We start from the raw sequence: 57,671 nt of genomic DNA on the forward strand, positions 1-57,671 counted from the left end.
TCCCGCCGCCGATCGCGAAGAACACCATCGCGAACACGGCGGCGATGCCGATCGCGATCGTCGGCGAACCGAGGAAGTCGAGCAGCGACACCCACCCGCCGGTGGCGTCCGGGGCGGTCGCCTCGCGCACCGCCTGGGCGAGCATGAGCACGACCGGCAGCAGGATGCCGACGAGCGCGACCGCGAAGGACGGGCTGCGCGGCTCGCTGATGACGCGCGTGAAGTCGCTCTTCCCGTGCGGCAGCGAGGCCGTGTCCTGCGTGGCGGGGCCGCGCCGTGCCTCCCGACCGGCGTGCGCGGGGTCCGACGGACCGGAGCCGCCGCGCGACGAGAACATGTCGGGCGCGGGGATGTCGACCCAGCGCGCCGCGAGGCGGGCGAACAGCGGGCCGGCGAGCACGATGACCGGGATCGCCAGCACGATGCCGAACGCCAGGGTCGTGCCGAGGTCCGCGCCGACGGTCGACACGGCGACGAGCGGCCCCGGGTGCGGCGGCACGAACGCGTGCATCGTCGACAGGCCGACGAGGGCGGGCACCGCGATCTTCATGATCGGCACCTCGCTGCGCTTCGCGACGAGCACGATGATCGGGATGAGCAGCACGAGGCCGACCTCGAAGAACATCGGCAGGCCGATCAGCGCCCCGATGAGCGCCATCGTCCACGGCAGCGCGGCCTTCGAGGACCGCCGCACCAGGGTGTCGACCACGCGGTCCGCGGCACCCGAGTCCACGAGCATGCGGCCGAACATCGCGCCGAGGCCCACGAGGATGCCGACGCTCGTCATCGTCGCGCCGAAGCCGTTGCCGAAGCTCGTCACGGCCTTGTCCGGCGCGAGCCCGGCGCCGATGCCGACCCCCAGCGCACCGACGAGCAGCGCGATGAACGGGTGCACCTTGAGCCAGGTGATGAGCGCGATGATGACGACGATCCCCGCGAGCGCCGCGACGACCAGTTGCGTCACCGACCCGGACGGGTCGACGGTCTGGGTGCCGCCGCCCTCCGCCGCCAGCACGGTCAGGCCGTGCAGCGGGTCCACCGACCCGGCGTGCGCGGTGCTCGCGGTGGTCGCCGTCGCGAGTCCGCTGCTGCTGTGAGGCATCGGTGCCCCTTCCCGGGCCGCTGCACCGCGGCCCCGTCGCGTTCGTGGGCGCCGGTCGGCGCCGTGCGGGGCACCCTGCCGCCCCGACCCGAATAATCTGATTAATCAGATCATACGATGGACCGCAGCGTGCCGTCCCCCTCGCCGCGCAGTCTGCCGCTTCGATGGGGGACGTCGTCACAGCGACGACGACGGCGACAGCGACGGCCGGCAGGACCACGACCACGACCGAGCACCACGGAGGACCGATGACCACGGCACGGGGCCTGCACGCGCAGGTGCTCGAGACGCTCGGGCAGCGCATCGTCGACGGCGAGCTCGCACCCGGCACCGTCGTCCGGCCCGAGACGATCGCGGACGAGGCCGGTGTCTCCCGCTCGGTCGTCCGCGAGGCCCTGCGCGTGCTCCAGTCCCTCGGGCTGGTCGAGCCGCGGCAGCGCGTCGGGACACTCGTCCGGCCGACGGCGTCCTGGGAGCTGCTCGCACCGACCGTGATCCGCTGGCGCGGCGCCTCCCCCGCCTACTTCGCGCAGCAGCGGGAACTCCTCGAGCTCCGGCTCGGCGTGGAGCCCGTGGCCGCGTCGCTCGTCGCCGCCCGGTCGGTCACCGAGGACCCCACGGCCGGACCCACCGACGACGGACCCGCGACCGACCCGGCCGGCACCGAGCCGACCCCGGCCGCCGCGGTGCTGGCCGCCGCCCGGGACATGACCGACGCGTGCGCCCGGGACGACTCCCGCGCCTACCTCGAGGCCGACGTGCGCTTCCACCGTGCGCTCCTGACCGGCTCCGGGAACGCGGTCTTCGCCCACTTCGCGGGCACGGTCGAGGCCCTGCTCCGCACGCGCACGTCGGAGTCCCGCGACACGATCACCCGGTGGACGCACGACGCCGCGGCCCGGCACGAGGCGGTCGCCCTGGCGGCGGTCGCGGGCGACGCGGACGCGGCGTCCGCGGCCGCGACCGCGCTCCTGCGCGTCACGCGCGAGGAGTTCATCGCCGAGGCCCCGGCGGCCGGACGGCAGGCGCGCACCGCACCGACGCGGTGATCGACACCCACTGCCGGACGGGAGGCCCGTGACGGCGCCGCCACGGGCCTCCCGTCCGCCCCGTGGTCGCGTCGGGACGCGCGGCGGTCGCGTCGCGACGTCGGGACGCGCGGCGGTCGCGTCGCGACGTGCGGCGGCCGCGTCGCCACGTGCGGCGGTCGTGGTCGGGAACCGGCGCGGTCGCGCGCCCGCTACCGTCGGCCGCGCGCGAAGAGCCGCGGTCCCCGCAGCCGCAGGCGCATCGTGACGGTGCCGAGCCACCGGTCGTACTTGAACCCGACCTTGCCCATGCGCCCGACCTCCTCGAAGCCGAGCCGCTCGTGCAGCCGGATCGACGCCTCGGCCTGCCGGTCCGCGATGACCGCGATGACCTCGCGCACGCCGGCCGACCGGCACTCGTCGAGCAGCGCCTCCATGAGGGCACGCCCCAGTCCCTTGCCCCCGGACGCGGCGCCGAGGTAGATCGAGTCCTCGACCACGTGGTTCGAGCGGTCCCGAGGGTTCCACGGGTCGACGAGCGCGTACCCGAGGATCTGCCCCGACGGGTTCTCGGCGACCAGGAACGGCAGACCACGGCGACGGACCTCGTCGTAGCGCTGCTTCCAGCGGGCGAACGTGTACGCGGCCGGGTCGAAGGTCACCGACGAGTTCCGGACGTAGTGCGTGTGGATCTCGCGCACGTCGGGCAGGTCGCGGGGCTCGGCGGCCCGGATCGTGTACGTGAACGTGGCCTCGGCGGCGACGGGCGCGCGCAGGTGCCGGGGCAGGACGCGCCGGCGCTGGTATTCCTCCTCGAGCACGACCCGAGCCTACGGTGCGGTCGCTCCGGCGGGCGGCAGCGTCCAGTCGACCGGGTCGGCGCCCTGCTCGCGGAGCAGCGCGTCGACCTGCGAGAACGGGCGGCTGCCGAAGAAGCCCCGCGAGGCGCTCAGCGGTGACGGGTGCGCCGACGCCACGACCGGGGTGTCGGCGAGCAGCGGCCGGACCGACGCTGCCTGGGCGCCCCAGAGCACCGCGACGAGCGGAGTACCGCGGGCGACGAGTGCGCGGACGGCCTGGTCGGTGACCGCCTCCCAGCCCTTGCCGCGGTGGCTGCCGGCCGCGCCGGCCTCGACCGTCAGGACCCGGTTGAGCAGCAGCACGCCCTGCTCGGACCACGCCCGTAGGTCGCCGTGCTCGGGCGGGGTCACGCCGAGGTCGTCCCGGAGTTCGCGGTAGACGTTCGCCAGGCTCCGCGGCACGGGACGCACGTGCGGATCGACGGCGAACGACAGGCCGATCGGGTGCCCGGGCGTCGGATAGGGGTCCTGCCCGACGACGAGCACCTTGACGTCGGCGAAGGGCTGGGTGAAGGCGCGGAGCACGTGCTCGCCCGCGGGCAGGTAGTGCCGACCGGCGGCGACCTCGGCACGGAGCCAGTCGCCCATCCGGTGCACGTCGTCCTCGACGGGGGCGAGCGCCTCGGCCCAGCCCGGGTCGACGAGCTCGGCGAGCGGGCGCGGGGCGACCACGGCGGTGGCTACGCGCCCATGGTGGCGACGGAGACCGCGTCCTCGCCGGACACGACGCGCCAGACACTGCCGGTGCCGCGCACCTCGAGCGCACCCTCGCCGACGATGAGCGCGGTGTCCTCGTCGATCGCGAGTCCGGCGGTGACGAACTCGGCCTCGGCAGCCGCGATCAGGCGCGCCAGGGTGCCGGCCTGGACGGCGTGCACGTCGATCGTCAGGTCGACGAGCCCGAGTCCCTCGCGGAGCTCGACCTCGTCCAGGCCCTCGGACGCCCCCTCCGGGCAGACCTCGACCCCGCCGATGCGCCAGCCGCCCACGAGCGCCCGGTCCGCCGCGACCATCGCACCCGCGGAGTACCCGAGGTACGGCAGGCCGTCGGACACGAGCAGCCGGAGCTGGTCGACGAGCGGGGCGATCGCGTCGAGGTAGTCCGGCGTGACCCCGCCGCCGACGACGAGCGCGTCGACGTCGCTGAGCACGGCGGTGTCGAACACGGCGCCGGGCGCGACCTCGGTCACGAGGACCTCGGCCTGCCGGGCACCGCCGATCGCCTCGGCCAGGTCGGCGGTCGACGAGGGTGACGCCCCCGAGGCGCCGGCGACGGACAGCAGCGCGATGCGCGGGACGGTCCGACCCACCGCGGCGGCACGGGCGGTCGCCTCGGCGGTGAAGTGCGGGACGACGTCGGCGGCGACGACGGGGCCGCCGCCGAGGAGGTGGATGCTCACGACTCGGCCGTCACCGGTGCGAGGGCGCTCCACGGGAACGTGATCCAGCCGTCGACGCGACGCCACACGTGGTCGGGCTCGAGGACGGTGCCGGGCTTCGAGTACAGGCATGCGCTGCGGACGTCGGCGTCGGCGTTCCGGATGATGTCCACGACGAGGCGCAGGGTGCGGCCGGAGTCGGAGACGTCGTCGACCACGAGGACGCGCTTGCCGGCGAGGCTCGGGGCGTCGAGGGCGGGCGACAGGATGACGGGCTCCTCGAGGCGCTGCTCGACGTCGGTGTAGAACTCGACGTTGATCGAGCCGCACTCCTTGGTGCCGAGCGCGTACGCCACGGCACCGGCGATGATGAGGCCACCGCGGGCGACGGCGACGACGACCTCGGGCTCGAAGCCGGAGGACAGGACGTCCTTGGCGAGCAGGCGGGCCGCGTCGCCGAACTCCAGCCAGCCGAGCACCTCGGGTCCGCTCGTCACGGTCACGGTCGAGGGTGCCTGCGCGGTCGACCCGGGTTCGCTGCTGATCGGCATCCGCCCACGGTACCGGGACAGCGGCGTCCACCGCGACCCGCGTCGGGCGACCGCGCGCGTCCCGCGGGTCGGACGAACCCGTGCGCCGCGCTACGACCGGACCGTGAGCGGCCCACGCGCGAGCTTGTGCTGTGCCGACTGCGCGACCGGCCGCACCGTGACGAGGTCCAGGTTCACGTGCGCGGGCAGCTCGACCGCGTGCACGATCGCCTCGGCGACGTCCTCGGCGAGAAGCGGCCCCGGGACGTCGGCGTACACGGCGTCGGCCTTGTCCCGGTCGCCGCCGAACCGGGTGAGGGAGAACTCGTCGGTCTTCACCATGCCCGGCGCGATCTCGACCACGCGGAGCGGTTCGCCGTTCAGCTCGAGCCGGAGCGCCGCGACCAGGGCGTGCTCGGCGAACTTCGCGGCGTTGTAGCCACCGCCGTTCTCGTAGGCGACGTGCCCGGCGGTGCTCGTCACGGTGACGACGTCGGCGACCCCGGCCTCCGCGGCGCGGCGGCGCAGCTGCGGCAGCAGGGCCGCGGTCACGCGCTTCGTCCCGATCACGTTCACCTCGAACATCGCGCGCCAGTCCTCGACGTCGGACTCCTCGACCGAGGCCGACCCGAACGCGCCGCCGGCGTTGTTCACCAGGACGTCGGTCCCGCCGAGCCCGTCGACGTGGGCGGCGAGCGCGGCGACGTCGTCGGCCGAGGTCACGTCGGCGACCAGGAAGGTCGCCCCGGTCTCCTCGGCGAGCGCCGCCAGCTGCGCCTCACGGCGTGCGACGGCGAGGACGTCCCAGCCGTGGTCGCGGAACCGGCGCACGGTGGCCGCTCCGATGCCCGAGCTCGCTCCGGTGACGACTGCGCGACGTGCCATGGGGTTCCTCCAGGGGTGGGACGGGCCGGGCGGCCACGGTCCGGACGGGGCACCGGACCGCTCCACCGTACCGATCCCCGGCCGTCGCCTTCCGGTACCGTGACCGGGGATGACGACGGACGCCGCTCCCCCCGCGCCCTCGACCCCCGCGACGCAGCTCGAGCCGGGTCGGACCCCGCGCCGCATCCCGATGTGGGACACGGCGCGCTTCCTCGCGGTCACGCTCGTGGTGATCGGCCACGCGATCCAGCGGCAGACCGTCGGCAGCGAGCACGCGCTGGCCCTGTACACGTTCATCTACGCGTTCCACATGCCCGCGTTCGGCGTCATCAGCGGGTACTTCTCGTCGGCCGAGACCCCGTCGGCGCAGCGGATGCGGCGGACCTTCACGGACATCGTCGTGCCGTACGTGGTCATGCAGACGATCTGGACGGTGGTGCAGGCCGTCGTCGAGGGCGGCAAGGACCTCAACCTGACGAAGCCGACATGGACGCTCTGGTTCCTGCTCGCCCTCGGGATCTTCCGGCTGATCCTGCCGTACCTGGCACAGCTGCGGTTCCCGCTCGTCTGGGCGATCGCGCTGAGCATCGGCGTCGGGTACCTCGACAACGTCGACTCGACGTTCTCGCTCGGCCGGGCGATCAGCCTGCTGCCGTTCTTCCTGGTCGGGTGGCAGCTCAAGCAGTGGGGGCTGTTCGACCGCTGGTACGAGGCCCCGCGTCGCACGGTCGTGCGCGTGCGGGTGGTCGCGGCCGTGGTGTTCGCCGCGTGGGCGACCGCGTGTCTGCTGTTCACGCCGCAGTTCGAGCAGTTCGACCTGCACCACTGGTTCTTCTACGACGACTCGTACGCGGGGCTCGGCGAGGACGCCTGGTGGGCCGGCGGGGTGCGCCTCGGGCTGATGGTCCTCGCGGCGGCGCTGACGGCGTCGTTCCTGCTGCTCGTGCCCCGGCGCACGGTGTGGATCACCCGGTTCGGGGCGGCGACGATGTACGTCTACCTGCTCCACACGTTCGTGCTCTACCCGATCCGGGAGTCCGGGGTCCTGGCCGGCGAGCACTCTGCGTGGCCCTACGTGCTGCTCATGGTCGTGCTGGCGTGCGCGGTCAGCCTGTTCCTCGCGCAGCCGTTCGTGCGCCGTGGGATGCGCTGGCTGCTCGAGCCGAAGGTCGACTGGCTGTTCCGGCGCGACCCGGCCTGAGCGCACCGGCGTGCGTCCCGGTCCGTCCCGGCGCGTCCCAGTGGTCCCGGCGCGTCCCGGACGGGAGGCGCGGTGCACCGTCCACCCCTCGGCCCGCGTCGGGCGCGTGGCCGGGTCGGCCGCGGTGCGGACGCGACGGTTACGTCGCGTGGCGGCCACGCTGGTGCAGGCCCGCCCACCTGCGTACCGTGACGCTCGACGCAGCGCAGCCACGGGCCTCCCGGCCGGCGCGCGGCGACCCGACGACCACCGCACCCGACAGGAGCACCGATGAGCACGAACGACGCCGCCGCCTGGCGGTTCGAGACCACGCAGGTCCACGCCGGGGCGCAGCCGGACCCGACGACCGGTGCGCGGGCGACGCCGATCTACAAGACGACCTCGTACGTGTTCGAGGACTCGGACCACGCCCGCGACCTGTTCGCGCTCGCCCGTCCGGGCAACATCTACTCGCGGATCATGAACCCGACGAACGACGTCGTCGAGCAGCGCATCGCCGCGCTCGAGGGCGGGACGGGCGCGCTGCTCGTGTCGTCGGGGCAAGCCGCCGAGACGTACGCCGTGCTGAACATCGCGGGCGCCGGTGACCACATCGTGTCGTCGTCGTCGATCTACGGCGGCACCTACAACCTGTTCAAGTACACGCTCGCGAAGCTCGGCATCGAGACGACGTTCGTCGAGGACCAGGACGACCTCGAGGAGTGGCGTCGCGCAGTCCGGCCGAACACGAAGCTGTTCTTCGCCGAGACCATCGGCAACCCGCGCATCAACGTGCTCGACATCACCGGGGTGAGCAGCGTCGCGCACGAGTCCGGCGTGCCGCTCATCGTCGACAACACCATCGCGACGCCGTACCTCATCCGACCGTTCGAGCACGGGGCGGACATCGTCGTGCACTCGGCGACGAAGTTCCTCGGCGGCCACGGCACGGTCATCGGCGGCGTGATCGTCGACGGTGGGCGCTTCGCCTGGTCCGAGCACGCCGAGCGCTTCCCGGAGTTCAACACGCCGGACCCGTCGTACCACGGCGCCGTGTTCGCGCAGGCCGTGGGCAACGAGCTCGCGTACGTCGTGAAGGCGCGGGTGCAGCTGCTCCGCGACCTCGGTGCGTCGAACTCGGCGGACACCGCGTTCGCCCTCCTGCAGGGCATCGAGACGCTGTCGCTCCGGATCGAGCGGCACGTGTCGAACGCGCAGGAGATCGCCGAGTGGCTCGACCGGCACCCGGACGTCGCCTCGGTGGCGTACGCGGGGCTGCCCACCTCGCCCTGGTACGCGGCGGCGACGAAGTACGCCCCGCGCGGCGTGGGTGCGGTGCTGTCCTTCGAGCTCAAGGGCGGCGTCGCGGCCGGCCGGGCGTTCGTGGACAACCTGCAGCTGTTCTCGCACCTCGCGAACATCGGCGACGTGCGGTCCCTCGTGATCCACCCCGCCTCCACCACGCACTCGCAGCTCACGCCCGAGCAGCAGCTCACCACCGGGGTCACGCCGGGCCTGGTGCGGCTGTCGGTGGGCATCGAGAACGTCGAGGACCTGCGCGCCGACCTCGAGGCGGGGCTCGCGGCAGCGCGGGCGGTCGCGCAGGAGGGCCAGCGCGCGTAGAGCGCGGGGCGGCGGTGCGGCCGTCGTGCCGTGCCGCTGCCGTCTCGCCGAGTCGTCGTGGTGCCGTGCTGCCGTGCTGCCGTGGTGCCGTGGTGCCGTGGTGCCGTGGTGCCGTGCTGCCGTGCTGCCGAGTCGTCGTGGAACGACATCGCCGCTGTCGTCCGACAGCGGCGATGTCGTCCTCGCCTCGTGCGCGTCGATGCACGCGCATCGTGCGACACCACCGCTGTCGTACGACGACCACGGTGACGCTCGCCGTCGGCGCCGACTGGCCCGCCCACCGTCCATGCGCGCACATGCTGCGACACCACCGCTGTCGCACGACGACCACGGTGACGCTCCGTGCGCGCCCGACCACGCGCACCGGACCCGGCCACCCGCCGGACGTGACGTAACACGGCGGCGGCGACCTGCGCCTCCCGGCAGACTGGACGCACCATGGACTGGCAGACGACCCCCGAGGACTCCGTGCCGTCCACCCTCGTGCCCGGCACTGAGCTGGGGACCCTCGGCAAACCGCCCGTCACCGGGGCGTGGCGACCGGGCGACCACCCCGGCGCGCGGCACTTCGAGGCCCTCGGCGAGCAACGGGTACGCGGCGGGCGACTCCCCGCGGTGCGTGTCGCCTACGAGACCTGGGGCACCCTGACCCCTGCGCGGGACAACGCCGTGCTGGTGTTCCACGCGCTGACCGGGGACTCGCACGTCGCCGGGCCGCCCGGGCCCGGGCACCGGACCGCCGGCTGGTGGGGCGACGTCGTCGGCCCCGGCCTCGCGATCGACACCGACCGCTGGTTCGTCGTCGCGCCGAACATGCTCGGCGGCTGCCAGGGCACGACCGGCCCCTCGTCCGTGGCGCCCGACGGCCGCGAGTGGGGCGGGCGCTTCCCGTTCGTCACCGTGCGCGACCAGGTGGCCGTGCAGGCGCAGCTCGCCGACCGCCTGGGGATCGAGCGCTTCGCCGCGGTCGTCGGCGGGTCGATGGGCGGCATGCACGCGCTCGAGTTCGCCGTCGCGCACCCGACGCGCGTCGAGCGGCTGGCACTGCTCGCCACCACCGCGCAGACGACCGCCGACCAGATCGCCGCGAACTCCCTGCAGCGGGCCGCAATCCAGATGGACCCGGCCTTCGCCGACGGCGACTACCACGACGCCGAACCCGGCGAGGGGCCGCACCGGGGGCTCGCGCTCGCGCGGCGGATGGCACTGATGACCTACCGGGCCTCGGACGAGCTCAACGGCCGGTTCGCCCGGTCGTGGCAGAGCGACGTCTCCCCGCTCGGCGACGACGGCCGGTTCAGCGTGGAGAGCTACCTCGACTTCCACGGCAACAAGTTCACGAGGCGGTTCGACGCCGCGTCCTACGTCACCCTCACGCACGCGATGGACTCGCACGACGTCGGGGCCGGACGGGGCGGGGTCGCGGCCGCACTCGGCACGGTCCGGGCCCGCACGCTCGTGGTCGGGGTGTCGAGCGACCGGCTGTTCCCCGTCGAGGACCAGCACCGCATCGCTGCCGGGGTGCCGGACACGCTCGACGGCGACCGCGCGGCCGTGATCGAGAGCGAGTTCGGGCACGACGGGTTCCTCATCGAGCACGAGGCGGTCGGGGCCCACCTGCGGCGACTGCTCGACTGAGCGGACGACCGGCGTGTCCACGCCGCGCGACCCGTGCTTCCGCGCCGCGCGACCCGTGCGTCCGCGCAGCGCGACCCGTGCGTCCGCGCAGCGCGACCCCCGGTAACGATCGGGTCCCCATCCGTCCGTCGTCCGCGCGGCGAGGACCCCCCAACGGGTGCCGTCCGTGGAATGATGTCGAACGAGTCACCGGGACGACCGGGGCTCGCTCCCCCGTACCGCCGTCACCACCAGGACACCGATGGACTTCCTCGCACAGGAGCGCGACCGACTGCTTCGGTCGACGACCCGTGTCGTGGGCATCACCTGCGCACTCGTCTCGGTGGTCGCGGTCGTCAGCTCGCTGGCGGTCCCGCTCGTGCCCCTGCTCGCCGGGCTGGCCTGCATCGCCGTGATGATCGCCGCCCTCGCCCTGTTCGGCGTGCACGGCTCGGTGTGGTGGACCGCGCTGGCGCTGGCCTCCGGGCTCGGCGCCCTCCTGCTGCTCCTCGCCGGTACCGGTCCCGACCTGCGGCCCGTGGTCGCGAGCGCCGTCGTGCCGCTCGCCGCCGGGTCGCTCTCCGCCCCGCTGATGACCTACCGCACGTCGCTGGTCGGCCTCGGACTGACCGCCGCGGCCGGGGTCGTCTCCCTCGTGGTCGTCTCGTGGGCGACCGGCAGCGTCCTGTCCGCCCCGGTCGGCGGTGTCGCCCTCGGCTGGGTGCTGCTCGCCACGGTCGCGGTGTGGATCGCGCGGAGCATCCCCCGCGTCGCACGCCGCATCCAGAGCATCGGCACCGCACACCGCGCCGAGCGCCAGGCGAGCGAGACCGAGGCGCAGCGACGCCAGGGCGCCCGGCTGCTGCACGACACCGTGCTGGCCACCCTGACGCTCCTCGCCCACTCCGGTGTCGGCGTCTCGGAGCAGGCCATGCGCGAGCAGGCCGCCGAGGACGCCCGACTCCTCCGCCACCTGCGACTCGGCGCGACGCCGCAGCCGCAGCAGTCCGGCGACTACTCGCTCACCCGCGCCGAGGAGTCCCCGCTCGGTCAGACGCTCGAGTCGGTCAAGCAGCGCTTCGGCCGCATGGGGCTCGAGGTCAGCTGGCACGGCACCGGCCAGGTCCTGCTGCCCACGCACGTGCTCGACGCCTTCCTGCTCGCGCTCGGCGAGTGCCTCGAGAACGTCCGTCGGCACGCCGGCGTCGGCGAGGCGCACGTCACGATCGTGCACGACCAGGAGACCGTCCGCGCGATGGTCACCGACTCCGGGGTCGGCTTCGAGCTCGACGCGGTCGGCGCGGAGCGGCTCGGCTTCAAGGAGAGCGTCGTGAACCGCCTGCGCGAGGTCGGCGGCGACGCCAAGCTGTTCTCGGCCCCCGGGTCGGGCACCACCGTCGTGCTGGAGGCACCGCGATGAGCCGGACCCCCGAGGACACCATCAGCCGCGGGCTGCCCGGCGAGACCGTGCAGGCTGCACCACGGACCCGACGCGAGGCCCGGGAGCGCTACCGCGGCAACGAGCGACGACAGGCGCGCGGGCTCCCCTCGACCTCGACGGGCGCACGATCGCTCCGGCAGGCCGCGAAGCCCGGGGCGTCGCTCGGCGCCGGCTACCTCGGCCTCGGCGCCGCGGTGCTGGCCGCGATCGAGGCCGTCGCCGGCATCGCGTTCTTCCTCGTGCGGGCGCCCGAGCTCACCGACCCGTGGCTGCCGGCGGCGGCGTGGGCGCTCTACGTGGTGGCGGCGATCGCGGTCGGACTGAGCCTGATGACCTACGGGGAACGCCTCACCGGCACCGCGTTCGCGCTCATCTGCGTGGTCCTCGCGTGCGTCGTGACGCTCGACTTCGTCGGCATCCACCCGGAGCACGACCTCGCCGGCACCGCGAGCGCGTCCGTCGCGGCCGGCTTCGCCCTGCTGCCCGTCGCCACGCTGCGTCCGGCACGCGAGGTCGCCGGGGCGATCGTCGTCCTCGGGGCGGCGTTCGTCGCGATGGCCCTGGTCTCCACGCCGATCACCTCGGACACCCTGCCCGGGCTCGTCTCGATGCTCGCGCTCGTGGTCGTCCCGCCGTCGATCGCCCTGTTCGTCGTGCACCGCTTCCGCCAGCTCGTGCAGCGCGAGCTCGACCGGGTGCTCGTGCAGAGCAACGTGCAGGCGCCGCAGTTCGCGGTCGGGATGCTCGCGTCCGACGAGCTCGCCCGCCTCGACCTCGCCGCCGAGAAACTCCTCGACGCCGTCGCGAACGGCACCGACCCGCTCCCGCTGTCCGACGCGTCCTCGTCGGTCGCCGCGTCCCTCGCCACCGAGCTCCGCCTGCACCTCATCGAGGGTCGCCGCGAGACCTGGCTCTACCACGCGATCACCGAGTCCGACCAGCTCGGCCGCTCGGTCACCGTCACCGACCCGCAGTCGCTGGCCGGTCACCTCTCGCCCGCCCAGCGGGACGGACTGCTGCAGGCGCTGTGGCAGATGGTCGGCGACGGGCGCACCAGCCAGCCGGGCTCCCCCGTCGTGTCCGTGACACTCGGGCCGATCGGCTCCGACGGCCACCCGGTCACCGACGAGCGCATGGACGTGCCGGTCGTCTTCGAGTCGCGCGGGGTCCCCCGTCGCCGACTCGGACCCACCGCGTGGAGCGCCCTGCAGCGCATCGGCCCGTACACCGACTCGGTCCGTGACGGGGTCCTGCACGTCGTCGCGCACTGCGTCGTCGACCGCCACCCGACCATGTGACCCCGGAGCGGCACGGCGACACGCCGCCCCGAACGCACCACCACGTCCGCCCGGCCGGGCCCGAACTGCCGGACACCCGCTCCGCCTGCCCGACCCACGGCGTCCTGCCGCCTAGGATCGGCGGGCACGCCTTCGAGAAAGGACGCCTGATGGCGACTCCAGAGGAACCGATCCGACTCGCACTGGTCGACGACCACCGGATGCTCCTCGGTGCGCTGACGGAGTGGATCCGCAGTGCCGCCGACGACATCACGCTCGTCGCCGCCGTCACGACCTGGCCGGAGCTCCTGACGAACTCCGCGTTCCCCGTCGACGTGGTGCTGCTCGACCTCGACCTGAAGGACTCCATCCCGGTGTCCCTGAAGATCTCGACGCTGAAGACCGCGGGCGTGAAGACGGTCGTCATGAGCACGTACTCCGAGCCGAACGTCGTCCGCGAGGCCCTCGGCGCCGGCGCCCTCGGCTACCTCGTGAAGAGCGAGGACGCCGACATGATCGTCGAGGCGATCCGCGCCGCACAGCGCGGCGAGCAGTACGTGTCCGCCGAGCTCGACCTGGCGATCAACAGCGGCGACGTCGGCGGCGTGCCGAAGCTCAGCGCGCAGGAGCGGCGCGTCATGGCGCTCTACGGCGGCGGCGAGCCCGTGAAGAGCGTCGCCTACCAGCTCGGCATCTCCGAGGAGACCGCCAAGAGCTACCTCAAGCGCATCCGTGAGAAGTACCGCGTCGCGGGCTTCGACGTCGGCACGAAGGTCGCACTGCGGAAGCGGGCGATCACCGACGGCATCATCGTGCAGGACGGCAGCCCCCTCGGGCTGTAGGTCCGCGGTCGGCGACGGCTGAGCGCAGGGGCGGGTCCGGGTTCCGGGTCCGCCCCTGCTGCGTGCTCGAGCTGTCCCGGTGGTGGAGGCACGCGCCGGGGTACCGCTACCTGGGCGCCCCCTTCGCGAAAGCGACAGATCGGCGCCCACTGTTCCCCGGGATCTGTCGCTTCGACGGAGTGGTCGCCGCGTCGCGGCCGCGATCTGTCGCCTTCGCGACCACACCGCACGGCCGGGAGGCACGGTGCAAGCCCGCCACGCCGCCTCCCGGCCCGCACGCCGTCCGCCGGGAGGCGCGGTGCCGGCCCGCCACGCGCCTCCCGGGCGACCCCGTTGCCCACACGGGAGCGACAGATCAGTGGCGACCATCCGCGGGCATCTGTCACTTCGGCGAGGTGGTCGCCCCTCCCGCCGCCGCGATCTGTCGCTCCGGCAGTGCAGACGCAGCACCGCGCGGGTGGGCGCCCGCGGCGTCAGACGGTCGGGACGGGAGCGGTGATCGGGCCCGTGGAGGGTGACGTCGCCCGGAGACCGGCGCGACGGGTCGTCCGGCGCTCGACCCCGTAGCTCACCATCGTGACGAGCAGGCCGAGCAGCGCGAGCACGATCCCGAGCCACGCGGGCGCCAGGAAGCCGAAGCCGGCCGCGATGACCGCGCCGCCGAGGGCCGCACCGAGCGAGTTGCCGATGTTGAACGCCGAGTGGTTGAGCGCCGCCGCGATCGTGCGGGCGTCGCCTGCCACGTCCATGAGCCGCGACTGCACCGCGGGCGGGATCGCGGACGCCGTCGCGCCGAGCAGGAACGCGCCGAGGAAGACCCCCCAGACGAACTGGGCCGTCGTGACCGTGACGACGAGCGCGCCGATCAGGGCGAGCATGCCGAAGTAGATCGTCCGCTTGACGCTGCGGTCCGCGAGGTGCCCGCCGAGGACGCCACCGACGACCATGCCGAGCCCGACGACGACGAGCACGAGCGGCACGGCGGCCTCGGGCAGTCCGGTCACGTTCTGCACGAGCGGCGAGATGTACGAGTAGACCGCGAAGAACCCACCGAAGCCGACGGCTCCGAGGCCCATCACGATCCAGAGCTGCGGCGAGCGGAAGGCGCGGAGCTCCCTCCCGATCGTCGCGTGTTCGTCGCGGGCACTGCGCGGCACGAACGCCGCCACCGCGAAGAACGTCAGTGCGAAGAGCAGCGAGACGACCCCGTAGGCGGCGCGCCACCCGGCGTTCTGCCCGACCCACGTGATCGCAGGGACGCCGACGACGTTCGCGATCGACAGACCGAGCATGACCATCGCGATGCCCTTGCCGCGCTTGCCGGGCCCCATGATCTCGCCCGCGACGATCGAGGCGATCCCGAAGTACGCCCCGTGCGGGAGCCCCGCGACGAACCGGGCCACGAGCACCAGTCCGAAGCTCGGCAGCACGGCGCTCGCGACGGTGGCGACCACGAAGCCGACCAGCAGGACCAGGATCAGGCCCTTGCGCGGGAACGTCGCCGAGATCGCGGCGATCGTCGGCGCACCGACCACGACGCCCAGTGCGTAGGCGCTGACGAGCCAGCCCGCGTGCGCGACACCGGCGTCGGGGTCGACGGCGTACTGGTGCGGCAGGAGCGCTTCGGCGATGTTCGGCAGCAGCCCCATCGCGACGAACTCCGTCGAACCGATGGCGAAGCCGCCGAGGGCGAGGGCGACGAGCGCGAGTGCGCGCTGCGTCGGCGTGGTGAGCGTCATGGGACCTGTTCTCGGACGAGGAAGGGCAGGGCGGGTGTCGTCGGGCCGGATGCGTCGGGACGACCGAGGGCGACGGATCCGGGTCTGGGAGGCCGACCGTCGCGGGGCCGCTACTCTGGGACGACGTCCACGCTCAGCGGCCTGCGGTGGCCGCCGTCGGCGTGGACGAACAGCGACCCATCACCACTGTAGACCGCTCCAACGCCATCGGGGAAACCCGAGACGAATCGATTCGACGGCGCACGCGGCGAACCGGTCGGGCGGAGCCGCACGGCACGACCCACGGCAGGCCTGACCGTCGACGGGACGGGCTCGCCCCACTGCCGGCGCTCCAGCGGGAGCGTCAGGCCGCCCGGCGCTCCGTGCGCTCGGACCGCGAGGACCGTGCCTCCCGGATCTCGTCCCGGTGCACCCAACCGGCTCCGCACTCGACGCACGTCGCCCAGCCGTTCTCACCCTGCTCGTCCGCGTCGATCACGACCGTCTGCAGATCGCAGTCAGGGCACCAGCCGTCGTGGGTCATCACGCGCTCCTCGTGGTCGTCGGTCCGGCCGCGGGTGCGGCTCGATGACGACCATGAGACACCCGCCCACCGACATCCCCGGGACCACTGCGGCGTGTCGCCCGGGCTGTCGGCAGGGAGCGCTCCCGCTACGATCGGCGGCGGGGAACGGGACGGGTGACGAGGGGGACGCAGTGCCCACGGACCACCGGCGCATCGCTCGGAGACGGGCGACGGCAGCGCGGATCGCGGGCGGAGCGCACGGACCTGCGGCCGGCTCGCGGACTCGCGTCCGTGGTGCCCGGAGCACCGCCGTGCTCGGCGTGCTCGCCGCGGTCGCGACCACCACGGCGTGTGCGTCCCCGCTGGGCGGGCCGGGCTCCCGCGACCCGGACCCCCGCGAGCAGTACGTCGGTACGTGGACCAGCGCCGCTGACGGCTCGACGCTCGTCCTCGACCAGGACGGCTCCTTCTCGGTCGAGGACTTCCCCCTCGACGTCGCGTGCGACTCCTCCTCGGCCCTCGCGCCGCAGCCGGAGGCCTGCCGGACGAGCGGCCCCGTCACCACGACCGGCACCTGGACGAGCCACCGTGACGACCCGACGAAGGTCTGGCTCGACTCGGGCGGACTGACCCTCGCGGTCGGCTACGAGGACCTCGACAGCTTCTTCGGCCACGGGTTCTCGATCGGTTCCTACACGACCACGATCGACAAGCCGGAACCGGACCACCGCTTCCGCCGCGACGACGTCGGCTGACCCGCGCACCCGACGGCGGTGCGCCCCACCGACGCGCAGCCGACGGCCGCGCTCGCGTCGGACGCGCTGCGCAACGCAGCGCCGCGCCTCGTCTGCACAGGACCGACCCGTTCGGGTAGCGTTCGCGGCATGTGGTGGTGGATCGGAACCGGCGTCGTCCTGCTCGCGCTCGTCGCCCTGTGGTCGTGGATGCACCACCTGACCGACCCGGGCTCGCGCTCGCGGGCGTTCGACGGGAGCGATCCCGAGATCGCCGAAGCGCTGCGCCAGGCGGAGCGGGACATCAACAACGGCCGGATGTACCCGTAGCCCGAGCCGCTCCCCGCGGCTCAGTCCCCGAGCGCCGCTTCGAGCCGCTCGAGCTTGCCGTCGATCTCGCCGGTGTGCCCCGGACGGATGTCGGCCTTGAGCACGAGGGAGACCCGCGTTCCGTAGGCGCCGACGGCCTCGGTGGCGCGCTTGACGACGTCCATGACCTCGTCCCACTCCCCCTCGACCTCGGTGAACATCGACGAGGTGCGGTTCGGCAGTCCGGACTCGCGGACGACCCGGACCGCGGCGGCGACCGCGTCGTGCACGGAGCCGTCCGAGGTCGCTGCGGGACCACCGGACGGGGCGACGGAGAAGGCGACGATCATGCGTCCATCCTGCCGCGCTCCCCCTCCGGACGCACCACCCCGCGCTCCCCCTCCGGACGCACCACCCCGCGCTCCCCCTCCGGACGCACCACCCCGCGGGCACCGCGCGACGCGGTGTCCTCGGCGACGGAGGACCGACCAGCCGACCCGACCCCGGCACCGGCACCGGCACCGGCACCGGAACCGGCCCTGGCCCCGGCCCCGCCCCCGCCCCCGGCGAGCGCCGCCCGCACGAGCACCACGACCGCCCACACGAGCACGGCGACCTCGAGCAGGTTCCGCAGCGTGAGCACGACGAGCACCCACGGCTGCACTGCGAGCACCTGGTCGTAGAACCCCGGGTAGACGACCTGCGTCAGCACCGCCATCGGCAGCACGGCGACCGCGACCGGCAGGAACCGCCGCGCGCTGGGTCGCCCGGCGACGAGCCCCCAGACGACGGGGACCGCGAACCAGCCGACGTACTGCGGCGACCCGACCTTGTTGGTGGCGACGAGCGCGGCGACGAGGAGCAGCGCGAGCACCGGGGCGACCTCGGCCCGGCGGGCACCGCGGTGCGCGGCGACCAGCGCGAGCAGCACCCCGCCGACGACCACGAGCGCCATGAGCGGCATGGAGAGCGCGGCGGCGACGTGCGTGCCCGGTCCGGCGATCTCGAAGGTCAGGATCTCGCGGTCGTAGTACACGCCGGCACCGGGGACCCGCGCGGCGGCGGCCCACATGAACGGCGTCGCGAGGGGCGCCTCGATCTGCAGCGCTCGACCGGTCTGCTCGCCGATGAACGACAGCAGGTGCGAGGCGCCGCCGTACAGCACGTCGACGAGGACGACGAGGCCGGTGACGACGCCGGCTCCGGCCAGGACCGCTCGGCGGTGGCCGCGCCGGAGCAGCAGGAGCACGCCGACCAGCGCCGCGGGCCAGACCTTGACCCACGCGGCCGTGGTGAACAGCGCCGAGGCGACGGCGGGCCGCGTGGCGACGAAGGCGACCCCGACCAGGGCCACCGCGGTCGCGACCGTGTCGATGCGCCCGAGTGCGATGGGCCCGAGGGCGACGAGGAACGAGAGCCACCACCACACGACCCGGACGCCGAGCGTCCGGTGCCGCCACAGCGCCGCGCACGCGACGGCGTCGAGCACCACCATGAGCACGAGCCACCCGGTGCCGATCGACGCGGTCCCACCGATCGCGGCGGCGGCCATCGGCACGATCGCCAGGATCGGGTACACCCACGCCGAGTCGATGCCGACCCACGAGTGGTCGACGTGCCCGGTCTCGATCCAGCGACGGTAGGTGATCGTGACGTCGCCGAGCGGCAGGTTCGCGGATACGGCGGTCAGCCACCAGAGCAGGGCGTGCACGCCGGCGAACGCGACCACGAAACCGACGCCTTCGACCCACCGGGACTGCCTGTGCACCGCACGAGCGTAGCGGGACGCCCGGTCCCGACCCTGGACGCCCGGGCGGACCCGGCGACGCCCGACCCCGACCCTGGACACCCGGGCGGACCCGGCGACGCCCGACTCCGGACCCTGGACGCCCGGGCGGACCGCGGACACAAGACCCCAACCCGGGACACCCGACCACGGACGCCAGCGCCCCGGCCCGCGGGGCCGTGCGGGGCGCGGCCCGCCCCGCCCCGCCGCGCCCTACGGCGTCCAGCTCCGGACCCAGTCGATCTCCAGGTGCCCCGGCTGCCCCCAGTCCCCGATCTGGAACATGTACCGGTGCGCGGTCGTCGGGACGTGCTCGTGCGTCTCGAACACGACCTCACCGTCGATCGAGTACCGCACGACCTGTCCGGGCACCCACTCGGTCGTGTAGGTGTGCCACTCCCGCCACGTCGTGTCGGTGTGCAGCCCGGCGGCCTGCCGTTCCTGCCCCGGCACCATCGAGTGCGTGAACGCGCCGACGGTCTCCTGGAAGTTCCCCTCCGGGAAGTCGAGCTCGCCCTCCGCCCAGTCGTCCGACGTCGGCCAGAGCATGAACGCGGCGCCGTTGCCGTCGCCACCGACCGCACGCGCGCGGACGCTGAAGGTCCCGCCGACGTGGTCCCAGGCGTCGTCGGGCGTCCCGAACGTGCCGGCCGCGCCGCGCTTGCCGTCCATCGCGACGTCCATGTACCCGTCGTGCGCGCTGATGAGCGGCCCGGACCAGTACTTGCCGCCCATGCCGTCCGGGTAGGGCTGCCACGACCCGGCGTAGGTCGCCGCGAACGGCCCGCCGGCCGCCGCTGGGGTGTCGAAGTCCTCCGAGAAGGTCGGCGGACGACCGCCGGCGGGAGGCGTCGGCGTGGGGCTGGCGGTCGCGGCGGGCAGCACGGGCGTGGCGGTCGCCAGGCTGCCGAACTGCGTGCGGGCGTCGGCGCTCGAGACGGCGCCCACGGTGCCGGCGGCGAGGGCTGCCGCCGCGAGGACGACGAGCGTCCGGACGGCCTTCACGGCGCGCTCCGGGTCCGGCCTGCGGCGGTGTCGTCGTCGACGGACCGCGCGGCGGTGGGTGTTCTGGACATGGTTGTGGTTCTGCTCTCCGGGGCGCGCACCTGAGCCGTGTCGCTGGTGAGGCGACGTCCCTGCGACCAGTGTCGGCGCGTCCGCGCCGGATGTCTGGACCGTCCGGTCGGCCTGCGGGATCGTTGCGGTGTCCCGCGTCGCGCACCGGACGGGAGGCACGGGTCTCCCCCGCCACGCGCGTCCCGACCCGCGCACCCGCCGGACGGGAGGCGCGGGCCGACCCCGCCACGCGCCTCCCGACCCGCACACCCACCCGACGGGAGGCACGCGCCGACCCCGCCACGCGCCTCCCGACCCGCGCACCCACCCGACGGGAGGCACGGGCCGACCCCGCCACGCGCCTCCCGGCCCGCGCGGCGGTCGCCGCCGACCGGCTCAGGCCGTCGCGTCCCCCGTGGTGACGAGGTCGCGGACCACGCCCGGCAGCTGCTCCACGAGCGCGGTCATCGTGAAGGGGCCGCCGCGCGACGCGCGGCGCGCGGCCGTGCCGTGCACGACCGCCGCCGCGGCGGCGAGGTGTGCGAGTGCCTCGGGCCCCGGTTCCTCGCGGCCCGCCCGTGTCGCCACGAGCGCCCCGAGGACACCGCCCAGGACGTCACCGGCGCCGGCGGCGGCGAGCCACGGGGTCGCCGACGAGGCCACGAGCCGGACCGACCCGTCCGGGGTGACCACGTGCGTGTCGGAGCCCTTCAGCAGCACGACGCTGCCGGTCTGCTCCGCGGCGCGCAGGGCCGACCCGCGTGGATCGGCCTCGACGGTCTCCCGGTCGACGCCGAGCACGGCGGCGAGCTCCCCCGCGTGCGGTGTGAGCACCGCGCGCGGGCCGAGGTCGACGAGCGGGATGGCACCGGCGTCGACGACCACGGGGACGCCGTCGTCGGACGCGTGTCGGAACGCCTCGGCGGTGCGCTCGTCGAGGTCGTCGAGCGTGTCGGCCGAGATGCCGGAGCCGACGAGCCACGCCTGCACGCGGCCGACGCCGGCGACGACCTCGGGCCGGCGGGCGAGCACGGCGTCGGTCGCACGGTCCGGCCCGACGTAGCGGACCATGCCGACCCCGGTGTGCACGGCGGCGTCGACGCCCATCACGGCGGCCCCCGGGTACGCGGCCGAACCGGTCGCGACGCCGAGGACCCCGCGGCGGTACTTGGTGCTGTCGCCGGTCGGCGCGGTGGTCCACGCGGCGGCGTCGGACGGGGAGACGGTCACGAAGTCGGTCACCACACCCACGGTACGTCCGCGACGGTGCGGGCGTGCGGTGGTCGGGGACGCGGTCCGGGCGCGCGGCGTCGGGCACCACCGTCTCCGGGGCACGCCGCGTCCGGGGTCCGTCGGGGAATCGCGCACGGGTCGGGGGTGTTCGATGACCACGGCGCCGGGTGACCCGGCCCCACGGACCCCGAAGGAGCTCCCGCGTGACGCACGCCCTGTTCGAACCGATCACCATCCGCGACCTCACCGTCCGGAACCGTCTCTGGGTCTCGCCGATGTGCCAGTACTCGGTCGAGCGGCAGGACGGCGTCCCGACCACGTGGCACCTCGTGCACCTCGGCGGGTTCGCGAAGGGCGGCGCCGGTGCGGTCGTGGTCGAGGCGGCCGGTGTCGTCCCCGAGGGCCGGATCAGCCCCCAGGACGTCGGCCTCTGGAACGACGAGCAGCGCGACGCGTTCCGCCCGATCGTCGACTTCGTGCACGAGCAGGGCGCCGCGATCGGCGTGCAGCTCGCCCACGCGGGCCGCAAGGCCTCGACCCACCGCCCCTGGTCGACGACGCAGGGCAGCGTCCCGGTGTCCGAGGGCGGCTGGACCACGGTCGCGCCGTCCGCCGTCGCGTTCGGCGAGTACGCCGCACCCCGCGAGCTCGAGGTCGAGGACGTCCGCGTCGTCGCGCTCGCCTTCGCCGCCGCGGCCCGACGCGCGGTCGAGGCCGGGTTCGACCTGGTCGAGCTGCACGCCGCTCACGGCTACCTGCTCCACCAGTTCCTCTCGCCGCTGAGCAACCACCGCACCGACGCGTACGGCGGCTCGCTCGAGAACCGCGCCCGCGCCCTGCTCGAGGTCGTCGACGCCGTCCGCGCCGAGGTCGGCGAGGGGTTCCCGGTCGTCGTGCGCTTCTCGGCGACCGACTGGACCGACGGCGGGCTGACGCTCGACGAGACGATCCAGGTGGCCCGCTGGGCGGCCGAGCACGGCGCCGACCTGGCCGACGTCTCCACCGGCGGCAACGTGCCGAGCGCCGCGATCCGGGTCGGCCCCGGCTACCAGGTCCCGTTCGCCGAGGCCGTCCGTCGGGGTGCGGGCATCGGCACGATCGCGGTCGGCATGATCTCGACGGCGTTCCAGGCCGAGCAGGTCGTCGCGACCGGACAGGCCGACGTCGTGATGGTCGGTCGCGAGTTCCTCCGCGACCCGGCGTTCGCGCTCCGTGCCGCCGCCGAGCTCGGGGTGTCGCTCGACTACGAGCCGCAGCAGTACCACCGCGCACGCGTCACGGCCTAGGCCCACGGGACGACGCGGGGTGTGCCTCCCGGCCCGCCGGACGGGCACCCCCGCGACCTGTACGTCCTCACCGCCTCCGCACCACCCACCCGCTAGGATGACCCTCACTGTGGACGATCCCCCGAACGCACCTTCGCCCTCCCACTCATCCGGCGCTCACTCGGTGAGCACCCCCTCCTCCCCTGCACCGGGGGGTGAGGAATGAGTCCCGTCGACGTCGTGATGCTGGTCGGCGGCATCCTGCTGACGCTCGGCACCGGCGTGTTCGTCGCGTCCGAGTTCGCCCTCGTGAACCTCGACCGTGCCGAGGTCGAGGCCCGTCGTGACCGCGGCGAGTCCGGCCTGACCCCGGTCATCAGCGCCCTCAAGGTCACGTCGACGCACCTGTCGAGCGCCCAGCTCGGCATCACGCTGACGACGCTGCTCACCGGCTACCTGCTCGAGCCGTCGATCGCGACCCTGCTCGAGGCGCCGTTCCTCGCGGCCCAGCTCCCCGAGGCGGTCGTCGAGACCGTCGGGTCGATCGTCGCGCTGGTCATCGCGACCCTGCTGTCGATGATCCTCGGCGAGCTCGTGCCGAAGAACTTCGCGCTCGCGCTGCCCCTGCAGACCGCGCGGCTCGTCGTCCCGCTGCAGATCGGCTTCACGACCGTGTTCAAGCCGGCCGTCGCCGTGCTGAACGGCACCGCGAACGCCGTGCTCCGGTCGATGGGCATCGAGCCACAGGAGGAGCTCTCCGGCGCCCGGAGCGCCGAGGAGCTCAGCTCGCTGCTGCGCCGGTCCGCGTCCGAGGGCTCGCTCGAGCAGGACACCGCCACGCTCCTCCAGCGCACCATCGCCTTCTCGGAGCTCGACGCGAGCGACGTCATGACGCCCCGCCCCCGCGTCTCGACGATCCGCGTGTCCGAGTCCGCCGAGGACGTCATCGCCCTCGCCCGCCGCACCGGGTTCAGCCGCTTCCCCGTCATCGAGGAGGACGCCGACGACGTCGTCGGCATCGTGCACGTCAAGCAGGCCGTCGCCGTCCCGCGCGAGAAGCGTCCCGAGGTGCCGGTCGGCGCCCTCATGACCGAGGCCGAGCGCGTCCCCGAGACGATGCCCGGTGACACGTTGCTCGCCGAGGTCCGCGGCCGCGGCTACCAGATGGTCATCGTCGTCGACGAGTACGGCGGCACCGCCGGCGTCGTCACGCTCGAGGACCTCGTCGAGGAGATCGTCGGCGAGGTGTCGGACGAGCACGACCGCGCCCGCATCGACGTCGTCCGCTCGCGCGGCTGGCTGACCTTCCCCGGGCTGCTCCGCCCCGACGAGCTCGAGGACCGCGCCGGGGTGACCGTGCCCGAGGACGGCCCGTACGAGACCGTCGGCGGCTTCGTGATGGCGACCCTCGGTCGCCTGCCCGTCGTCGGCGACGAGGTCGTGCTCGAGGACGGCGTCTTCCGCGTCGAACGCCTCGACGGCCGCCGCGTCGACCGGATCCGGTGGACCCCGAACACGCCGCCGGTCGACCCCACGCCCACCGGCAGCACGGGCACCACCGGCCCGGCCACCGGCAGCACGCCGACCAGCGGCACTGCGACCGCCGGCTCCGGCCAGCGTCCCGCGACCGGCATCATCATCCCCGCCACGAAGGAGCGCACCCGATGAGCGCCGCAGTGTCCAGCGGGGTCGTCCTCGCCGCCGGGGAGTCCGCCTCCGCCGGGTCCGACTGGTGGGGCATCTTCTGGCTCGTCGTCCTGCTGCTCGGCAACGCCTACTTCGTCGCCGCCGAGTTCGCAGTGATCTCGGCCCGCCGCTCGCAGATCGAGCCCCGCGCCGAGGCCGGGTCGAAGGCCGCGCAGATGACCCTGTGGGCGATGGAGCACGCCACGCGCATGCTCGCCACCACCCAGCTCGGCATCACGGTCTGCTCGCTGCTCATCCTCAACGTGTCCGAGCCCGCGATCCACCACCTGCTCGAGGTCCCGCTCGGCCTGACCGGGTGGAGCGTCGAGGTCATCGGCATCGTCGCGTTCGTGTTCACGCTGCTGCTCGTGTCGTTCCTGCACGTGGTGTTCGGCGAGATGGTCCCGAAGAACATCTCGTTCTCGATGCCGGACCGCGCCGCACTCGTGCTCGTGCCGACGCTCTGGTACATCGGCCACGGTCTGCACTGGGTCGTCGTCGGGCTCAACTCGGTCGCGAACGGCGTGCTGCGGCTCTTCAAGGTCGAGCCGAAGGACGAGGCCGTCAGCGCCTTCACCGTCGAGGAGGTGCAGACCATCGTCGAGCAGTCCCGCCGCGAGGGGACGCTCACCGACGACGGCAAGCTCGCGATGGCGTTCGAGTTCACCGAGAAGAAGGTCAAGGACGTCGCCGTCCCGATGGCCGAACTCGTGACGCTGCCCGACACCGCCACCCCCGAGGACGTCGAGCGGGCCGTCGCCCAGCGCGGCTTCTCGCGGTACGTGCTCGTCGGCGACGACGGCGACCCGACGGGCTACGTGCACGTCAAGGACGTCATCGACCTGCGGCCCGACGAGTTCGACGTGCCGGTGCCGCCGAAGCGGATCCGGCAGCTCATCTCGCTCTACACCGAGATGGACCTCGAGGACGCGCTCGCGACCATGCGTGCCGCCGGGCGCCACGTCGCGCGGGCGTTCGACGCGGACGGACGCACGACGGGCGTGCTGTTCCTCGAGGACATCCTCGAGGAGCTCGTCGGCACCGTCGAGGACGCGACCCGACGGCGGTAGCCGCGACCGACGGACGGGCGCGCCCCGCTCAGCGGCAACGCGGAGCGTTGCGCGGGGCGCGCCGACCGAGCCTGCGAGGGAGGCGCGGTGCCAGCTGGCACCGCGCCTCCCGTCGGTCCGTCGTCCGGTCGCGACCCCGCGTGGGTCGCGACCCCGCGTGGGTCGCGACGAGCGGCTACCAGCTGACCGGCAGCGGCTTGCCCTCCTCGTAGCCGGCGGCGGACTGGATGCCGACGAGCGCCCGCTCCGAGAACTCGGCGAGCGAGGACGCCCCCGCGTACGTCGCCGAGCTGCGGATGCCGGTGGTGATCATGTCGAGCAGGTCCTCGACGCTCGGGCGCTCCGGGTCGAGGTAGATCGTCGACGACGAGATGCCCTCGGCGAAGAGCGCCTTGCGCGCCCGCTCGTACGGGTCGAGCCGCTCGAAGCGCTCGCGCACCGCCTTGGCCGAGGCCATCCCCCAGCTCTCCTTGTACGCCTTGCCCGCGGCGTCGCGGCGCAGCACCCCTGGTGCCTCGAGCGTGCCGGCGAACCACGAGCCGATCATGACGCTCGACGCGCCGGCGGCGAGGGCCAGCGCGACGTCACGGGGGTACCGGACGCCGCCGTCGGCCCAGACGTGGGCACCGAGGGACCTGGCCGCCGCGGCGGTCTCGAGCACGGCGGAGAACTGCGGGCGACCGACCGCGGTCATCATGCGGGTCGTGCACATCGCACCGGGGCCGACGCCGACCTTGATGATCGTCGCACCCGCGTCGACGAGGTGCGCGACGGCGTCGGCGGTGACGACGTTGCCGGCGACGATCGGCAGCCCGAGGCCGAGCGCGGACACCGTCCGGAGCGCACGGAGCATGCCCTCCTGGTGACCGTGCGCGGTGTCGAGCACGAGGACGTCGACGCCCGCGGCCGCGAGGGCCTTCGCCTTCGCGGCGACGTCGCCGTTGATGCCGACGGCCGCGGCGACCCGCAGGCGGCCGTCCCCGTCGACGGCGGGCGCGTAGATGTCGGAGCGGATGGCGCTCGTCTGGCTGGTGGTGCCGACGACGTGGCCGTGCCGGACGACGGGGGCGAACTCGACCTCGGCGGCGCTGAGCACGTCGTACACGTGCCGCGGCGTCCCGGCGTCCTCGGCGTCGATCGCGGTGGAGGGGCCGTGCAGCAGGTCGCCGAGCGTGGCGTCCGGGCCGGCGGTGCCGAGTCGCGTGGCCGGCACGCAGCCGAGGTACTCCCCCGAGGCGTCGCGGACGACGACCCCGCGCCCGGCGACCGGCAGGAGCTGCCCGAGCGCCTCGGCGACCGTGGTGTCGGCGCCCATGTCGTACGCGGTGTCGAAGTCGACCGGCTGGTCCTTGACCCAGCGGATCGCGGCGTCGAGGTCCTGCAGGTGCATGTCCTGCGGCAGCACGCCGAGGCCGCCGCGTCGGGCGAGGGTCGCGGCGAGGCGCGGGCCGGTCACCGAGTTCATGTTCGCGCTGACGATCGGGATCGTGGCACCGGTGCCGTCGGTCGTCGCCAGGTCCACGTCGAAGCGGCTCGTCACGCCGGAGCGGCTCGGGACGAGGAAGACGTCGGAGTAGGTCAGGTCGTGGGTCGGCCGCGTCTCGTAGAACCTCATGCCCACCACTGTACGGCTCCGCCCGACACGCGCGGGATGCCGGGAGGCGCGACCCGCCTCCGCCCCGCGGCGGACGGTCACCGCGGAACGGCTAGGCTGGCTGGCAGTGCGGAGCAGGGCTGCCCCGCACGACACACACGAGCATCTATCGACGGAGAGTGGGCGATCGGCTGTGTCGAGCCATCTGACGGGAACCGACGAGACCGCGGGCGAATTCGGTGCGAACGAGTGGCTCGTCGACGAGCTGTACGAGCAGTTCGTCGCCGACAAGGAGTCGGTGGACAAGTCCTGGTGGCCCGTCCTCGAGAGCTACCACCGCTCGCAGGGCGCCCCCGCCGCGCCGACCGCGACCGCCACCTCGACCGCGGCCCCCACGCCGGCACCGACCGCCTCGGCCGCACCCGCACCCGCGCAGTCGGGTGACGCCCAGGGCGAGGCACGCTCCGGCGGCCCCATCCAGGCGAAGACGACCTCGCGCCAGCCGACGCCGCAGCCGATCCCGGCCGAGGCGAACGACGCGACCGACGAGCACGACGAGACCCACGAGGACGTCGCCACCCCGCTCCGCGGCATGGCGAAGACCCTGGCCTCGAACATGGACGCGTCGCTGACCGTCCCGACCGCGACGAGCGTCCGCACGATCCCGGCGAAGCTGATGATCGACAACCGCATCGTCATCAACAACCACCTGCGCCGTGCCCGCGGCGGCAAGATCTCCTTCACGCACCTCATCGGGTGGGCGATGGTCGAGGCGCTCAAGGACTTCCCGAGCCAGAACGTCTCCTACGAGGAGCGCGACGGCAAGCCCTTCGTGGTCCAGCCCGCGCACGTCAACCTCGGCATCGCGATCGACGTCCCGAAGAAGGACGGCACCCGCTCCCTCCTCGTCCCGAGCATCAAGCGCGCCGAGACGCTGACGTTCGGCCAGTTCCTCAGCGCCTACGAGGACCTCGTCAAGCGCGCCCGCGACAACAAGCTCACCCCGGCCGACTTCCAGGGCACCACGATCTCGCTGACGAACCCGGGCGGCATCGGCACGGTGCACTCGGTCCCGCGCCTGACCAAGGGCCAGGGCTGCATCATCGGCGCCGGTGCGCTCGAGTACCCGGCGCAGTTCCAGGGCTCCGCGACGAAGACGCTCGTCGAGCTCGGCGTCGGCAAGACCATCACGCTGACGAGCACCTACGACCACCGCGTGATCCAGGGCGCCGGGTCGGGCGAGTACCTCAAGAAGGTGCACGAGCGGCTCATCGGCGAGCACGGCTTCTACGAGGGCATCTTCTCGGCGCTCCGGATCCCGTACAAGCCGATCCAGTGGGCCAACGACATCAACGTCGACCTCGCACACCGGGTGAACAAGACCTCGCGCGTGCAGGAGCTCATCAACAGCTTCCGTGTCCGCGGGCACCTCATGGCGGACATCGACCCGCTCGAGTACCGGCAGCGCACGCACCCCGACCTCGAGATCGAGAACCACGGGCTGACGTTCTGGGACCTCGACCGCGAGTTCGTGACGGGCGGCCTCGCCGGCACCACGAACGCGCCGCTCCGCGACGTGCTCGGCATCCTCCGCGACGCCTACTGCCGCACGGTGGGCATCGAGTACATGCACATCCAGGACCCGGAGCAGCGCCGCTGGGTGCAGGAGCACATCGAGGTCCCGTACTCGAAGCCCTCGAAGGAGGAGCAGCTCCGGGTGCTCGGCAAGCTCAACGAGGCCGAGGCGTTCGAGACGTTCCTGCAGACCAAGTACGTCGGCCAGAAGCGCTTCTCGCTCGAGGGCGGCGAGTCCACCATCGCCTTCCTCGACACGCTCATCCAGCACGCCGCAGGCGCCGGCCTCGACGAGGTCGCGATCGGCATGGCCCACCGCGGTCGCCTCAACGTGCTGACGAACATCGCCGGCAAGACGTACGGGCAGATCTTCCGCGAGTTCGAGGGCTCGTCCCTCCCGGGCTCGGTGTCCGGCCAGGGCTCGGGCGACGTGAAGTACCACGTCGGCACCGAGGGCCTGTTCCGCGCGTCCGACGGGTCGAGCATCCCGGTGACGATCGCCGCGAACCCCTCCCACCTCGAGGCCGTCGACGGCGTGCTCGAGGGCATCGTGCGCGCCAAGCAGGACCGCACCCCGCCCGGCACCTTCGGCGTGCTGCCCGTGCTCGTGCACGGCGACGCGGCGATGGCCGGCCAGGGCGTCGTGGTCGAGACGCTGCAGATGTCGCAGCTCCGCGGCTACCGCACCGGCGGCACCGTCCACCTCGTCATCAACAACCAGGTCGGCTTCACCACCCCGCCGGAGTCGGCACGCAGCTCGGTGTACTCGACCGACGTCGCGAAGACGATCCAGGCGCCGATCTTCCACGTGAACGGCGACGACCCCGAGGCCGTGGCGCGCGTCGCCGAGCTCGCCTTCGCGTACCGCGAGGAGTTCCACCGCGACGTCGTCATCGACCTCGTCTGCTACCGCCGCCGCGGGCACAACGAGGGCGACGACCCCTCGATGACGCAGCCGCTCATGTACAACCTGATCGAGGCGAAGCGCTCCGTCCGCACGCTGTACACCGAGGCCCTCGTCGGTCGCGGCGACATCACGCAGGAGGAGTACGACGAGGCGCACCGCGACTTCCAGGACCGCCTGGAGCGCGCGTTCGCCGAGACGCACGAGGCCCAGACCGGCACCATGCCCGTCGTGACGGCCGACGACGCCGGGGCCGTGGACGGTCTCGAGCGTCCGACCGCGCAGCGGGACGACACCGAGGTCGAGGTGCACGACACCGCGATCAGCGAGGACCTCGTCCGGGCGATCGGCGACGCGCACAGCAACCCGCCCGCGGGCTTCCAGGTGCACCCGAAGCTGCAGCAGCTCCTCACCAAGCGCACCGAGATGACCCGCTCCGGCGGCGTCGACTGGGCGATGGCGGAGCTCATGGCCATCGGGTCGGTCCTCACCGAGGGCAAGCCGGTCCGCCTGGTCGGACAGGACGCCCGCCGCGGCACGTTCGTGCAGCGCCAGGCGGTGTTCCACGACCGGACGAACGGCCAGGAGTGGCTGCCGCTCGCGAACGTCACCGAGGACCAGGCGCGCCTGTACATCTACGACTCGCTGCTGAGCGAGTACGCGGCGATGGCGTTCGAGTACGGCTACTCGGTCGAGCGTCCCGAGGCGCTCGTGCTCTGGGAGGCGCAGTTCGGCGACTTCGCGAACGGCGCCCAGACGGTCATCGACGAGTTCATCTCGTCCGCCGAGCAGAAGTGGGGCCAGCGCTCCGGCCTGGTGCTCCTGCTCCCGCACGGCTACGAGGGCCAGGGACCGGACCACTCCTCGGCGCGCATCGAGCGGTACCTGCAGCTCTGCGCCGAGGACAACATGGTCGTCGCCCGCCCGTCGACCCCGGCGTCCTGGTTCCACCTGCTCCGTCGCCAGGCGTGGGAGCGCCCGCAGCGCCCGCTCGTGGTGTTCACGCCGAAGGCGATGCTGCGCCTGCGCCAGGCCACGAGCCCGGTCGAGGCGTTCACCAGCGGCACGTTCCTCCCGGTCATCGACGACGACCGCGTGACCGACAAGGGAGCCGTGCGCCGCGTCGTCCTGCATTCGGGCAAGGTGCACCACGACCTCCGCACCGAGCTCGACAAGCAGGACCGGTCCGACGTGGCCCTGGTGCGGCTCGAGCAGCTCGCCCCGCTCCCCCTCGACGAGCTGCTGTCCGTGCTCGCCGGCTACCCGGGCGCCGAGGTCGTCTGGGCCCAGGAGGAGCCCGAGAACCAGGGCGCGTGGCCGTACGTGTGCATGAACCTGTCGCCGCACCTGGCCGGCCGTCCGCTGTCGGTCGCGTCGCGTCCCGCGAGCGCCGCGCCCGCGACCGGGTCGTCGAAGCGGTCTGCGCAGGAGGCCGCCGAGGTCATCCGTACGGCCCTGGGGTCGTGAGCGCACCGCGCTGAGCATGCGGAACGCCCCGTGTCGGAGTCCCTGGGACTCCGACACGGGGCGTTCTCCGTGGTCGGGATGCGTCGCGACCGGACGCGACCCAGCGCGACCGGACGCGACCGGACGCGACGCTACGCAACGCGACCGGACGCGACCCAACGCAACCGGACGCGACGCGCCCCGGTCAGGCGAGCTTCGTGTACCGGACCCCGGCCTCGTGGTAGCCGCGCTTCTGGTAGAACCGGTGCGCGCTGTCCGTGGCCGCGGCCGACACGGCGCTGAGGCGACGCGCCCCCTGCTCACGCGCCCACGTCTCGAACGTGTCGAGGAGCGCGGAACCGGTGCCGCGCCTCCTGTCCGACGGGTCGACGACGAGCAGCAGCAGCTGCGCCGTCGGCTCGTCGCTCGCGTAGGACCACGTCAACTGCGCGCCCGCGACGGCGACCGCACGGCCGTCCTCGTCGCGGACCAGCCACGTGCGGTGGCCGGCCTCAGGCGTGAGCCGTTCCAGCCGTCCGCGCATCGCGGGCTCGTCGACGACGTGACCGAGCAGTCGGACGAGCGCTGTGACGTCGCGGACGTCGGCGTCGGTCCAGGTGGCGGTCGACTCTGCGGCACGGGTCATGGGCCGACCCTACCGAGCGGGACCGCCGTGTGACGACCGCGCCGACCGGGTCAGTGCGTCGCCTGCTCCACGCGGATGCGCGCCAGGATCTCGGAGCGCAGCTGCTCCGGGGCGGTCTCGGCGCACGCGCGCTTCACCGTCTCCATGAGGACGACGCCGACGCGGTGCTCGCTCGTGCAGTCCTCGCAGTTCGCCATGTGCTCGCGGATGTCCGCGGCGTCCTCACGGCAGAGCTCGTCGTGCAGGAGTTCCTCGAGCTCGGCCTTCGCCTTCGAGCAGTCGCAGCCGCTCATCGTGCGTCCTTCCCGTCCGTGCGACCAGCGGTCGCAGCAGCCTTCTTCGTCGTGGCACCGCGACCCCGTCCACGCATCGTCGCCGTCGACGCTGCGTCCGGGACGATACCGGTCTCGCGGGCGTGGTCGGCCAGGAGCCCACGGAGGAGCCGGCGGCCACGGTGGAGCCGACTCATGACCGTCCCGACCGGGGTCTTCATGATGTCGGCGATCTCCTGGTACGAGAACCCCTCGACGTCCGCGAAGTACACGGCCATCCGGAAGTCCTCGGGGATCGACTGGAGCGCGTCCTTCACGGCGGAGGACGGCAGGTGGTCGATCGCGTCCGCCTCGGCGGAACGGGCCGAGACCGACTGGGTGACGCTCTCGGCGCCGCCGAGCTGCCAGTCCTCGAGCTCGTCGATCGTGCCCTGGTAGGGGTTCCGCTGGTTCTTGCGGTACGTGTTGATGAACGTGTTCGTCAGGATCCGGTAGAGCCACGCCTTGAGGTTCGTGCCCTGGCGGAACTGCCGGAAGGCGGCGTACGCCTTGACGAAGGTCTCCTGCACCAGGTCGGACGCGTCCGCCGGGTTGCGGGTCATGCGCATCGCGGCGCCGTACAGCTGGTCCATGAACGGCAGCGCCTGGTCCTCGAACAGGGCGCGCAGCTCCTGCTCGGAGACGGTCTTCTCGTCGGCCGGCTCGGGCTCGTCGGCGTCCTGGTGCAGGTCGTCGTCGCCGGTCAGGTCTGCGTCGCCGGACAGGTCGTCCGCGTCACCGGACAGGTCTGCGTCAGCGGACGACGCGTCGCCGTCCTCGTCGAGCGCGTCCCGCTCCTCGGACACCGCGTCGAGCTGCTCCTCGGTCGCCTCGACCAGGTCGTGCGGTGCTGCCTGCGGTTCGTCGGTCGTCATCGCGGCCCAGTCTAGGCCGAGCGAGGTGGACGTCGCGGGCAGCACGAGCGGGGACGGACGCGTCCGCGCTGGTGCGAGTACTGCTGTCGCCAATGGTCCTCCCGGTGCGTTCAGTACCCTGGGGAACCGATGGCCGACACGACGCATTCCCAGCCGACCGATCCGTGGATCGCTCCCCTCGCCCGCGGGCCCCTGCGCGGCGACGTCGCCCTGCCCGGCTCGAAGTCGCTGACGAACCGGGAGCTCGTGCTCGCCGCCCTCGCCGACGGACCGTCCACCGTCCGGCTGCCCCTGCACTCCCGCGACTCGGCGCTCATGGTCGCCGCGCTCCGGCAGCTCGGCGTCGGCGTCGACGAGGTCGCCCCCGAGCCCGGCGCAGCCCCGAACCCGTACGGCCCCGACCTCCGCGTCACGCCCGCACCCATGCACGGCGGCGTGCGGGTCGACTGCGGGCTCGCGGGCACCGTGATGCGCTTCCTGCCGCCCCTCGCCGCACTCGCGAGCGGCCCCGTCACGATCGACGGCGACCCCTACGCCCGGAAGCGCCCGATGGCCGCGGTCATCCGGGCGCTCGTCGACCTCGGCATGGACGTCACGGACGACGGCGACGGCGCGATGCCGTTCTCCTTCACGGGCACCGGCGCGGTCCGGGGCGGTGCGCTCACCATCGACGCGAGTGCGTCCTCGCAGTTCGTCTCCGGCCTGCTGCTGTCCGCGCCGCGCTTCGCCGAGGGGCTGCACCTCACCCACGTGGGCGAGCGGCTGCCGAGCCTGCCGCACATCGACATGACCGTCGCCGCCCTCCGCGCCCGCGGCGTCCGTGTCGACCAACCGTCGGTCGGCGAGTGGGTCGTGCACCCCGGGCCGATCGCGGCACGCGACGTGACCATCGAACCGGACCTGTCGAACGCGGCGCCGTTCGCGGTCGCCGCACTCGTCGCGGGCGGCACGGTCCGCATCCGCACCTGGCCGACCGAGACGACGCAGGTCGGCGCCGACCTCGAGACGCTCCTGCCCCTGTGGGGGGCGACCGTGACGCGGGACGGCGACGACCTGGTCGTCGACGGCGGCGTCGGTGTCCGGGGTGGCGCCTCCCTCCCGGGTGTGACGCTCGACCTGACGCGCGGCGGCGAACTCGCCCCGGCGCTCGTCGCGCTCGCGGCGCTGGCCGACGGACCGAGCGAGGTCACCGGGATCGGCCACCTGCGCGGCCACGAGACGGACCGGCTCGCCGCGCTCGCGGCTGACGTCAACCGGTGCGGAGGCGCGGTGCACGAACTCGACGACGGCCTGCGGATCGAACCGGCGCCGCTCCACGGCGGCGGCTGGGCCGCGTACGACGACCACCGGATGGCGACGGCCGGCGCGATCGTCGGCCTCGTCGTCGACGGCGTCGCCGTCGACGACGTCGGCTGCACCGCGAAGACCCTGCCGCAGTTCCCGGAGCTGTGGGCCGAGCTCGTCGCGACGTCCGGAGGTGCACGGTGAGCTGGTGGGACGACGTCGACGGCGACGACACCGAGGCGGACGAGCCGTACGGCCAGTACGAGTCCAAGGTCCGGATCCGTCCGAACCCGAAGGGCAACCGGCCGCGCACGAAGGTCCGTCCCTCGTACGACGACGCGGCCCGGGGCTGGGTGACGAACGTCGACCGGGGCCGGTTCGGCGTCCTCGTCACCGCGGACGACGGCGCAGTCGTCGCCGACGGCGCACCCGCGTCGATCGGGGCCAGCGCGGGCGAGGGCCGGGTCATCACGGCCACGAAGGCCCGCGAGCTCGGCAAGAAGTCGGTCGTCACGGGTGACCGGGTCTCGCTGGTCGGCGACACCTCCGGCGAGCCCGGGTCCCTGGCGCGGATCGTCAAGGTCGACGAGCGCAGCACGCTGCTCCGCCGCAGCGCCGACGACTCCGACGAGGTCGAGCGCGTCATCGTCGCGAACGCCGACCAGATGCTCATCGTCGTGGCCGCCGCGGACCCGGAACCCCGGACGCGCCTCATCGACCGCTACCTCGTGGCCGCGTTCGACGCCGGGCTCGACCCGGTGCTCTGCATCACGAAGACGGACCTCGCCGACCCGGCACCGTTCCTGGCGCACTTCGCCTGCCTGGACCTCCGCATCGTCACGAGCCGCTCCGACGACGTGCCGTTCGACGCGCTGCACGAGGTCCTCGACGACCAGGTCACCGTCACGGTCGGGCACTCGGGCGTCGGCAAGTCGACGCTCGTGAACGCCCTGACCGGGTCGACGCGGGCGACGGGCGTCGTCAACGCGGTGACCGGCCGCGGTCGGCACACCTCGTCGTCGTCGATCGCCCTGCGGGTGCGGGACGGCGGCTGGATCATCGACACCCCGGGCGTGCGGTCGTTCGGCCTCGGGCACGTCGACCCGGCCAACGTGTTCCGGGCGTTCGCGTCGCACGCGGTCCCGGTCCGCGAACCGGCCGACGGCATCCCGTTGGCCCAGGCGCACGACTGGGAGATCGTCGACCGCGTGCAGGACGGCGAACTCGGACCGACCGGCGTCGAGCGGCTCGACTCGTTCCGTGCGCTGCTCACCGGCATGGGCGCGGACGACCCCGGCACCGTCTGACCGCGGCCGGGCGTCCTCCGAGGTCCGGCCGCGGCTCCGGGGGTCCCCCGGGTGTCCGGACGTCGGGCGGGCGTCGTTCCGGGTGCCCTGACGCCGGCCCGGTGCCGGGACGCCCGCGGGTGTACAGTCGACCCTCGTGTCTGAAGTTGCAAAGTACAACTTGATCGTCGCCCCCGAGGACGGCCCCCGCTCGCCGACCCACCACGCCGAGCACGCCGCGCCACGGCCTCCGCGCCGCCCGTCCACGCCGTCCGCGCTGCGTCCGGAGCACCTCGGCCGCTCGCTGCGGGGCTTCGGGTCGCACATCCTCGTGCCGCTGTTCCTCGCGGTCGGCATGGCACTGGCGTACCTCGGCGCCTTCCACGCGCCGTCGCCGCACGAGCTCCCCGTGGGGATCGTCGGCCAGGGCGCCGCCACGCAGGTGTTCGCGCAGTCCGTGACCGACGGGTCCGACGGCAAGCTCGTCGCGCACGTCGTGCGCTCCACCGCCGAGGCCGAGCGGCAGGTGCGCGACCGCGAACTCGCCGCCGTGTACGCCCCGGGCACCGACGGCGCGACGCTCTCCGTCTCGACCGCCGCGAGCGAGACGACCGCCACCGCGGCGCAGAAGGTGTTCCTCCCGATCGCCTACGCGCAGCACCTGCCGTTCGCCGTGCGGGACGTCGTCCCCACCGGCGACCAGGACCCCACCGGCCAGGGACTGTTCTTCATGCTCGTCGGCCTGAGCGTCGGCGGCTACGCCTCGGCGATCGCCGTCGCCGCGTTCGCCACCCGCTTCCGCGCGGTGTGGACCGCCGTCGTCGGCGCCGCGACCGCCGCGGTCGTCGCCGGCATCGGCACGGTCGTCGCCGGGCCCGTGTACGGCGTGGTCCCGGACCACCGCTGGCAGGTCTTCCTGTTCGCCTGGCTGTACGACGCGGTGATCATCGCCCTCGGCGTCGGTCTGCACCCGCTGCTCGGCCGGTGGACGACCCCGGTCCTGACGATGCTCTTCGTGATGCTCAACTTCACGAGCTCCGGCGGGATCTTCCAGCCGACCTTCCAGCCCGGGTTCTTCGCCGCGCTGAACACCTTCTGGAGCGGTGCCGCCTGGCTCGAGGCCGCCCAGGACCTCGTGTACTTCCCGGGCGCCTCCCTCGGCCGCGCGTCCCTGGTGCTCGCCCTCTGGCTCGTGGTCGCGGTCCTGCTCGGCGCCCTCGTGCACGGCCTCGCCGCGCGCCGCACCCGGATCGCGCGTGACCGCGCCGTCAGCCGGCTCGAGGAGGAAGCGGTCGTGGCCGCCTGAGCGACCGCGAGCGCACCACGGTCGCACCGGGCCCGGCCGCTACGCTGACGACGTGGACCTCAGCGCCGACCTGGACTTCGCCCGCTCCCTCGCCGACACCGCCGACGCGATCAGCCTCGAGCGGTTCCGCGCGGCGGACCTGCACGTCACGACCAAGGCCGACAGCACGCACGTCACGGACGCCGACCAGGCCGTGGAGCGGGCCCTCCACGAGCGGCTCGCCGCCGAGCGTCCCGACGACGCCTTCCTCGGCGAGGAGACGACCGCCGACACCGGTGCCGAGGCGACGAGCGAGGGGCACCGCCAGTGGGTCGTCGACCCGATCGACGGCACCGCGAACTACCTGCGCGGCGTCCCCGTCTGGGCGACCCTCATCGCGCTCGCGGTCGACGGCCGGCCGGTGCTCGGCGTCGTGAGCGCGCCGGCCCTCGGCAAGCGCTGGTGGGCGGCCGAGGGGCTCGGTGCACACTCGACCGACGGCCCGCTCCGCGTCTCGGGCGTCGCCGACCTGGCCGACGCGAGCCTCAGCTACAACAGCCTGCAGCAGTGGGACGACGACGACCGCCTCGACGCCCTCGTCGACCTGTCCCGCCAGGTGTGGCGCACCCGGGCCTACGGGGACATGTGGTCGTACATGCTCGTCGCCGAGGGCGTCCTCGACGTCGCCGGCGAGCCCGACCTCAAGCCGTGGGACATCGCCGCGCTCGTGCCCATCGTCGAGGAGGCCGGCGGCCGCTTCACCTCGCTCGACGGTGACCCCGGCCCCTGGCACGGCAGCGCCCTCGCGACGAACGGCCTCGTCCACGACGCGGTCGTCGCCGTCGTCAGCCGCTGACGCGATCCTCCGGGGCGACCCACCGGCACCCCGGAGACCGCCGACGGGGGCGCCGACCACCGACTCCGGTGCCGACCGCCGGTCGCCGATCCCCGGCACCGGTCCCGTGCGACTCGCCGGGAAGCGCACTGCGTCCCCACGCGGACAGACCGTTCCGCTGTCAGCCGAACCGACCGGTCCCGGTCGGACGCGACCGCACCCGCGCAGCCACCGCGTACCCCGTCCGACCCCCCGCACGAGGGCCGTCCCGGACGGGCGCGCCTGCCTGCACCGAGTGCACCGATCAGCTGTACCCCGACTCAGGTGGAGGCCGCCGGAGCGCTCCATCCGGACCACACGGCAGCACCCCCCGGACTGGGGACAACGGGCCGGGGCCGCCGGGCGTCGACCCCCTCGAACGAGGCTCCGACCTGGGTTACAGTCTCGCTGACGACAGGTCCACCACGCGCCGGGTTCCCTAGACCGGGCGCAGGGCCGGACCGGTCGTGTTTCGTCCCGAAACCCTAACCCGAGGGGTGGTACAGACGATGGCTTCATCGTTCCCGCGCGGAACCGAGTGCACCCTCACTCGTGCTCCGCATCACATCATCGACATCCACGGCGCGCGCTCCGTCGCCGCCACACGTCCGTCGGTCGTCACGGTCACCCGCCGTGCCGCCGACCGGTCCCCCGTCGCCACGGCTCCCCGCCGTGTCGCTGCACGGGTCCCCGCCGCCGCATCCGTCCCCGGACCCGGAGGCCGGTGAGTCATGGCACTCACCGGTCGCCGTCTCGAGGTCGACCGGATCGCGACCCTCGCTGCACTCCCTCGTGAGTCAGCGATGGTCGTCGTCGGCGACCCTGGTTCCGGACGCAGCAGCGTCCTCGGCGCGGTCGCAGACCGCGTCGCCCTCCCCGTCGTGCGGGTCGGAGGCAACGGGAGCGAGTCCCGTTGGCCCCTGGCCGGCGTGACGTCCCTGTTCACCGCGCTCGACGACCCGCGCGCCTCGGCACACATCGCCCTGCTCCTGCAGGCGAACGCCGCACCGACCGCGGACACCACGGCACCCGGCGCCCCGCAGACCGCCAGCGGGACGGCCGGTTCCGGTCTCGCGGCAGCGCACGACTTCCTCGAGGCCGTGCAGACGCTGACCCTGCCGCCGACGCTCGTGCTCGTCGACGACCTCGACCTGATGGACGCCGAGAGCCAGGAGCTCATCGCGTTCCTCGCCGGTCGTCTCGCCGGGACCGCGCTGCGGCTCGTCGTGACGGTCCGTTCGGTCCCGGCCACCAGCCCGCTGGCGGCGCTGCCGACCCTGCGGCTCGAGCCGCTCGGTGCCGACGACGCCCTCGCGGCGGCACGCACGATGGCGCCGTCCGACGCGAACGACGGCGTCCTGACCGTCCTCGCCGAGGAGACCGGCGGCAACCCCGGTGCCCTGCGCGAGCAGCTGGACGTGCTCGGTCGCGACCAGCTGACGGGCACGGAGCCCGTCGTGCTGCCCCTGCGCCCGACCGCGACGGCCGAGGCGATCACCGCACGACGGATCGACGACGGTCTGCTCGGCACCGACGCGGGACGAGATCTGGACGTCCTCGCGCGGCTCGCCCTCGTGCCCGTCGCCCGCACGGCCGGCTGGGACCGCGACGCCCTCGACGAGCTGGCGGACGCCGGCCTCGTCACGGTGCGCGGGCAGACCGTGACCGTGCGCGACCCCCTGGTCCGCTCGGTCCTGTACTGGCGCATGCCCGCCCGGGCACGTCGGGCCGCGCACGCCGAGCTGGCCGCGGCGAGCGCCACCGCCGACCCGCGTGCCGCCGCGTGGCACCGCAGCTTCGTCGACGACGTCCCCGACGTCGTCGCCCTGCTCGACGCCGCGGCCGGGTACGTGTCGGACGGCGCCCCGCAGGCGGCCGTCGCCCTCGCCGAGCGTGCACTCCACGTCGGCTCGGGCAGCGAGCTGGAGCGGTCGGCACTGCTCCGGGTCGTCGAACTCCTGCTCGGCAACCGCCTGCTCGGTCTGGCCGCCCGGTACCTCGCCGCGATCGGACCGTTCCGGCACACCGAGGACGAGGTCCGTCGGCTCCGGCTGCTCTACTCCGTGCAGTACCTGCGCGGGGAGACCGTGCACGCCGACGAGCTGCTCGTCCCGGTGGGGCCGGACGCGGCCGAGGCGGGGGCCGTCGCCGGACTGCTCGCCATGGTGGCGAGCTTCCGCGCCGAGACGTGGGACCTCGACCAGGCACGTGACCTGCTCGCACGGGTCGACGCGCTCGACGTCCCGCTGTCGCCGCACACCGTCGAGATCGTCCGCGCCGTGGGCTGCTTCGTCGCGGCGCTCGACGGGACCCTCCCGCCGGACACCGAGCTGTACGACGGTCTGGCGACCGCCGAGCTGCTCGCGCTCTCGGACCCGGGCCTGCTCCTCGTGGCGCACGCCCTGAGCACCGCGGAGCGGTACCGCAGCGCCCGACGGGTGTTCGCGCTCGTCCTGGCCCGCAGCATGGAGACACGGGCCGTGTGGACCGAGGCGGCCCGGTACCTGACCGCCGAGAACGAGCTCCGGTCCGGCAACTACCGGCAGGCGCTCCGCGCGATCGACGCGTGGGAGGACGGCGCCGGGGCGGGACCCCGTCAACCGGCACCGTCCCGGGCGATCGCGGTGGCGTGGCGGCACTTCGCCGAGGGCCGTTCACAGGACGCGCTCGAGGTGATCGACCGCTGCCTGGCACTGCGCACGACGAACCTGCTCTGGGCGACCACCGCCCGGCTGCACGCGCTCCGCGGGCGGATCCTGCTGCTCGACGGCCGGGCCGAGGAGGCCGTGGTCGCCCTCGAGGCGGCCGACGCCATCGCCCGACCGCTGCGGAACCCGACCGTGCTGCGGCACCTCGGGGACCTCGTCGAGGCGAACGTCCGACTGGGCCGCACGGACGACGCGCGCGCCGTCACGGCGCGCCTCGCGGCGGACCACCACGCCCGCCCGTCCCGCTGGGGCGCGCTCGTGCTTGCCAGGAGCCTGGCGCTCGTGGCCGACGACGCCACGCGTGACACCGCCCGTCGACGTGCGCTCGAGCTGTTCCAGCCGCACGACTCGCCGTACGAGCGTGCTCGCACGTTCGCGGCGCTCGCGGCGATCGCCTCCGCCGCCGAGCGTCCCCGGCTGGGAGCGGCGGCGGCCGCGGCGTACGAGGCGGCCGGCCTGCGCCGTCCGCTCGTGACGCCGGCGCCGACGGCGGCGATGCCCGCCTCCGGTGCGCTGTCGTCGTTCCGCTCGGGTCCCGTCGCCTCCGCACAGGAGGCGGGTGCGCCGCGCAGCGCCCCGGACGCGTCCACGGTGCTCACCTCGCTGACCGCCGAGGAGCGTGCGGTCGTGCAGAAGGTCACCGAGGGGTTCCGCAACCGCGAGATCGCGTCGTCGCTGTTCATGTCGCAGCGCACGGTGGAGCTGCGGCTCACGCAGATCTACCGCAAGGTCGGTGCGCGCTCGCGCTCGCACCTGGTCGCGCTGCTCACCTGATCGGCGCGGGTCGCGGTGGACGCGACCACACGACGGAACGGGAGGCCCGGTACCAGCTGGTACCGGGCCTCCCGTTCCGTCGTCCCGCCCCGTCGACGACGTGGGTCGCCTTGCGGGAGTCCGCACCGGGTCCTGCCCGGTCGCACCGCGAGCGCGGTGAACCGCAAGAGGCGGTGGTCGCCGTTGTCAGGGCCGTGCCGTCCGCGGGACGCTTCTGGTGCACCGACCGCCGTGCCCTCCCCCGAGGGCAGGCCCGCGTACCCCGTCCGGTACCCGAACCGTCGACCCGTCGTCCGTCCTCGCCTGATCCGAGGACGGGCCCGGACCGCCCGACGGTCCCGGACGCGCGGCCGACCCGGCGGCGGTCGGTGCCGACCTCCGGCTCCACCAGGAGTCCCCTCCCTGCGAACGGACCCCAGATGTGCGGCATCATCGCGGTGCGCGTCACCGACGACGCGACGCCCTTCCTGCTCGACGGCCTCGAGCGGCTGGACCACCGCGGGCACGACTCGGTCGGTGTCGCGGTGCGGACCGCGTCGGGACGGATCGCGACGACGCGGACCCTGACCCGTGTCGGTGACCTGCGCACGCGGCTGGCCGGCCGGTCGGGCACCGTGCCTGCCTCCGACGCGTCGACCGGCGTCGGGATCGGGCACGTGCGGCGGGCGACGCACGGGCCGGTGCGCGAGGCGGACGCGCACCCGCACGCCGACTGCACCGGCCGGGTCAGCATCGTGCACGACGGCGTCGTCGACAACGCCCGGCGGCTGCGCACCGTGCTCGAGCGACAGGGGCACGTCTTCACCTCGGACGTCGACTCCGAGGTCATCGCCCACCTCGTCGAGCGGGCCCTCGTCGTGGACCCGGACCTCATGCTCGCCGTGCAGCTCGCCACCGCCCAGCTCGAGGGGTCGTGGGCGCTCGTCGTGCTGGACGCCCGGGACGGCCGGATGGTCGCGGCGGCGAACGGGTCGCCGCTCGTCGTGGGGCGGTCCGACCGCGGCGACTTCGCGGCGAGCGACGTCGGTGCGATCGCCGCCTGGTGCGAGACCTTCGTCCCGCTGCGCGACGGGGACGTGGTCGAGCTCGGCGAGGCGTGGGCGTGGTCCTCCGAGGGGATCGCCGTCCCGGTGCCGTTCCCGACGCCGTCCCCGTTCGCCGCCGTCACGCCGGACCGCGGCCACCACCCCGACCACATGGCGAAGGAGATCGCCGAGCAGCCCGCCGTCGCCCGCGACCTGCTCGCCCGCCTCCGGCACCGCACGGTCGACGGCAGCACCTGGGCCGGTCTCGGGCTGCCGGCCTTCCGGCGACTGGCGGTCGTCGCGTGCGGGACGTCCCTGCACGCCGGGCAGGTGGTCGCGGGCACGATCCGCACGCTCGGCGGGGTCCCGACCGACGTCGTCGTCGCGAGCGAGGCCGAGCAGGTGGTCCTCGGGCACGGCACCCTGGTCCTCGCGATCGACGGGTCGGGTGAGACCGCCGACGTCCTGCGGGCCCTCGACCAGCTCGACCCGCGGCACCCGGTCCTCGCGCTCACGGACGACGTGCACTCGTCCCTCGCCCGCCGCGCCGACGCCGTGCTCGACTGCCACACCGGGCCCGAGGTCGGCGTCGTCGCGACGAAGCGCTTCACCGCGCAGGTCGTGGTCGGCGTGACGACCGTGCTGTCCGCGCTGGTGGCCTCCGGACGCCTCGACACGGCCCGGGCGACCGCACTCGTCGAGGACCTCGCGGAGCTGCCCGACCGGATGAGCGCGGCCGCCGCCGTGGCCGCCGAGCGGATCCCGCTGCTCGCCGCCACCGTGCGGGACGCCCCGGGGTTCCTGCTCACCGGACGCGGCCCCGGCCTCCCGTACGCCGCCGAGGGCGCCCTGAAGCTCACCCAGCTGAGCGGCCGGTGGGCGGAGGCGCACCCGGCCGGCGACCTGCAGCACGGCCTGCTCGCACGCGTCGACGAGGGCACCCCGGTGCTGGTCGTCGACCACGGCGACCGACGCCTGCAGACCGCCGTCGCCCACGTGCGGGCGCACGGCGGGTTCGTCGTGACGATCGGCGGCGAGGACTCGGACGTCCCCGTCCTGTCCGCTCCGGGTGGTCTCACGACGACGGGACCGGCACGCCCGGGCGGGACGACCGGCCTGGCGTGGGGCCGCGACCTCGCGCCGTGGGGTCCGGTCGAGGCGGTCGTGCCGCTCCAGATGCTCGCCCGGGAGCTCGCGCTGCAGCACGGGTTCGAGGTCGACAAGCCGCGTCACGCGGCGGGGTCGGTGACGGTCCGATGGCCCGGCACAGCAACACCAACCGGGTGACGGTGGTGGTCGCCGTGACGACCGGGCTCGTCGTCGTCGCGACGCTCGTGCTCGTGGTCGTCTCGACGCTGTCCGGGGCCTGACCTGACCAGGGCCCGGAGCGGCCGCTCCGGTCCGCGCGGCGTCACGGTCGTCACGACCCGTCCAGCGCCGTCATCGGCAGGCCTGCCATCCTGGTGCCTTGACCTCCGCCACGCCCTCCCTCGTGTTCATCGCCGTCCTCGTCGGCGCAGTCCTGCCGTTCGTGCCGTTCGTCGGCCGGGTCGCCCGGATCGCGGCCACCATCGCCCACGAGGTCGGACACTGCGTCGTCGTCGTGCCGTTCGGCGGCCGCATCGACCGGATCGACCTGCACGCCGACGGCTCGGGTGAGGCCTGGGTCCGGCTCGGCCGGGTGCCCGGTGCCGTCCGGTGGCTCGTCCGCGTCCTGAACCTGTTCGCCGGCTACAGCGCACCGGTGTGGGCCGGCGTGCTGCTGCTCACCGGGGTCCTCGACGGGTCGCGGTGGCTGCCCGTGGCGGTGCTCGCCGTGATCGGGCTCGTGGCGCTCGCCTTCGTCCGCAACTGGTTCGGCCTGCTCGTCGTCGTCGGGTTCGACGCGCTCGCGCTCTGGGTGGCACTGCGCCCGTCCGAGGCCACCGTGCTCGTCGTCGCCGCCGTCGGGGCGCTCTTCGTCGTCGACGGTCTGCGCTCGGTCGTGCAGGTGGCGCGCTGGCTGCTGACCGGGGCCCGGGTGCAGACGGACTTCCACATCGCCGCCGCCGAGATGCGGGTGCCCGCGGTGGACTGGTTCGTGCTGTTCCTGGCGGGGAACACGCTGGCGGTGTGGCTCGCCCGGGAACCCCTGCTCGCGGTGTGGGACACGATCGCGGCCGGGCTGCGGGCGCTGGTCTGACCCGGCCCGCAGAGCGAGCAGGATGGGACCGTGCACGTCGACGTCGTCCTCACCGCCCTCGGGTCCAGCCACCATCCGCTCGCCGCGGACTTCGCCGACTTCGTGCGGACCCACGGCGACACGGCCCTCCGGCGTGACGGGCGGCCGGAGCACCTGACCGCGTCCTGCTTCGTGCTCTCCCCCGACCACCGGCAGGTCCTGCTCTGCCTGCACCGCAAGGGCGGGTTCTGGGTGCAGTTCGGCGGGCACCTCGAGCCGGACGACGTCGACCTCGCCGCAGCCGCCCGCCGCGAGACCCGCGAGGAGTCCGGGATCGCCGACCTCGAGCTGGTGGACACGGGCATCGCCGACCTCGACCGGCACGCGCTGCACGACGGGTTCGCCTGCGCGGCGCACCGTGACGTCGGGTTCGTGGCCGAGGTGGATCCGGCCGCCGCGACCGTCGTGAGCGACGAGAGCGACGACGTGCGCTGGTTCGCGGTCGACGCACTGCCGTCGCCGCTCGCCGACGGGTTCGCGGCGCGGCTCGCCGCCGTCCTCGCCGACCACACCGGCGACCGCGACCGCCTCGCCGGGCACCACGCCGCCCCGGCCACGTAACCGGAGGTCGCAGACACCCCGCAGCGCACGACGGCCTGCGAGAGTACCGGGACCACCACCAGCTCACGGAGGGACCCCATGGCGCACGAGCACGGCTTCGCCACCGAACAGGTGCACGGCGGCTTCCTGCCCGACACCGCACACGGCGCACGGGTCCCCGCGATCCACATGTCGTCCGGGTTCCTGTTCGACGACTTCGAGCAGGCTCGGGACCGCTTCGCGGGCACGGACGACGGCTACACCTACACCCGCCTCGGCAACCCCACGAACGCCGACGTCGAGCGCCGCGTGGCCCTGCTCGAGGGCTGTCCCGAGGCGATCCTGGTCGGCAGCGGGCAGGCCGCCGCGACGATCGCGTTCCTCGGTGTCCTCCAGGCCGGCGACCACGTCGTCAGCGCCCGCAGCATCTACGAGGGCACCAAGGGGCTGCTCGTCCAGAACCTCGGCCGGCTCGGCATCGACGTCGACTTCGTGTCGGACCAGCGCGACCTCGACGAGTGGTCCCGTCTCGTCCGACCGAACACGAAGGCGTTCTTCGCCGAGACGATCCCGAACCCGAAGAACGACGTCCTCGACGTGACCGGCGTCGCGGACACCGCGCACCGCGCCGGCGTCCCGCTCATCGTCGACAACACGCTCGCGACCCCGTACCTCGTCCGCCCGGTCGAGCACGGCGCCGACATCGTGGTGCACTCGGCGTCGAAGTTCCTGTCCGGCCACGGCGCCGGGCTCGGCGGCCTGGTCGTCGACGGCGGCCGGTTCGACTGGGGCGCCGAGCCCGGCCGCTTCCCGCACCTCACGCAGCCGGAGCCGTCGCTCGGCGGCCAGAGCTACGTCGAGCGGTACGGCCGGCGCGCGTTCGTGGTCTTCGCCCGCGACGTCGTCGCCGCCCGCATCGGGGCATCGCCCTCCCCCTTCAACGCCTTCCTGCTCCGCCAGGGCATCGAGACGCTCAGCCTGCGCGTCGAACGGCACAGCGCGAACGCGCTGGCCGTCGCGTCCTTCCTGGAGGCACAGCCGGAGGTGACGAGCGTCGACCACGCGGGTCTCGCCTCCAGTCCGTACCACGACCTCGCCCAGCGCTACCTGCCCCGCGGAGCCGGCTCCGTCTTCGCCTTCACGCTCGCCGGCGGCGAGCCGGCGGCACGCGCCTTCACCGACGCCGTGCAGCTCATCAGCCGGATGACCCACCTCGGCGACGTCCGCACGCTCGTCCTGCACCCCGCGACCACCACGCACGCGGGCCGCACCGCGGCCGAGCGCGCGGACATGGGCATCGACGACGGCCTGCTCCGGCTGTCGGTCGGCATCGAGGACGTCGCCGACATCATCCGCGACGTCGAGCGCGGGCTCGCCGCGGTGCGCGCACTCGGTCAGGGCGCCGCGTCCGGCGGGGCCGTCACGTCGGCCGCCGGCGACGGCCGGGAGGCGCGTCCCGCGTCCGGCGGGGCCGTCACGTCGGTCCCGGGCGACGGCCGGGAGGCGCGTCCCGCCTCCGCGCCGGACGTCGCGGCGCTCGCGCACACCGTCCCGCAGGCGCACGTCCTGTCCGAGGACCTCTGACGATGGGCGCACTGCAGCACGTCGGGTACTTCTTCTCGCGCGGGTTCGGCCCGCAGGCATGGGGTCGTGCGGACTGGGACTGGGGCCACGACTGGACGAAGCCCGACCTGTACCAGCAGTCCGTGCGCGCGCTGGAGCAGGCCGGCCTCGACCTCGTCATCGCCGAGGACGCGATCTCGCTCGGCAACCCGGCGACCCTGGACCTGCGGATCCGCCAGGCGTACGGCGGCCCGAAGCACGACCCGCTCCTGCTCGCGCCGTACCTGTTCGCGGCGACGTCGCACATCGGGATCGTGCCGACCGTGAACGCGGGCATCACGCCGCCGTACCTGGCCGCCCGGCAGGCCGCCACGCTCGCGCACCTGTCCTCCGACCGGTTCGGACTGAACGTCGTCACCGACACCGGCAGCGCCCGGCACGTCGGCGCCGCCCCGCTGCCGCACGACGCCGCGTACGACCGCGCCGAGGAGTGGATCACCCTGCTGCGCCGGCTGTGGCACTCGTGGGGCGACGGGTACGTCGGGGACCGCTCCTCCTGGCACTTCGCGGACGGGGACGCACTCGACGCGTTCCACCACGAGGGCACGTACTTCACCGCCGACGGCCCGCTGAACGCGCTGCCGCTCGAGCGCGACCCCGTCGTGGTCTCCCCCGGCGGCTCGGGACGTGGACTCGGCTTCGCGGGCACGCACTCCGACGTGCAGCTCGCGCTCGCACCGCTGACGTCCGCTGCGGTCCGGGACTACCGGGCGCGTGTGCACGCCGCCGCGACCGAGGCCGGACGCCGTCCGGAGGACGTCCGGGTGCTGTTCGTCCTCAAGCCCGTCGTGGTGTCCTCGCCCGAGGAGGCCGACCGGCTCGTCGCCGTGTCCGCGCACCCGTCGGACGCCGAGCTCCGTGCGGCGGCGGTGGCCTGGTCGAGCGACTCCGAGACCGACCTGCTCGCGCTCGACCTCGACGCACCGATCCCGGACGGCACCTTCGGCGAGCACGTCTCCGCCGGCACGATCCGCGGGCTCCTCGGTGACACCCCGGACGCACCCCTGCGCGAGCTGCTCACGCGGAAGGCCCGGCTGGGGCGGATCAGCACGCGCGAGGGCTTCGTCGGGACCGCCGAGGAGTTCGCCGACTTCGTCGAGGGGCTCGGTACCGACGCCGACAACGACGGCGTGATCCTGTCGGGCGACCTGCACCCAGCACAGGTGTACCGGATGACGGGCGACCTCGTCCCCGCGCTCCGGCGCCGCGGCGTCCTGCGCAGCGAGTACGGCGACGGCGGGCTCCGGGCGAACCTGTTCGACTTCTGACGGCGCGAACGGCGAACGCCCCGGTGCCGTCCGTGGGGACGACGCCGGGGCGTTCGGTGGTGCCGGGCGACGGCAACAGCGTGACAGCGGATCGGACGGTCGGCAGGTGGTGGAGATGGGGGGAATCGAACCCCCGTCCATCGCTGCAGTTCGACGTCTTCTACGGGCGTATCCGGATGATGCGTTCTGCTCGGCCCCGTCCTTTGCTACCGGCTTCTAGGACGACGGGCCCAGTCTCAGTGCAAGTCCCACACGGCCCTGAGGCGCAACCGTGCAGCAAGTCCTCTGGATGACGCCGGAACTCAGGTTAGAAGACGATCACCTGGCCGACGGACTTCATGTGCTGGGCTGCTTACGCAGCGAGAGCGAAGTCAGTGCGCTTGGAATTGGCACTTGTTGTTTTCCACGGATCGTTCACGAGATGACCGTGGGTCCTCGGCCCGCTTCCCGTCGGCGCACAGGCAATGTCGAAACCGATCATCCCCGTACAGGCCGAACCGAGCGAGCCGCTGTCACGCTGTTGAGTTGCCAACGCTCCCGGAGGAGCGGTGCTCCCGGAGGAGCGGTGCTCCCGGAGGAGCGGTGCTCCCGGAGGAGCAGTCCCTCAGTCTAGACGACCGAGGGGTGGATTGTCACGGTCAGTCGCCGAGCCGGTTGCGCGAGCGCATCGCCCGCTCGGCCTCGCGCTTGTCGGTCTTCTCGCGCAGGGTCTGGCGCTTGTCGAACTCGCGCTTGCCCTTCGCGACCGCGATCTCGACCTTGGCGCGTCCGTCGTGGAAGTAGATCTGCAGCGGCACGAGCGTGTAGCCACCCTGTGCCGTCTTGTGCGAGATCTTCACGATCTGCTGCTTGTGCAGCAGGAGCTTCCGCTTGCGCCGGGGTGCGTGGTTGTTCCAGGTGCCCTCGGTGTACTCGGGGATGTGCACGGCGTCGAGCCACGCCTCGCCCTTGTCGATGAACGCGTAGCCGTCGACGAGCGAGGCACGACCCTCACGCAGGGACTTCACCTCGGTGCCGGACAGCACCATGCCCGCCTCGTACGTGTCCTCGATGAGGTAGTCGTGGCGCGCGCGACGATTGGTCGCCACGATCTTCTCGCCGCGTTCCTTCGCCATGGTGGTTCCCTCCGAACGGTCGCTGCCGGGGTGTCCCGACGGCACGACCGGTGCCGTGCTCTGCTCGCTGCCGGTGTGCAGCCCTACAGCCTAGTGAACACGGACGGGGCCGCGCACCTTCCTGGGCGTGTCCGCCCTGGCGCGTCGGTCCCGTCCGGGTGTCCGCAGGAGGATCAGACGCGCAGGTACCGTCGGATCGCGATGGACGCTGAGACCCCGGCGAGCAGGACACCGATGACGATGACCGCCGGGACGACCACGGCAGCGTCGCTCATGCCGATGAACGCCGTCCCGGAGAACCGTCGCGCCAGGTAGTTCCGCACGAAGAACCAGACGACCGCGGTGATCGCACCACCGGCGAGGACCGCCCCGATGGCCGCGGCGATCACCCCCTCGAGCACGAACGGTGTCTGGATGAACCGGTTCGACGCGCCGACCAGTCGCATGATCCCGAGTTCGCGGCGTCGACTGAACGCCGACAGCCGGATCGTCGTCGCGATGAGCAGCACCGCGGCGACGAGCATGAGCGAGGCGATGCCGATCGCGGTGTACGACGAGGCGTTGAGCAGGTTGAAGATCGGCTGCAGGTAGCCCCGCTGGTCGACCACGCTCTGCACGCCGGCGACCTTCGACAGGCTCTCGACGAGGACGTCGGCCTGCGACGGGTTCTTCAGGTTCACCCAGAAGGTCTCGTTGAGGTACTCCGGCTTGACGAACTCCGTGGCGGGCGAGTCCTTGAACTGCTGCTTGAACCGGGTGAACGCCTGGTCCTGGTCCTCGTAGTAGGTCTTCTCGATGTATGGCTTGAGCGTCGACGAGTCGAGCTGTGCCTGCACCTGTTCGCGCTGGTCGTCGGTCGCCTTGGCGCCCGTGCAGTTGCCCGTGGTGTCGGTGTCGGTGCAGAGGTAGACCGCCACCTGGGCCCGGTCGTACCAGTAGCCCTTCATCTGGTTGATCTGCATCTGCAGCAGGATCGCGGTGCCGACGAAGGTCAGTGAGATGAAGGTCACGAGGACGACCGACACGACCATCGACGCGTTGCGCCGCAGGCCCGAGCCGACCTCGGACATGACGAGCCCGAGCCTCATCGGATGAGTCCCGGGATCGTCTGGATGCCCGTGGTGTTCGACACCGCGGCGCTGCGCTGGACCGGGACCGCCTGGGTCTGGTACCCGCCCGACTGCTCGTCGCGCAGCACCGTGCCGTTCGACAGCTCGATGACCCGTCGCTGCATCTGGTTCACGATGCTGGCGTCGTGCGTCGCCATGAGCACGGTGGTGCCTCCCTGGTTGATGCGTTCGAGGAGCGCCATGATCCCGGCCGACGTGGTCGGGTCGAGGTTGCCGGTGGGCTCGTCGGCGAGCAGGACCGCCGGCTTGTTGACGACGGCGCGCGCGATCGCGACGCGCTGCTGCTCACCACCGGACAGCTCGTGCGGCATGCGCGTCGCCTTGCCGGCCAGGCCGACGAGCTTGAGCACGTCCGTCACGGCCTCGCTGATGAAGCCCTTGCTCTTGCCGATCACCTGCAGCGAGAACGCGACGTTGTCGAAGACGTTCTTGTTCGGCAGGAGACGGAAGTCCTGGAAGACGACGCCGAGGTTGCGCCGGAAGTACGGGACCTTGCGCGACGACAGGGCACCGAGCCGCTGGCCGAGCACGTGGATCTGCCCGCGCGAGGGCTTCTCCTCCTTGAGCACGAGGCGCAGGAAGCTGGACTTGCCGGAACCGGACGCGCCCACGAGGAAGACGAACTCCCCCTTGAGGATCTCGAGGGAGACGTCGTCGAGCGCCGGACTCGGGTTGCCCGAGTAGACCTTGGTGACCTGGTCGAATTTGATCATGACCGGATCAGGGTAGGTCGGCCGGACCGGAAGTCAACCGAGGCGCGCGGCTCAGCTCCCCCACGAGGACGCTCAGGAATCGCCGCCCTGCTTGCGCCAGCGGATGCCCGCGTTGATGAAGCCGTCGAGGTCGCCGTCGAAGACCGCGGACGGGTTGTTGACCTCGTGCTCGCTCCGGAGGTCCTTGACCATCTGGTACGGCGCCAGCACGTAGGAGCGGATCTGGTCGCCCCAGCTCGCCGTGATGTTGCCGGCGAGCTCCTTCTTCTTCGCGTTCTCCTCCTCCTTCTTCAGGAGCAGCAGGCGCGACTGCAGGACCCGCATGGCCGCGGCGCGGTTCTGGATCTGCGACTTCTCGTTCTGCATCGAGACGACGGTGCCGGTCGGGATGTGGGTCAGGCGGACCGCGGAGTCGGTCGTGTTGACCGACTGCCCACCGGGGCCGGAGGACCGGAAGACGTCGACCCGGATGTCGTTCTCGGGGATGTCGATGACCTCGGTCTCGGGCATGAGCGGGATGACCTCGACCGCGGCGAACGACGTCTGGCGCTTGCCGGCCGCGCCGAACGGCGACATCCGCACGAGGCGGTGCGTGCCGGCCTCGACGGACAGGGTGCCGAAGGCGTGCGGCGCGTCGACCTCGAACGTGGCCGACTTGATCCCGGCTTCCTCGGCGTAGGAGGTGTCCATCACGGTGGTCTTGTAGCCGTGCTGCTCGGCGTACCGGAGGTACATGCGCAGGAGCATCTCGGCGAAGTCGGCGGCGTCGACACCACCCGCCCCGGCACGGATCGTGATGACCGCCGGACGGTCGTCGTACTCGCCGTCGAGGAGGGTCTGCACCTCGAGGTCGCCCATGGTCTTCTGGATCGCCTTGAGCTCGGCCTGGGCCTCGACCGCGGACTCCTCGTCGTCGGCCTCGTTCGCCATCTCGACCAGGACCTCGAGGTCGTCGATGCGCTGCTCGGTGTCGGTGATCTTGCGCAGTGCCGCCTGGCGGTGGGACAGCGCACTCGTCACCTGCTGCGCGTGCTCGACGTCGTCCCACAGGTCGGGGGCGCCCGCCTGCTCGCTGAGTTCGGCGATCTCCTGCTGCAGGCGGTCGACGTCGACCACCGAGCGGATGTTGCCGAACGTCTCGCGGAGGGAGGAGAGCTGCTCGGAGAAGTCCAGTTCGACCATGGTGCCCGATCCTACCGGTGCGCACCGGCCCGGAGGCCCGCCCCACCTCCGCCTGTGGACTGGCGCCCGCTCCGCGGCGGCTGTGGAGGACGGAGGCCGCCTCCCGAGCGTGCGCGGCCGAGCAGCCGCGCACGGCGCGGCGGATCAGCGGCCGAGGAGCGGCGCGCGCGACGCCATCCCGGCAGCACCGGCCCGCGCGACCGCGTCCGGCAGCGCCGCGAGGAACGCGTCGACGTCGGCCTCGGTCGAGGTGTGCCCGAGCGTGATCCGCAGTGCCCCGCGCGCGTCCTGCTCGTCGAGGCCCATCGCGAGGAGCACGTGCGACGCCTCGGGCACGCCGGCCTGGCAGGCGGACCCGGTGGACACGGCGACCCCGGCGGCGTCGAGGAGGAACAGCAGCGAGTCGCCCTCGCACCCGGGGAACGTGAAGTGCGCGTTGCCCGGCAGCCGGTCCACCGGGTCGCCCATGAGCACCGCCGAGGGCACCGCAGCCACCACCCCGGCGACGAGTCGGTCCCGCAGCGCGGTGACGTCGGCGTGCGGGGTCCCCGCCGCGACGCCGAACGCGGCGGCCGACGGCGCGTCCTGCGTCCCGCTGCGCACCTGGCGCTGCTGGCCACCGCCGTGGATGAGCGGTTCGACGGTCGAGCCGCGGCCGAGCACGAGCGCCCCGATGCCGACCGGTCCCCCGACCTTGTGCGCGGAGACGCTCAGCGCGTCGAGGCCGGACGCGCGGAACGACACCGGGACCTGCCCGTAGGCGGCGACCGCGTCGCTGTGCACGGGCACGCCGGCGGCGTGCGCGAGCGCGACGATCCGGTCCACCGGCTGCAGGGTGCCCACCTCGTTGTTCGCCCACAGGAACGTGACCAGCGCGACGTCGTCGGCGGCGGCGAGTCGCGCCTCCAGGCCGGCGAGGTCGACGCGACCCTGCGCGTCCAACGGGACCACGTCGACGACCGCGCCCTCGTGTCGCTCGAGCCACTCGACGGTGTCGACCGTCGCGTGGTGCTCGCCGGCGGGGACGACGATGCGCGGACGGGGGCGGTCCTGCTGACGCGCCCAGTACATGCCCTTGACGGCGAGGTTGATGCTCTCGGTGCCGCCGGAGGTGAAGACGACCTCGACCGGCTCGGCGTCGAGCGAGCGGGCGACGGCCGCGCGGCCGTCCTCGAGCAGCATCTTCGCGCGCTGGCCCGCGCTGTGGATCGACGACGGGTTGCCGACGGTGCCGAGCGCGGCCGTGAAGGCGGCGAGCGCCTCGGGCAGCATCGGCGTGGTCGCGGCGTGGTCGAGGTAGACCGGCGCGCGGCCTGGCCGGTCTGGCCGGTCGGGCCGGTCGTTCTTCTCGGGCATCGGGCACCCCCTGGTCGAGCGGTTCCAGGATACCCGCGCGGCCTCGTACCCTGGGTGCCGTGCACGAGACCGCGACCGACGAGACCCCCGGCTTCCGCCTCGGCGACGACGGACCGCGGTTCTCGGTCCGGTCCGCCTCGGCGACCTCCGTCACCCTCGTGGTGCAGCGCACCGGTGGTGCGGAGCCGGTGCGCTTCGCGCTCGAGCGCGCCGGCGGCAGCGACCGGTGGTCCGCCCCGACGCCCGGCGTGGTGCCGGGCGACCGCTACCACCTGCTGGCGGACGGCCCGACCGCGCCGCGGCACGACTTCGACCCGCACCGGCCGCTGCTCGACCCGTACGCGCGCGGCATCGTCCCGGTGGACCCGACCGACGGGGTCGGCGGCACCGGGCAGCGCGCGGCGACCGCCCAGCGCTGGACGTCCGAGGTCGTCGACGACGCCTTCGACTGGGGCGGCGTCGTCAAGCCGGTCGTGCCGCTCGACCGGGTCGTCGTGTACGAGGCGAACGTGCGCACCCTCACCGCCGCGAACCCGCACGTCCCCGAACACCTGCGCGGGACCTACGCCGGGGTCGCGCACCCGAGCACGATCGCGCACCTGCACCGCATCGGGGTGACGACCCTCGAGCTGCTCCCCGTGCACGCCTTCGACACCGAGGGGTGGCTCCGTGCCGCCGGCCGCGAGAACGCCTGGGGCTACAACTCGCTCGGCTTCTTCGCCCCGCACGCCGCCCACGCCTCCGCCGACGCCCGGGCGGCCGGCGCCTCGGCGGTCCTGCGCGAGTTCAAGGGCATGGTCCGGCTGCTCCACGAGGCCGGGATCCAGGTCGTGCTCGACGTCGTCTACAACCACACCGCCGAGGAGGGCGTCGGCGGTCCGACCACGTCGCTCCGCGGGATCGACGGTCCGCGCCACTACCGGTGGACCGAGGACGGCAGCAGCCACCACGACACGACGGGCTGCGGCAACACCCTCGACACCTCGGTGGGCGCGACCGCCGACCTCGTGGTCGACAGCCTGCGGTACTGGGCGCGCGAGGTGCAGGTCGACGGCTTCCGCTTCGACCTGATGGCGGCGCTCGCCCGTGACGCGCAGCACGTCTTCGACGCGGACCACCCGCTGCTCGAACGGATCCGGCGGCACCCCGACCTGCAGGACGTGCTCGTCGTCGCCGAGCCGTGGGACGTCGGCCCGGACGGCTGGCGCACCGGTGCGTTCGGCGCGCGGACGAGCGAGTGGAACGACGGCTTCCGTGACACGGTCCGGCAGTTCTGGTTGGGCGACATCGCCGAGGAGCGCCGCAACGGTGCCCCGCGGGCGGGCATCGGCGCGCTCGCCGGGGTGCTCACGGGGTCCCGGCACCTGTTCGGCCCGGAGCGTGGTCCGCTCGCGAGCGTCAACTTCGTCACGGCGCACGACGGCTTCACCCTGCTCGACCTGGTGTCGCACGACCGCAAGCACAACGAGGCGAACGGCGAGGACGGCCGCGACGGCTCCGACGACAACCGCTCGTTCAACCACGGGATCGAGGGCGACACCGCCGACCGTGGCGTCCGCGCCGCCCGGGGCCGCTCGATGCGGAACCTCGTGGGCACCCTCATGCTCGCCGCGGGCGTGCCGATGCTCACGGCCGGCGACGACCGCAGCCGCACCCAGCACGGCAACAACAACGCGTACGTCGTCTCCGGTGACCTGACCCCCGTCGACTGGTCGGACGACGAGGACGCCGAGTCGATGACCGAGGTCGTCGCCGCACTGGCGCGTCTGCGTGCCGCGCACCCCGCGCTCCGTCCCACGCGGTTCGGGGTCGAGGGGCAGGAGACGCCCGGCGCGACCCGGATGTCCTGGTACGGCCCCGACGGTCGTCCGATGACCCCGGAGGGCTGGGACCAACCGATCCACCGTGCGGTGCAGTACTACGCCGAGTCGACGCCCGAGCACGAGCCGTCCGACCGGGTGCTCGTCGTGGTGCACGGCAGCGGACGGACCCGGGACCTGACGCTGCCGGTCCGCGAGGACGTCCTCGGGTACCGCCTCGCCTGGTCGAGCGAGAAGCACCGCGACCACGAGCGGCTGCGGCCGGCGGGACAGGTCTTCACCGCGTACGGGCCGGGCATCCACGTGTTCGAGGTCGCGTAGGGCGCACGTCCGCCCGGCTCGGGTCGGGCATCGGGCGCCCTGGTCCGGCCTGTCGGCCGGCGGCCGCCCAGGGGGCGGACGGGAGGCCCGTGGCGGGCCCGCCACGGGCCTCCCGTCCGCCCCCGTGGTCGCGTCCGCGCGCTTCCTCCACAGAGGGCGCGGCGCGCCCGGTCGTGCACAGAGCGCGTCTTCCGGGGAACGCCGGTCCGCCAGCCGGGTAGCGTCGGCTCCGTGGCCACTGCAGACCGACCCCGCCGACCGAAGATCGGGCGCATCCCGATCACCCAGCTCGCTCCGACGACCCCGAACGGGTTCCCGTCGAAGGCCTTCGACGGCGAGGTGATCACGTTCGGTGCGACCGTCTTCCGCGAGGGCCACGGCGTGATCGGTGCCGACCTGGTCCTCGAACGACCCGACGGCGGCACCCGCACCGTCCCGATGACGCTCGTCGCCGCCGGGACCGACCGGTACGAGGCGACCGTGCAGGTCGACCACACCGGGGTGTGGACGTGGCACGTCGAGTCCTACTCCGACGACTGGGCCACCTGGCTGCACGCCGCGCGGTTGAAGATCGCCGCGGGCGTCGACACCGAGGCGACGCTGCTCGACGGCGCAGCCCTGCTCGACCGCCTCGCCGCCGAGACCGACTCGACCGCGGCCGTCCGCGCCGCCGAGCAGGTGCGCGACACCGCCCTCGAGCCGACGGAACGCCTGGCGGCCGTCGACGACGCCCGGATCACCGGCGAGGTCGAGGACAGCCCCCTGACCTCGCTCCGCACGCACTCCCCCACCCAGCTGCTCGACGTCGAGCGCACCCGTGCGGGCGTCGGCGCCTGGTACGAGTTCTTCCCCCGCAGCGAGGGTGCCCGCAAGAACGCCGACGGCTCGTGGAAGAGCGGGGACTTCCGCACCGCGGCCCGTCGCCTGCCGGCGGTCGCCCGCATGGGCTTCGACGTCGTGTACCTCCCCCCGATCCACCCGATCGGCACGACCGCGCGCAAGGGACCGAACAACACCCTGACGCCGGGACCGAACGACCCGGGCAGCCCGTGGGCGATCGGGGCGCCCGAGGGGGGCCACGACGCGATCCACCCGGACCTCGGGACCGAGGACGACTTCCGCGACTTCGTCGAGACGGCGAAGAACACCGGCATGGAGGTCGCGCTCGACTTCGCGCTGCAGTGCTCCCCCGACCACCCCTGGGTCGAGCAGCACCCGGAGTGGTTCACGGTCCGGGCCGACGGCTCCATCGCGACCGCCGAGAACCCCCCGAAGCGCTACCAGGACATCTACCCGATCCAGTTCGACTCCGACCCCGAGGGGATCGTCGCCGAGGTGCTGCGCGTGCTGCGCCACTGGATGACCTTCGGCATCCGCATCTTCCGCGTGGACAACCCGCACACCAAGCCGCTGTGGTTCTGGGAGCGGGTCATCCGCGAGGTCCGCGACGAGCACCCCGACACGGTGTTCCTCGCCGAGGCGTTCACCCGCCCGGCGATGATGCGCGCCCTGGCCGAGGTCGGGTTCCAGCAGTCCTACTCGTACTTCACCTGGCGCAACACCAAGGAGGAGATCGAGGACTACTTCGACGAGCTCAGCCACGAGACGAGCGCCTACCTGCGCCCGAACCTCTTCGTGAACACGCCGGACATCCTCACCGAGTACCTGCAGTTCGGCGGTCGGGCGGGCTACAAGGTGCGCGCGGCCCTCGCGGCCACCGGGGCGCCGACCTGGGGCATGTACTCCGGCTACGAGCTCTTCGAGGACGTCGCCCGTCCCGGCTCCGAGGAGAACATCGACAACGAGAAGTACGAGTACAAGCCGCGCGACTTCGCCCTCGCCGAGGCCGAGGGGGCGAGCCTCGCGCCCTACGTGACGATGCTCAACCGCTTCCGTCAGGCGCACCCGGCACTGCGGCAGCTGCGCAACCTGCACGTGCACAGCGCCGAGGACCCGGCGATCGTCGTCTACTCGAAGCACCTGCCCGGCGAGTTCATCCGGTCCGGCCGTGCCGACACCGTGATCGTCGTGGCGAACGTCGACCCGCACTCCGCGCGCGAGACGACCGTGCACCTCGACCTGGCCGCCCTGGGCCTGCCGACCGAGCAGGCGTTCGACGTCCGCGACGTCGTCACCGGCCAGCGTTGGGTCTGGGGTTCGTCGAACTACGTCCGCCTGGACGCCTTCCAGGAGCCCGTGCACCTGCTCGTCGTGGAAGGACCGCACCGATGACCGACCGTGACCCGAAGGGGACCGAGCCGATGGGCGACGCCCGACCGACACCCGTCCCGCCGAGCCGTGGTCAGGGGCCGAGCGTCCCGCCCGTGCCGCCGCCCCCGCCGCCCGTGCCGCACACCGCGCCGTCCGCAGCAGCGCCGTCGGGCGCTGCCCCCTCCGGCGCAGCCGCGGGCGACGACGCGCCCCGGTACGAGCCGCGCGTCTCCGCCCCCGGTGAGGACCTGCCGGGCGCCCCGTCGACCCCTGGTGAGCGCCCCGACCGTGGCGTCGCCGAGTCCGCGACCCTCGGCGGCCGGGCGAGCGCGCCGGCGAGTGCGCCCACGCCCGACCCCGGGTCGGGCGGGTCCGCCACCACCGGACCGCAGCAGCCGTCGGGCACGCCCGCGTCGACCGCCACCTCGCCGGACGGG

Annotated in this window: 47 protein-coding genes and 1 other RNA gene (2 of these 48 cut by a window edge); 26 read left to right on the plus strand and 22 right to left on the minus strand. The window is 73.4% G+C overall.

Going from position 1 to position 57,671, the window contains the following annotated elements; genetic code table 11:
- Window positions 1–1,102: the 5' portion of a GntP family permease gene (locus QOL15_RS09725; RefSeq protein WP_253181658.1), read on the minus strand. 473 nt of this gene lie to the left of the window's left edge; only the first 1,102 of its 1,575 coding nucleotides appear in the window; its start codon is at window positions 1,100–1,102; its stop codon lies beyond the left edge, outside the window.
- A 248-nt stretch (window positions 1,103–1,350) separates the two neighbouring features.
- Between QOL15_RS09725 and QOL15_RS09730 the strand changes: the two genes are divergently transcribed.
- Complete coding sequence (locus QOL15_RS09730; protein WP_071249255.1) at window positions 1,351–2,151, plus strand: FadR/GntR family transcriptional regulator; 801 nt, start codon at window positions 1,351–1,353, stop codon at window positions 2,149–2,151.
- A gap of 191 nt (window positions 2,152–2,342) precedes the next feature.
- Here the strand turns inward: QOL15_RS09730 and QOL15_RS09735 are convergent, their stop codons facing one another.
- The 5 genes from QOL15_RS09735 to QOL15_RS09755 form a co-directional block, all read right to left on the minus strand.
- Window positions 2,343–2,951, minus strand: coding sequence for a GNAT family N-acetyltransferase (locus tag QOL15_RS09735; RefSeq protein WP_065963005.1), 609 nt, complete (start codon window positions 2,949–2,951; stop codon window positions 2,343–2,345).
- A 9-nt stretch (window positions 2,952–2,960) separates the two neighbouring features.
- Entirely contained in the window at window positions 2,961–3,662 is a 702-nt protein-coding gene (locus QOL15_RS09740; RefSeq protein WP_071249230.1) for a uracil-DNA glycosylase, read from the minus strand.
- Between the two features lie 8 nt (window positions 3,663–3,670).
- Window positions 3,671–4,390, minus strand: a complete 720-nt coding sequence (locus QOL15_RS09745) for a Type 1 glutamine amidotransferase-like domain-containing protein (protein ID WP_071249226.1) — start codon at window positions 4,388–4,390, stop codon at window positions 3,671–3,673.
- Window positions 4,387–4,920 (minus strand): phosphoribosyltransferase, encoded by a 534-nt coding sequence (locus tag QOL15_RS09750; protein WP_175473866.1) that lies wholly within the window; start codon window positions 4,918–4,920, stop codon window positions 4,387–4,389. Before QOL15_RS09750 ends, QOL15_RS09745 begins: the two co-directional genes overlap by 4 nt.
- A gap of 90 nt (window positions 4,921–5,010) precedes the next feature.
- Window positions 5,011–5,784, minus strand: coding sequence for an SDR family oxidoreductase (locus tag QOL15_RS09755; protein WP_065962999.1), 774 nt, complete (start codon window positions 5,782–5,784; stop codon window positions 5,011–5,013).
- 109 nt (window positions 5,785–5,893) lie between these two features.
- Between QOL15_RS09755 and QOL15_RS09760 the strand changes: the two genes are divergently transcribed.
- The 6 genes from QOL15_RS09760 (at window position 5,894) to QOL15_RS09785 (ending at window position 13,764) form a co-directional block, all read left to right on the plus strand.
- Window positions 5,894–6,985 (plus strand): acyltransferase family protein, encoded by a 1,092-nt coding sequence (locus QOL15_RS09760; protein ID WP_071249224.1) that lies wholly within the window; start codon window positions 5,894–5,896, stop codon window positions 6,983–6,985.
- 270 nt (window positions 6,986–7,255) lie between these two features.
- On the plus strand, window positions 7,256–8,587 hold the full coding sequence (locus tag QOL15_RS09765) for a bifunctional o-acetylhomoserine/o-acetylserine sulfhydrylase (RefSeq protein ID WP_065962995.1): 1,332 nt from the start codon (window positions 7,256–7,258) through the stop codon (window positions 8,585–8,587).
- 438 nt (window positions 8,588–9,025) lie between these two features.
- Window positions 9,026–10,225 (plus strand): homoserine O-acetyltransferase, encoded by a 1,200-nt coding sequence (locus tag QOL15_RS09770; RefSeq protein ID WP_071249222.1) that lies wholly within the window; start codon window positions 9,026–9,028, stop codon window positions 10,223–10,225.
- 241 nt (window positions 10,226–10,466) lie between these two features.
- Window positions 10,467–11,624 (plus strand): sensor histidine kinase, encoded by a 1,158-nt coding sequence (locus QOL15_RS09775; protein ID WP_071249220.1) that lies wholly within the window; start codon window positions 10,467–10,469, stop codon window positions 11,622–11,624.
- Window positions 11,621–12,943: a hypothetical protein gene (locus QOL15_RS09780; RefSeq protein ID WP_083230272.1), complete on the plus strand. Its 1,323-nt coding sequence runs from the start codon at window positions 11,621–11,623 to the stop codon at window positions 12,941–12,943. Before QOL15_RS09775 ends, QOL15_RS09780 begins: the two co-directional genes overlap by 4 nt.
- Window positions 12,944–13,092: 149 nt before the next feature.
- Window positions 13,093–13,764 carry a response regulator transcription factor gene (locus QOL15_RS09785; RefSeq protein WP_065962989.1) on the plus strand — a complete coding sequence of 224 codons (672 nt, stop codon included), beginning with the start codon at window positions 13,093–13,095 and terminating at the stop codon, window positions 13,762–13,764.
- Window positions 13,765–14,237: 473 nt separating this feature from the next.
- Here the strand turns inward: QOL15_RS09785 and QOL15_RS09790 are convergent, their stop codons facing one another.
- Both QOL15_RS09790 and QOL15_RS09795 read right to left on the minus strand, forming a co-directional pair.
- Window positions 14,238–15,503: an MFS transporter gene (locus tag QOL15_RS09790; RefSeq protein ID WP_071249218.1), complete on the minus strand. Its 1,266-nt coding sequence runs from the start codon at window positions 15,501–15,503 to the stop codon at window positions 14,238–14,240.
- Between the two features lie 343 nt (window positions 15,504–15,846).
- Complete coding sequence (locus QOL15_RS09795) at window positions 15,847–16,026, minus strand: hypothetical protein (protein WP_071249216.1); 180 nt, start codon at window positions 16,024–16,026, stop codon at window positions 15,847–15,849.
- A gap of 293 nt (window positions 16,027–16,319) precedes the next feature.
- Here QOL15_RS09795 and QOL15_RS09800 point away from each other — a divergent pair, with 293 nt between their 5' ends.
- A complete protein-coding gene (locus QOL15_RS09800) occupies window positions 16,320–16,763 on the plus strand; it encodes a hypothetical protein (RefSeq protein WP_071249214.1) in 444 nt (147 codons plus the stop codon).
- 129 nt (window positions 16,764–16,892) lie between these two features.
- Complete coding sequence (locus QOL15_RS09805) at window positions 16,893–17,072, plus strand: hypothetical protein (RefSeq protein ID WP_139197581.1); 180 nt, start codon at window positions 16,893–16,895, stop codon at window positions 17,070–17,072.
- 20 nt (window positions 17,073–17,092) lie between these two features.
- Here the strand turns inward: QOL15_RS09805 and QOL15_RS09810 are convergent, their stop codons facing one another.
- The 4 genes from QOL15_RS09810 to QOL15_RS09825 form a co-directional block, all read right to left on the minus strand.
- Window positions 17,093–17,401: a thiamine-binding protein gene (locus QOL15_RS09810; protein ID WP_065962980.1), complete on the minus strand. Its 309-nt coding sequence runs from the start codon at window positions 17,399–17,401 to the stop codon at window positions 17,093–17,095.
- Window positions 17,398–18,819, minus strand: a complete 1,422-nt coding sequence (locus QOL15_RS09815) for a glycosyltransferase 87 family protein (protein WP_305404394.1) — start codon at window positions 18,817–18,819, stop codon at window positions 17,398–17,400. Before QOL15_RS09815 ends, QOL15_RS09810 begins: the two co-directional genes overlap by 4 nt.
- Window positions 18,820–19,050: 231 nt before the next feature.
- Entirely contained in the window at window positions 19,051–19,842 is a 792-nt protein-coding gene (locus QOL15_RS09820) for a glycoside hydrolase family 16 protein (protein ID WP_071249208.1), read from the minus strand.
- Between the two features lie 447 nt (window positions 19,843–20,289).
- On the minus strand, window positions 20,290–21,135 hold the full coding sequence (locus QOL15_RS09825) for an ADP/ATP-dependent (S)-NAD(P)H-hydrate dehydratase (RefSeq protein ID WP_071249252.1): 846 nt from the start codon (window positions 21,133–21,135) through the stop codon (window positions 20,290–20,292).
- 194 nt (window positions 21,136–21,329) lie between these two features.
- Between QOL15_RS09825 and QOL15_RS09830 the strand changes: the two genes are divergently transcribed.
- The 3 genes from QOL15_RS09830 (at window position 21,330) to QOL15_RS09840 (ending at window position 25,147) form a co-directional block, all read left to right on the plus strand.
- Window positions 21,330–22,412, plus strand: a complete 1,083-nt coding sequence (locus QOL15_RS09830) for an NADH:flavin oxidoreductase/NADH oxidase (RefSeq protein WP_071249205.1) — start codon at window positions 21,330–21,332, stop codon at window positions 22,410–22,412.
- Between the two features lie 201 nt (window positions 22,413–22,613).
- Window positions 22,614–24,059 (plus strand): hemolysin family protein, encoded by a 1,446-nt coding sequence (locus QOL15_RS09835; protein ID WP_065962143.1) that lies wholly within the window; start codon window positions 22,614–22,616, stop codon window positions 24,057–24,059.
- Window positions 24,056–25,147: a hemolysin family protein gene (locus QOL15_RS09840; RefSeq protein ID WP_171898755.1), complete on the plus strand. Its 1,092-nt coding sequence runs from the start codon at window positions 24,056–24,058 to the stop codon at window positions 25,145–25,147. Before QOL15_RS09835 ends, QOL15_RS09840 begins: the two co-directional genes overlap by 4 nt.
- A gap of 175 nt (window positions 25,148–25,322) precedes the next feature.
- Here QOL15_RS09840 and QOL15_RS09845 read toward each other — a convergent pair whose 3' ends face one another.
- The gene (locus tag QOL15_RS09845) at window positions 25,323–26,762 is read right to left on the minus strand and encodes a GuaB1 family IMP dehydrogenase-related protein (RefSeq protein ID WP_071249203.1); all 1,440 of its coding nucleotides are present in this window, start codon (window positions 26,760–26,762) and stop codon (window positions 25,323–25,325) included.
- A 172-nt stretch (window positions 26,763–26,934) separates the two neighbouring features.
- Here QOL15_RS09845 and QOL15_RS09850 point away from each other — a divergent pair, with 172 nt between their 5' ends.
- Window positions 26,935–30,687: a multifunctional oxoglutarate decarboxylase/oxoglutarate dehydrogenase thiamine pyrophosphate-binding subunit/dihydrolipoyllysine-residue succinyltransferase subunit gene (locus QOL15_RS09850; RefSeq protein ID WP_175473865.1), complete on the plus strand. Its 3,753-nt coding sequence runs from the start codon at window positions 26,935–26,937 to the stop codon at window positions 30,685–30,687.
- Window positions 30,688–30,871: 184 nt separating this feature from the next.
- On the opposite strand, the gene QOL15_RS09855 is transcribed toward QOL15_RS09850, so the two are convergent.
- From QOL15_RS09855 to QOL15_RS09865, 3 genes are read right to left on the minus strand one after another with little or no spacing between them, the layout of a single operon-like run.
- Window positions 30,872–31,312: a GNAT family N-acetyltransferase gene (locus tag QOL15_RS09855; RefSeq protein ID WP_071249200.1), complete on the minus strand. Its 441-nt coding sequence runs from the start codon at window positions 31,310–31,312 to the stop codon at window positions 30,872–30,874.
- A 50-nt stretch (window positions 31,313–31,362) separates the two neighbouring features.
- Complete coding sequence (locus tag QOL15_RS09860) at window positions 31,363–31,605, minus strand: alpha-ketoglutarate decarboxylase (RefSeq protein WP_065962138.1); 243 nt, start codon at window positions 31,603–31,605, stop codon at window positions 31,363–31,365.
- Window positions 31,602–32,498, minus strand: coding sequence for a sigma-70 family RNA polymerase sigma factor (locus tag QOL15_RS09865; RefSeq protein ID WP_071249198.1), 897 nt, complete (start codon window positions 32,496–32,498; stop codon window positions 31,602–31,604). The genes QOL15_RS09860 and QOL15_RS09865 overlap by 4 nt, the downstream gene beginning before the upstream one ends.
- 129 nt (window positions 32,499–32,627) lie before the next feature.
- Between QOL15_RS09865 and aroA the strand changes: the two genes are divergently transcribed.
- The 10 genes from aroA to QOL15_RS09915 all read left to right on the plus strand — a co-directional run bounded on the left by aroA (window position 32,628) and on the right by QOL15_RS09915 (window position 47,386).
- Window positions 32,628–33,986, plus strand: a complete 1,359-nt coding sequence (gene aroA / locus QOL15_RS09870) for a 3-phosphoshikimate 1-carboxyvinyltransferase (protein ID WP_071249196.1) — start codon at window positions 32,628–32,630, stop codon at window positions 33,984–33,986.
- On the plus strand, window positions 33,983–35,089 hold the full coding sequence (gene rsgA, locus QOL15_RS09875) for a ribosome small subunit-dependent GTPase A (RefSeq protein WP_071249194.1): 1,107 nt from the start codon (window positions 33,983–33,985) through the stop codon (window positions 35,087–35,089). Before aroA ends, rsgA begins: the two co-directional genes overlap by 4 nt.
- 136 nt (window positions 35,090–35,225) lie before the next feature.
- Window positions 35,226–36,374 (plus strand): hypothetical protein, encoded by a 1,149-nt coding sequence (locus tag QOL15_RS09880; protein ID WP_139197579.1) that lies wholly within the window; start codon window positions 35,226–35,228, stop codon window positions 36,372–36,374.
- Window positions 36,375–36,426: 52 nt separating this feature from the next.
- Window positions 36,427–37,209 (plus strand): inositol monophosphatase family protein, encoded by a 783-nt coding sequence (locus QOL15_RS09885; protein WP_065962132.1) that lies wholly within the window; start codon window positions 36,427–36,429, stop codon window positions 37,207–37,209.
- A gap of 749 nt (window positions 37,210–37,958) precedes the next feature.
- Window positions 37,959–40,709, plus strand: coding sequence for an AAA family ATPase (locus QOL15_RS09890; protein WP_071249190.1), 2,751 nt, complete (start codon window positions 37,959–37,961; stop codon window positions 40,707–40,709).
- A gap of 419 nt (window positions 40,710–41,128) precedes the next feature.
- On the plus strand, window positions 41,129–43,021 hold the full coding sequence (gene glmS / locus QOL15_RS09895; RefSeq protein WP_071249188.1) for a glutamine--fructose-6-phosphate transaminase (isomerizing): 1,893 nt from the start codon (window positions 41,129–41,131) through the stop codon (window positions 43,019–43,021).
- 181 nt (window positions 43,022–43,202) lie between these two features.
- On the plus strand, window positions 43,203–43,916 hold the full coding sequence (locus QOL15_RS09900; RefSeq protein WP_071249186.1) for a M50 family metallopeptidase: 714 nt from the start codon (window positions 43,203–43,205) through the stop codon (window positions 43,914–43,916).
- 30 nt (window positions 43,917–43,946) lie between these two features.
- Window positions 43,947–44,516, plus strand: a complete 570-nt coding sequence (locus QOL15_RS09905; RefSeq protein WP_071249182.1) for an NUDIX hydrolase — start codon at window positions 43,947–43,949, stop codon at window positions 44,514–44,516.
- Window positions 44,517–44,594: 78 nt separating this feature from the next.
- A complete protein-coding gene (locus QOL15_RS09910) occupies window positions 44,595–46,079 on the plus strand; it encodes an O-acetylhomoserine aminocarboxypropyltransferase/cysteine synthase family protein (protein ID WP_083394110.1) in 1,485 nt (494 codons plus the stop codon).
- Window positions 46,080–46,081: 2 nt separating this feature from the next.
- Entirely contained in the window at window positions 46,082–47,386 is a 1,305-nt protein-coding gene (locus tag QOL15_RS09915; RefSeq protein WP_071249180.1) for an LLM class flavin-dependent oxidoreductase, read from the plus strand.
- A gap of 107 nt (window positions 47,387–47,493) precedes the next feature.
- On the opposite strand, the gene ssrA is transcribed toward QOL15_RS09915, so the two are convergent.
- The 6 genes from ssrA to QOL15_RS09945 all read right to left on the minus strand — a co-directional run bounded on the left by ssrA (window position 47,494) and on the right by QOL15_RS09945 (window position 52,882).
- Window positions 47,494–47,871: a transfer-messenger RNA gene (gene ssrA, locus QOL15_RS09920) on the minus strand.
- 153 nt (window positions 47,872–48,024) lie between these two features.
- Window positions 48,025–48,501 (minus strand): SsrA-binding protein SmpB, encoded by a 477-nt coding sequence (gene smpB, locus QOL15_RS09925; protein WP_065962122.1) that lies wholly within the window; start codon window positions 48,499–48,501, stop codon window positions 48,025–48,027.
- Between the two features lie 173 nt (window positions 48,502–48,674).
- Entirely contained in the window at window positions 48,675–49,589 is a 915-nt protein-coding gene (gene ftsX / locus QOL15_RS09930) for a permease-like cell division protein FtsX (RefSeq protein WP_065962120.1), read from the minus strand.
- Complete coding sequence (ftsE, locus tag QOL15_RS09935) at window positions 49,586–50,344, minus strand: cell division ATP-binding protein FtsE (protein ID WP_065962119.1); 759 nt, start codon at window positions 50,342–50,344, stop codon at window positions 49,586–49,588. Before ftsE ends, ftsX begins: the two co-directional genes overlap by 4 nt.
- Before the next feature lie 72 nt (window positions 50,345–50,416).
- Window positions 50,417–51,526, minus strand: a complete 1,110-nt coding sequence (prfB, locus tag QOL15_RS09940; RefSeq protein ID WP_065962117.1) for a peptide chain release factor 2 — start codon at window positions 51,524–51,526, stop codon at window positions 50,417–50,419.
- Between the two features lie 144 nt (window positions 51,527–51,670).
- Window positions 51,671–52,882: a cysteine desulfurase family protein gene (locus QOL15_RS09945; RefSeq protein WP_071249178.1), complete on the minus strand. Its 1,212-nt coding sequence runs from the start codon at window positions 52,880–52,882 to the stop codon at window positions 51,671–51,673.
- 59 nt (window positions 52,883–52,941) lie between these two features.
- On the opposite strand from QOL15_RS09945, the gene QOL15_RS09950 reads away from it, so the two are divergent.
- From QOL15_RS09950 to glgB, 3 genes are all read left to right on the plus strand, one after another.
- Window positions 52,942–55,023 (plus strand): glycogen-debranching protein, encoded by a 2,082-nt coding sequence (locus QOL15_RS09950; RefSeq protein ID WP_071249176.1) that lies wholly within the window; start codon window positions 52,942–52,944, stop codon window positions 55,021–55,023.
- 231 nt (window positions 55,024–55,254) lie between these two features.
- Window positions 55,255–57,255, plus strand: a complete 2,001-nt coding sequence (locus QOL15_RS09955; RefSeq protein WP_175473074.1) for an alpha-1,4-glucan--maltose-1-phosphate maltosyltransferase — start codon at window positions 55,255–55,257, stop codon at window positions 57,253–57,255.
- On the plus strand, window positions 57,252–57,671 hold the start of the coding sequence (gene glgB, locus QOL15_RS09960; protein ID WP_254784158.1) for a 1,4-alpha-glucan branching protein GlgB. The gene runs 2,172 nt beyond the window's last position; 420 of the gene's 2,592 nt are visible here — the first part of the coding sequence; it begins with the start codon at window positions 57,252–57,254; its stop codon lies off the right edge, out of view. The genes QOL15_RS09955 and glgB overlap by 4 nt, the downstream gene beginning before the upstream one ends.

Source organism: Curtobacterium sp. MCBA15_012, from assembly GCF_001864935.2.
In the GTDB taxonomy this organism is placed as follows: domain Bacteria; phylum Actinomycetota; class Actinomycetes; order Actinomycetales; family Microbacteriaceae; genus Curtobacterium.

Coding starts and splice junctions, on each gene's coding strand:
- QOL15_RS09730 (WP_071249255.1), top strand. CDS start 1,351: ATGACCACGGCACGGGGCCTGCACGCGCAGGTGCTCGAGACGCTCGGG.
- QOL15_RS09750 (WP_175473866.1), bottom strand. CDS start 4,920: ATGCCGATCAGCAGCGAACCCGGGTCGACCGCGCAGGCACCCTCGACC.
- QOL15_RS09755 (WP_065962999.1), bottom strand. CDS start 5,784: ATGGCACGTCGCGCAGTCGTCACCGGAGCGAGCTCGGGCATCGGAGCG.
- QOL15_RS09760 (WP_071249224.1), top strand. CDS start 5,894: ATGACGACGGACGCCGCTCCCCCCGCGCCCTCGACCCCCGCGACGCAG.
- QOL15_RS09765 (WP_065962995.1), top strand. CDS start 7,256: ATGAGCACGAACGACGCCGCCGCCTGGCGGTTCGAGACCACGCAGGTC.
- QOL15_RS09770 (WP_071249222.1), top strand. CDS start 9,026: ATGGACTGGCAGACGACCCCCGAGGACTCCGTGCCGTCCACCCTCGTG.
- QOL15_RS09775 (WP_071249220.1), top strand. CDS start 10,467: ATGGACTTCCTCGCACAGGAGCGCGACCGACTGCTTCGGTCGACGACC.
- QOL15_RS09780 (WP_083230272.1), top strand. CDS start 11,621: ATGAGCCGGACCCCCGAGGACACCATCAGCCGCGGGCTGCCCGGCGAG.
- QOL15_RS09785 (WP_065962989.1), top strand. CDS start 13,093: ATGGCGACTCCAGAGGAACCGATCCGACTCGCACTGGTCGACGACCAC.
- QOL15_RS09790 (WP_071249218.1), bottom strand. CDS start 15,503: ATGACGCTCACCACGCCGACGCAGCGCGCACTCGCGCTCGTCGCCCTC.
- QOL15_RS09795 (WP_071249216.1), bottom strand. CDS start 16,026: ATGACCCACGACGGCTGGTGCCCTGACTGCGATCTGCAGACGGTCGTG.
- QOL15_RS09805 (WP_139197581.1), top strand. CDS start 16,893: ATGTGGTGGTGGATCGGAACCGGCGTCGTCCTGCTCGCGCTCGTCGCC.
- QOL15_RS09810 (WP_065962980.1), bottom strand. CDS start 17,401: ATGATCGTCGCCTTCTCCGTCGCCCCGTCCGGTGGTCCCGCAGCGACC.
- QOL15_RS09835 (WP_065962143.1), top strand. CDS start 22,614: ATGAGTCCCGTCGACGTCGTGATGCTGGTCGGCGGCATCCTGCTGACG.
- QOL15_RS09840 (WP_171898755.1), top strand. CDS start 24,056: ATGAGCGCCGCAGTGTCCAGCGGGGTCGTCCTCGCCGCCGGGGAGTCC.
- QOL15_RS09845 (WP_071249203.1), bottom strand. CDS start 26,762: ATGAGGTTCTACGAGACGCGGCCGACCCACGACCTGACCTACTCCGAC.
- QOL15_RS09855 (WP_071249200.1), bottom strand. CDS start 31,312: ATGACCCGTGCCGCAGAGTCGACCGCCACCTGGACCGACGCCGACGTC.
- QOL15_RS09860 (WP_065962138.1), bottom strand. CDS start 31,605: ATGAGCGGCTGCGACTGCTCGAAGGCGAAGGCCGAGCTCGAGGAACTC.
- QOL15_RS09865 (WP_071249198.1), bottom strand. CDS start 32,498: ATGACGACCGACGAACCGCAGGCAGCACCGCACGACCTGGTCGAGGCG.
- aroA (WP_071249196.1), top strand. CDS start 32,628: ATGGCCGACACGACGCATTCCCAGCCGACCGATCCGTGGATCGCTCCC.
- QOL15_RS09890 (WP_071249190.1), top strand. CDS start 37,959: ATGGCACTCACCGGTCGCCGTCTCGAGGTCGACCGGATCGCGACCCTC.
- glmS (WP_071249188.1), top strand. CDS start 41,129: ATGTGCGGCATCATCGCGGTGCGCGTCACCGACGACGCGACGCCCTTC.
- QOL15_RS09910 (WP_083394110.1), top strand. CDS start 44,595: ATGGCGCACGAGCACGGCTTCGCCACCGAACAGGTGCACGGCGGCTTC.
- QOL15_RS09915 (WP_071249180.1), top strand. CDS start 46,082: ATGGGCGCACTGCAGCACGTCGGGTACTTCTTCTCGCGCGGGTTCGGC.
- smpB (WP_065962122.1), bottom strand. CDS start 48,501: ATGGCGAAGGAACGCGGCGAGAAGATCGTGGCGACCAATCGTCGCGCG.
- ftsX (WP_065962120.1), bottom strand. CDS start 49,589: ATGAGGCTCGGGCTCGTCATGTCCGAGGTCGGCTCGGGCCTGCGGCGC.
- ftsE (WP_065962119.1), bottom strand. CDS start 50,344: ATGATCAAATTCGACCAGGTCACCAAGGTCTACTCGGGCAACCCGAGT.
- prfB (WP_065962117.1), bottom strand. CDS start 51,526: ATGGTCGAACTGGACTTCTCCGAGCAGCTCTCCTCCCTCCGCGAGACG.
- QOL15_RS09945 (WP_071249178.1), bottom strand. CDS start 52,882: ATGCCCGAGAAGAACGACCGGCCCGACCGGCCAGACCGGCCAGGCCGC.